This window comes from Nocardia arthritidis NBRC 100137 (assembly GCF_001612765.1).
Classification (GTDB): Bacteria; Actinomycetota; Actinomycetes; order Mycobacteriales; family Mycobacteriaceae; genus Nocardia; species Nocardia arthritidis.
This window is the reverse complement of record NZ_BDBB01000002.1, coordinates 1-56,724: the sequence shown is the minus strand read 5'-3', so window position 1 is coordinate 56,724 and position 56,724 is coordinate 1. Positions and strand designations below refer to the sequence as shown.

Genomic DNA, 56,724 nt, shown 5'->3' with positions numbered 1-56,724 from the left:
CGGCCCAGCACCCAGGCGCCGGCCCGCACGTCGGCCTCGCCCGCGACCTCCACCTCGGCGAGGACGACTCCGGTGACGCTGCCCCCCGGCGCGAAACCGTGCGGCCAGGGCCAAACCGCCTCCGGGACGTTCGCCCAGTCGGCAACAGGTACCCCCGTGACCAGTTGCGCGTTCGCGGAAGCGGTGCGCAGCGCCTATACCGCGAACGGCGCGGCGCAGAACGCGACTCGGGACGCACCGCGCACGGTCGTCGCGACCAGCCCGGTCACCGGCCGGTCCTACACCATGAACTGCCTGTCCGAGGGGCCGCTCGTCACCTGCACCGGCGGTGAGAACGCGGTCGTCTACGTCTACTGACGGGTGCGGCTGCGCGAGTGACGCCGCATCGCCGGAATCGGGGACCGCTTACGGCACGGCCGGGGTTCCGCCGGTAACCACCGGTAGGCCCGCCGCCTTCCACGCCCGGAAGCCGCCCACGAGGTCGGTCACCCGCCGCAGCCCGAGGCGCAACCCGTCGGCCGCCGCGAGACTCGAGGCATAGCCCTCGTTGCACACGATCACCACCGGAGTGTCCGAGGTGAGGTTCGGTAGCCGGTGATCGCCGTTCGGATCCAAGCGCCACTCCAGGACGATCCGTTCGACCACTACCGCGCCGGGTATCTCGCCCTCGGCGATCCGGTTCGCGTGCGGCCGGATGTCCACGATCAGTCCACCCCGGGACTGCGCCGCGGCGGCCTGCTCCGGTGTCACCCGCTCCAGTCGCGCCCTGGCGCGCGCGACCATGTCCTCGGCGCCTGTACTCATCGTGCACCCACTCCGCTAACCGACGTTCCTGCGAAGTCCGCCAGCGTACGGTATTCGCGCACCGGCCGCAGCGGCGGCGAGTACGCGTGCACCGACGCGGCGGGCCACAGCTTGTCGTTGCGCAGCTGGTGCGTTCGATCAGGGCCGAAGCCGACCGTGTCGCCAGCTCGCGCCCATGGTCAACGCCAGGCTGGTCAGCCGGTGTAGTTCCGCGGCCGACCACAGCGCCCGCTCCGGGTGGTTGGCGTCTCGAACCAGCGGCACGTCGATGTCGGGATGGATGTCGCGCGCGTGCGCGAGGTTCACCGGAAGGGAAGTGGTCACATGTGCTCCTGACGGGATCGGTCGGACGAGCGCTTCGCGGCTGCCGCGTGGATTCTGCGCCGTCGCGGCACGTTTGACACCGATCACGATCAGTGCGAACGAAATTCGATCGATCGCGGTCGTACGGCGCCGGGCGGCCGCCCCAGCGCCCGGCGAGCACGGTTCGCTACCCGAACGCGGGCATCGGCGGGGATTGCGGGAACACGACGGGCAACGACACGAGGGCCCGGTGGAATGGACCCGGTCGCCAGGTCAGTTCCGCTGCCGGGACCGCGAGCCGCATCTCGGGCAGCGCGTCGAGGAGCTGGTCGATGGCGTCCTGCGCGATCAGGTAGGCCATCGATCGGGCGGGGCAGGCGTGCGGTCCGGCTCCCCAGGCGAGGTGCGCACGGCTGTCGGTGTACTCGCCGGTGTGGATCGCGGGGTCCTGGTTACAACCGGCCATGCTGATCACGACCGGCTGATGCGCGGGCAACCAGACGTCGTCGATCAGGATCGGCTGCTTGGGGTAGCTGAAGCAATAGTTGGCCCCTGGCGGGTCGTCGAACAGCACTTCGTCGAGCGCGTCGCGGGTGGAAAGACTGCCGCCGAATATTCCGCCCGCGAACCGCCGGTCGGTGAGCATCAATCGCAGAGTGTTGGCGATCAGGTTCTGCTGGGGTTCGATGCCCGCTCCGTACAAGGTGACCAGCTGGTGGATCATCTCCATGTCGTCGAGCCCGGCGGGGTGGCGCAGCAATCGCGAGGTGATGTCCTCGGCCGGATTTCTCCGCTTCATCTGCACCAGGTCGTACAGCGCGTCGGCGAGCATCGCGTTGCCCTTGTCCGCGTTGACGCCTTCGAAGATGGCGGCCATGCCCATCGCGACTTGCTGCCCGATCTCCGGCGGGCAGCCGAGCACCGAGTTGAGCACCGCGAACGTCAGCGGAAACGCGTATTGGCTGATCAGGTCCGCAGCGCCGTCCTGGCAGAAGGCATTGATCAGCGGGCCCGCGATCCGCTCGGTCGTCGAATGCAACGCGTGCAGATCCACTTCGCCGATACTCGCGACATTCACCTGCCGGTAGCGCTGGTGCTCGAATCCGGTGCTGCGCAACGCGTTCGGCCGCCACTCCATCATCGGCAGGATCGGGCAGCCCGCGGGAATGCCCTGCTGCCAAGTCCGCGGGTCCGCGGGAAAATGCACGGGGTCGTTGAGGATTCGCAACGCCGTGTAATAGCCGATCACCAACGTGGCGGGCACGTTCGGCGCCAGTTCGATCGGCACGAGCGAGCCGTATCGGTGGCGCATCTCTCGGTAGGCGCGATGGGGATCGGCGGCGAATGCCTCCGTATACAGCGGGAACCGGGGCCCGTCGGAGTCCGATGGCGAACCGTGCTGTACAGGACAGGTTTCCGTGCTTTCGGAGGCGGATTGCGGTGACTGTGGCGTAGACAAAGGGCATGACTCCAGGAGGAAGGCGCTTCACCGACGCGTGTTGTCACGCGGGTCGGCTACGCGCCGAGCAGGTGCATGTTTCGCGATGTGCCACGGGATCGTAAGCAGTTCCCACCCGGTGGCGGGGTGGTTTGAGCCGCTCGATCCGTGAATGCGGAGTTACCCGCTGGGCACGCGGCGCGGTGATCGAGCCGCGGCTGCCGAATCCGGCCAGGGCGCGTCCGCCGGATCGCTTTGCCGAGAATGCCCCGGCCGCGCGAATCTCCGTTCGTTCGAGACGGAATCGCGGGCCGGTGACAGCGGGTGCGCAATGGGAGGTTCAGGCGATGGGCCTGCTCATTCGCGGAGGTCCGCCGCGTACCGTTCGGCCAGCACAGCGACGCGATCGGCGGGCCAAGGGCAACGGATGTCCCCTTGGGTGGCGGCGAAGAAGAGTTCCAGGTGTACCTGCCAGGCGGCCAGCAGTTCCGGCCGTAGCGCGGCCAGTTTCGCGGGCAGGGTCTGGGTGAGCACCACCCGCACGCCAAGGTCGGAATCGGCTTCGAAGGCCCAGCGCACCGTGCCCGCGACGGCGCCGTCGTGCCGCCACTGGTACTCCATCGACCGGGGCGGCTCGATATCGAGCAGTTCGCCCGCCTCGACATGCTGGTTCGTCGCCCGGACGGGCGGATGGGCGCCCACCGACGGCGTCTCCTGCTCGACGAGCAACGACCACAACCGGTCCAGCGGCTGCCACACCAGGTCGCGAGCGAACCGCAGGACGTAGCGGTCGGCGACCTTTTCGCAGGCACCCGCGTCGAGGCCGAAGTCCGCGATGTAGCCCTCGATGTCGGCCAGCCAGGTCGTGTCCGGCTCGGTGCGCGCCCCGTCGAGTGCGGCTGTAAGGGCCGACAGGCAACGGTCCCAGCCGACCGCGGACCTCGCTGCGCCGAGTCGCGCTTCCGGTCCGCCGCCCAAGACGTGGGTGAAGATCAGCAGTGTCCCGTCGCCCTCGGCCACGAGCTCGAATCGCAGCACATCCCGGTTCCATCGGAACATGTAGACCTTGGGCGGATCGAATTCGAGCACCTCGCCATCGGAGGTGCTCTCGATCGTCTCGGGTGCGTCGGCGAAACCGAAGCGCATCGCGGCGCCGGGCCGCGGTTCGGCCGTGACAGCGGCCGGGAACCAAGCGGCCATCTCGCCCGGGTCGCTGATCGCACGCCACACCTTCTCCGGGGGATGGGCCAGCCTGCGTTCGAACCGCAGGGTGGGGGCGCCGTCGACGGTGCGCAGTTGTGCTCGGGAGTCGTTCATGGTTGTCCTTCCTCGTCGGGCATGGCGTCGAGATGACGTGCCAGGGCGTCCAGGCTCGATTCCCACATCCGCCGGTACGGCGCGAGCCAGGCATCGATCTCGGCCAGCGGTTCCGGCCGCAACCGGTACCAGCGGCGCTGCGCGTCCTGGCGCACGTCCACCAGGCCCGCTCCCCGCAGGACCTTCAGGTGCTTGGACACCGTGGGCTGAGCCAATCGCAGCTCGACGACCAAATCGCCGACCAGTCGTTCGCGTTCGCGCAACAGGTCGAGGATCTCCCGGCGGCGAGGCTCGGCCAGCGCCTCGAACGTAGATGCCATATCGGCAATATAGCTCAAGTGGAATATATGCGCCACGGTGCCACGGGGTTCGTCCGCGCCTGTGATCAGGGCTGCGGCCACGCCCGCAGGGCGATGTCCACGGTGCGGCGCAGATGAGTCGGCTTCGCGCCCGCGGCCGCCTGGACGGCGATTCCGTCGGAGATCGTAAGGAGATAACGGGCGAGATCGGCCGGTTTGCTGCCCCGTGGCAGGTCGCCGTCGGCGCGTGCCCGCTCCAAGCGCCGCCGCAGCGCTGCCTCGCTCGCGAGCCGGACCGCGATCGCGGCCTTGCGGCTGTGCTCCGCCTCCGGCCCGCATGCTTGCACGCTGCGCACCGAAAGGCAGCCGGGGCTGTCATGGCCGGTGGTGAGCCCGATCGCGCCTTGGAGGAAAGCGGCGGCGACCGCTCGGGCGGTCGGACGTGCGAGGGCCTCGGCGACGTAGTGCCCGGGACCGTCGGCGTAGCGTTGGAGGACGCGGTCGAACAGCTCGGCTTTGCTGCCGAAAGCGGCGTACAGGCTCGGACGGTTGATGCCCATCGCCGCGGTGAGATCCGACAGCGCGGCGCCCTCGTAGCCGTACCTCCAGAACACCTCCAGTGCTCGATCCAACGCGCTGTCGATGTCGAAGCCGCGCGGCCGGCCTCCGGGCATGGAAACCTCCCAGTTTCTTACCTGTCGGTACTGTACTGGGCGCCGCCGTGGAGTCTCCGCGGTTGCCGGGGCGGCGGGCGGCTCGCGCCACGGTCCCGCTTCGACGACGCGGACTCACAGCGCTGTGACCTGCTGGCGCAAGCCGGTTTCCGCCGCTGCGGCGACGGCGTCGAGCAGGCGGCGCTGGCGCAGGCCGACGGTGAAGTCGGGGCGGGCGGACCTGCGCTCGGCGATGGCGGTGGCGGTCTCTCGGTAGACGCCCGCCACGTGCGCGATCGGGCCCGCGGGCAGTGTCGAGGGCAGTCGGCGGTAGTGATCGGGGATCTGGATGTCACCGACCGCTCCCTCGTTGCCGCGAAGTTCGACGCGCCAATCCGCCCAGTGCGGATACATCCCGGACTGGACCGGAGTGATGGTCAGAGTTCCCTGCGTGCCGCGGATGTAGAGCGCGAATCCGTGCGGTGCGTCCGCGTGTCCGCCGTGCACGGTTACCGCGACGACGGCGCCGCTCGCAAGGCGGCCGACCACGGCCAATTGCCCGGGCTGCCGATTCGGGACCGTGCGACCGGTCCCCAGCACGGTCAGCTCGTCGTGCAGTGTGGCGAGGACGGCGGATACTTCGGTGAGTGCACCGGCCAGGTGTTCGAGCACCCCGAGCACATGCCCGGCCATGATGGTCAGCAGACCGCTGCCCTTGCCGGGATCGGTGGTCCAGGCGAGTTCGGGCCGAATCGAGCTGCCGCCGAACGGATCTCCGGCGGCGACGAGGGTGATCGCGGAGACGGCGCCGATCCGGCCCGCCGCGAGCAGGTCTCTGACGAAGTTCACCGAAGGCGAGTGGTAGCCCTGGAGCACCACGGCGTGCACCACGCCCGCCGCCACCGCCGCGGTGGTCAGTTCGGTGGCCTCGACGGCACTCGTGCCCATCGGCCACTCGCAGAGGACGTGCTTTCCGGCGGCGAGCGCCGCGCGCACCACCTCCCCGTGTCCCGGCGACTTGACCGCCGCCACAACCAGATCCACCTCCGGATGCGCCGCCAGCTGCGCCGCGTCGGTGAACGCGTGCCGGGCGCCGGTGGCCTCGGCCGCCGCGTCGGCCGAGGCGCGATCCGTCGTCGCCACCGCCGTGACGCGGAACTCGGGCAGCTGGGCCAGCGCGGGTAGATGAGCTGCGGCGGCCCAGCTACCGGTGGGATTCGCGCCGACGATGCCGACGCCCAACGGGGCGGTGATGCGAGCGGTCACGCGTACTCCTAGTTCTGTACCGTTTGGTAATAAACTAGGCGGCGCACGACCCTCGGGCAATAGGTAAAGTACCGTTCGGTAAGAAACTCCCGGCTGCTGTGAGCGACCGGCCTGGTGTGGGCCCGGGTAGCGCAGAGGTTGCTACGCGATTGCGCGTCCGATGGCGTGGAGTTCGCGCGGCAAGATGGCGGCACGTCCTCGGACGGTGTCGCCGCCGAGCCGGACTCACCCGTCGTCATCGGCCGGTTCGGTGTGTCGGCCGTCCGATCTCGGGTTCACGGGTGCGTGCCGGTAGTAGCGCGGGCTCACGGGTGGGGTCCGAGGCATCTCGTCGTGAAGCCCGGCGAACGCGCTTCCCGGAAAGTCGGACCATCGAATACCGCGTCTCAGCACCCGATAAATCCTGCGGTAATACTTCGATGCTATTGAGCGGGACCGGCGTGCGGCGCTCGGTCCGGCAGTGCGGATGGCGGTCAGGGGTTTTCGGCGAACTGGGGCGTAATCAATTCATCTAGTACGTTCTCCGGGATAACGAGAAGTAGTTCTCGGGTGAGGCCGCGGCGAGCAGCGCCGCTGCCGACCCCGGCCGCTCGGCGACATCGGGCGGGTAGGTGGAGGTGTCCATGCTTGTTGACCACGCTGTCGTCACCTGGCGGGGCCACAAGGATCAGCCGACCCGTGGTCGCGCGGCCGACGGCCGGCGAGCCGGGCAAGTACGGTATCGGGACGCCGGACCAGCGGCGCAGCCCGGCGGAGTTCGCGAAAAGAATGTGTCGAGAATGTCTACTGATCTATTCCGCAGAACTCGAAACGTCCTGGGTTGTGCGGCGCTTGTCGTATCTCTGGTAGCCGGATGCGGAACCAACCGCGCGGAAGACCCGGCGTCGACCGAACCCAGCATCACCGAGGCCGCGGCGCGTACCGACCAGAAGGGCCTGTCGCTCATCGTGCCGGGCACCCTGGCCGCGAGCTACGCCGAACTCGCGGCAGGTGTGCGCGGGAAGCTCGGCATGGCCATCATGCCGGTCGGCGGCGAGCAGGTGGTCACCTTCGGTGAATGGACCAGCGGCCCGGCCTGGTCGACGATGAAGGTCCCGCTGACCATCGCCGCGCTCCGGCGCTCGTCGAGCAGCTCCAACTACGCCGCGTCGGCGGCGATCACGCAGTCCGACAACTCCGCCGCCGACGTGCTCTGGCAGTCGCTGGGCACCGCGCAGGAGGCGGCGCAGGCCGTGCAGGCGGTGTTGCGCGAGGGCGGTGACAACAGGACCGTCGTACCCGCGACCCGTGCCCGTGCCGAGCATTCGGCCTTCGGGCAGGCGGACTGGTCGCTGACCGACCAGGCTCGGTTCGCCTCGCGGCTGCCCTGTCTACCCCAGGCCGAGCGCGTGACCTCGCTGATGGAACAGGTCATAGCCAGCCAGCGCTGGGGTCTCGGCGAGTTCAGCGGCGCCGAGTTCAAGGGCGGCTGGGGGCCGGACGCCTCGGGCGCCTATCTCGTGCGCCAGTTCGGGGTCATCGACATCCCCTCGGGCAAGATCGCGATCGCGATCGCGGTGCAGCCGGAGAGCGGATCGTTCAGCGACGGCATGAACATCCTGGACAAACTGGCCACGGTCGTCTCCGAGCATCTCGACGAGCTGGCCGGGGGACGCTGCCCGGCCGCATGAGGCCATCCGTCCAGGTCAGTGTTACGCGCCGTTCACGGGGGCGGGGCTGCCGAGATCGGACATGAAGGGCAAGATAGCGGCCATGCGCATCGGAGTTCTGACCGGAGGCGGAGACTGCCCAGGACTGAACGCGGTCATCCGCGCCATCGTTCGTACCGCGAACGGCCGCTACGGAGACGCGATCGTCGGCTTCGAGGACGGTTGGCGCGGCCTATTGGAGGATCGGAAGATCCAGATCCGCAATGACGACCGCACCGACCGGATCCTCACCAAGGGCGGCACCATCCTCGGCACCGCGCGCACCAACCCCGACGTGCTGCGCGCGGGCCTGGGCCGGATCAAACAGACCCTGGACGACAACGGCATCGAAGCGCTGATCCCGATCGGCGGCGAGGGCACGCTGACGGCCGCGAGCTGGCTGTCCGACGAGGGCGTGCCGGTGGTCGGCGTCCCGAAGACCATCGACAACGACATCGACTGCACCGACGTCACTTTCGGCCACGACACCGCGCTGAACATCGCCACCGAGGCGATCGACCGGCTGCACACCACCGCCGAGTCGCATCAGCGCGTCATGCTCATCGAGGTGATGGGCCGCCACGCGGGCTGGATCGCGATCGGCGCGGGCATGGCGGCGGGCGCGCACCTGACTCTGGTGCCGGAGGTCCCGTTCGAGGTGGACGAGGTGTGCGCGATGATCAAGCGGCGTTTCCAGCGCGGCGACAAGCACTTCATCTGCGTGGTCGCCGAGGGATCGCACCCGGCGCCGGACTCCGGATTCACTCTGCGCGAGGGCGGTATCGACGAGTTCGGCCACGAGCGGTTCACCGGCGTCGCCCAGCAGTTGGGCGTGGAGATCGAGCGGCGCATCGGCAAAGAGGTCCGCACCACCGTGCTCGGCCACGTGCAGCGCGGCGGCAGCCCCACGCCCTACGACCGGGTGCTGGCCACTCGCTTCGGCCTGCACGCGGCCGAGGCGGTGCACGCGGGCAAGTTCGGTCAGATGGTCGCGCTGCACGGCACCAGCATCGACCTGGTTCCCCTGTCGGAGGCCACCAAGCAGCTCAAGCGAGTGCCGCCGGAACGTCACCGCGAGGCGGAGGCGTTCTTCGGGTAAGACCCGCGGTCGCAGTCTGCTGACTGTCGTTCCCGTGTGATCGCTCGACCAGCGTGTCTTCGATAGGCCGTTCACGTGAGGGGGCCGGTATACGCGCTGGTTCGGTTGCTGTGCGTCACGCATCGGTACCCTGATCGCATGCGCAGTGGGCGACTGATCGCGTTGGCTCTGTTGGTCATCGCGGCGTTGGTGGCGGGGTGTTCGGAGTCGAATCCGCCCGAGCCGACCACCGGTGACTGGCACGGCGCCATCGAGGTCCCCGGTCAGCCCCTGCAAGTCGGAGTGAGCTTTCGCGACGACGGTACGGCCACCATCGACATTCCCTTGCAGGGCGTGAGCGGCGCGCAGCTGAAGGACGTCCGCACCGACCGCAACGGTGTGTCGTTCGCGATCCCGGATATCCCGGGTGACCCGGTGTTCCGTGGCGAGTACGAGTCCGGAAGCGACCGGATCGCCGGCGATTTCACCCAGGCCGGCCAGAGCTTCCGGCTCACGCTGAGCCGAGGCAAGGTGACGCCGCCCGCCCGCCCGCAGGAACCGAAGCCGCCGTTCCCGTACAAGACCGAGGATCTCACCTACCGCAACGGCGACATCACCATCGCGGGCACACTGACCGAACCGCAGGGGCAGGGACCGTTCCCCGCGATCCTCATGATCTCCGGAAGCGGCCCCCAGGACCGTAACGAAGACCTGATGGGCCACAAGCCGTTCCTGCTGCTGGCCGACACCTTCACCCGCGCGGGCTACGCCGTGCTGCGCACCGACGACCGAGGCGTCGGCGGCACCGGCGGCAAACTGGACGACGCGAACTACGCCGACCTGGCCGAGGACGCCGCCGCGGGCGTCCGCTTCCTGCGCGCCCGCCCCGAGGTCGATCCGGCCCGGGTCGGGCTCTTCGGGCACAGCGAAGGCGGCTACCTCGCACCGCTGGTCGCCGCGCGCCCGGACAGTGGCGTCGCGTTCGCCGTCCTGATGGCCGGGCCCGGCGTCCCGGGTGCGGATGTACTCATCGAGCAGACCCGCTTGCTCGCCGCCGCGAACGGCACTCCTCCGGACCAGGTGGAGACCCGGGTACGTGACACCACCGAACTGGCCGCCCTGCTGAAAGCGGGTGACCTGGACGGCGCGAGGCAACTAGCCATCCGGCAGAACCAGTCCCTGCCCGCCGGCCAGCGCGTGCCCGACGACCAGGCGGCCGCGCAGATGACGCCGTATCTGGCCGCCTTGGTCGCCTACGATCCGGCGCCCGCCCTCGCCGCCCTGCGCGTTCCGGTGCTCGCGTTCTTCGGCGGCAAGGATCTCCAGGTGCCCCCGGCGCAGAGCGAGCAGCCGATGCGCGACCATCTCGCCTCCGGCCCCGATACGACCGTCCACGTCTTCCCTGGGCTCAACCACCTGATGCAGCCCACCGAGACGGGTCGTCCCAGCGAGTACAGCACCATCGAGACGACCATCGCTCCCGAGGTGCTCGACTACGTCACCGGCTGGCTGCGCCAGCGGGTCCCGGTGAAATAGCGCGCCGCCGCACGACGCGAGAGCCGCTGCGCTGCGACGGGAGCGTTTACCTAAACTGATGGCCATGAGCGCACCCACGGTCGACCTGATGGATTACTCGGATGTCCTCGCCCGGTTCGAGCCGGTGCTCGGCATGGAGGTCCACGTCGAGCTGAACACCGCGACGAAGATGTTCTGCGGTTGCCCGACCGAGTTCGGCGCAGAGCCGAACACCCAGGTGTGCCCGGTGTGCCTCGGTCTGCCGGGTTCACTGCCGGTGGTGAATCAGAAGGCCGTCGAGTCCGCGATCCGCATCGGGCTGGCGCTGAACTGTTCGATCACCCCGTGGGGCCGGTTCGCGCGCAAGAACTACTTCTACCCCGATCAGCCGAAGAACTATCAGATCAGCCAGTACGACGAGCCGATCGCCACGAACGGGCACCTGGACGTGCTGCTCGACGACGGCAGCACCTTCCGCGTCGACATCGAGCGCGCGCACATGGAGGAGGACACCGGCAAGTCGGTGCACGTCGGCGGCGCGACCGGTCGCATCCACGGCGCCAGCCACTCCCTGCTGGACTACAACCGGGCGGGCGTGCCGTTGATCGAGATCGTCACCAAGCCGATCACCGGAGCGGGGGAGCGGGCGCCGGAGGTGGCGCGGGCCTACGTGACGGCGCTGCGGGATCTGCTGAAGTCGCTCGGCGTCTCCGATGTGAAGATGGAGCAGGGCTCACTGCGCTGCGACGCGAACGTCTCCCTGATGCCGATCGGCGCAACCGAATTCGGCACCCGCACCGAGACCAAGAACGTCAACTCGCTGCGCAGCGTCGAGGTCGCGGTGCGCTACGAGATGCGCAGGCAGGCGGCGGTGCTCGCGAGCGGCGGCACGATCGTGCAGGAGACCCGCCACTTCCACGAGACCGACGGCACCACCTCGCCCGGCCGCCGCAAGGAGACCGCCGAGGACTACCGCTACTTCCCCGAGCCCGACCTCGAGCCGGTCGCGCCCGACGCGGAGTGGGTGGAGCGGTTGCGCGGCACCATCCCCGAGTACCCCTGGCTGCGCCGCGCGCGCATCCAGTCCGACTGGGGCGTGTCCGACGAGGTGATGCGCGACCTGGTCAACGCGGGTGCGCTGGACCTGATCATCGCCACCGTCGACGCGGGCGCCCCGGCCAACGAGGCGCGCTCCTGGTGGGTCGCCTACCTCACCGAGAAGGCCAAGGAACGCGAGGTCGCGCTGGATGAGCTGCCGATCACCCCGGCCCAGGTCGCCGAGGTGATCAAGCTGGTCGACGCGAAGACGATCAACAACAAGGTGGCCAAGCAGGTCGTCGACCACGTGCTGGCCGGCGAGGGCGACCCGGCGCAGATCGTCGAAGCCAAGGGCCTCGGCATGGTCAGCGACGACAGCGCCTTGCAGGCGGAGGTGGAGAAGGCCCTGGCCGCCAACCCCGACATCGCCGACAAGATCCGCTCCGGCAAGGTGCAGGCGGCGGGCAAGATCGTCGGCGACGTCATGAAGGCGACCCGAGGGCAGGCCGACGCGGCCCGCGTCCGGGAGCTCGTGCTCGCCGCTTGCGGCTGAGGGCTCTCTATCGGGGTCGCTCGACCCCGATAGAGCTGTAAGGCGTGCTCGAGGTCGGCGGCGTGGTGTAGCGGGCGTTCGGCAGGTACAGGTGTTCGCCGAACGCGGCGACGGTCGTCGGTACGTCGAAACGCGGGTCGGTGACGCGCCGTTCGACCGTGCCCGTCGTGCCCGCGGGATCGAGCGCTACCACGGCGATCGCGTTGGACCGGTTCTGGACGACGAACAATGTGCTGCCACACAGCAGCAGTCCGTCGCCGTCGGGCAGCGAGTCGGCGCCGAGATCGATCTGCCGCGTCGTACCGGTCGCGGGGTCGACACGGAACAACCGGCCGGTCACCGACTGCATGATGATCAGCCCGGTGCCATCCGGCGTGCGCACGATCCCGTTGGCGTTGATCGCTCCGGGCTCGTAGCGGATGTCGCCGGTCAGCGGTCGACGCACCACCGCCGTGGGTGGCGGCAGGGCAGCGTCGTGGGCGATGGGCAGGTGGTAGAGCACGGGCGTGCGCGAGTCGGTGAACCACGCGCCCGCGGGCGTCAGTACGACGTCGTTGACGAACGTGTCCGGCGGCGTCGCGAGCCGGTAGTTCGCCGCGACCGCGCCGGTGCGGGTGTCCACGACGCGGGCGTCGCCGCCGGTGCCTCCGGCGACGAACAGCCGGTCGTGGTGGTCGATCTGCATCCCCAGCGCCGGCGTACCCGGCCCGGGGCTCAGGATGTCGCCTCGACCGGTTACCAGGTCGGCGCGGTAGATGGAGCCGTCGGCCCGCGATCCGAAGAAGGCCACCGGTCGCGACCCGATCGCGATGCCCTCCGGCTGGAATCCGGCGGGCAGGTCGATCGCGGTGCGGACCGGGCGGTGTGCCGCCGTTCGGTCGGTGGATACCAGCGCAGTAGCGCCGAGGCAGGCGACTGCGGCCGAGATCACGAGGATTCGCTTCATCTCATCGTTGCCTCCGTCCCGGAATCCGCGCTCAGTAGCCGACAGTGAAATGCCTGCTCTGACCTGGGTTCTCGAGTTCGTCCAGGATGGCCACGGCGAAGTCTTCCGCCGAGATCCGGGACGCACCGTCGGCGCTGGTGACGAGGGTGGTGGTGCCGCGTCGGTACTTTCCGGTGCGCTGTCCGGGTTCGAGGAGGGCGGGCGGGCTGAGATAGACCCAGTCGGCCGGATGCGCTCGGCAGGTTTCCCATTGCGAGACGCTGGCGGCGGCGATGGTGCGAATCGCCGGCGGTACGTACTCCGGACTGTCGAGAACGAGCCGATCGGGGCGCCCCGGAATCCGCAGCGGCGCGGCGCCGCCGACCACGAGGATGCGCGTCCGGGTAGCCGTGGCCGCGTCCAGCAGGGCAGTCGTCGTCGCCGTGACAGTGTGTTCCTGGCCGGAGCCCGGGCGGGTCGCGGCCACGATCGCGTCGGTGCCGTGGAACAGTTCGCCCATCCGGGCGGGGTCGTTCGCGTCGCCCTCGATTGCGGTCACCCCCGGAGGCAGGACGGTCGGCGGCTGTTTCCGGAACACGGCGACGATCTCATGGCCCCGGCTGGAGCCTTCGTCGACGACGCGTGAGCCGACCATGCCGTTGGCTCCGACGACGGTGATCTTCATTTCAGTACCCCTTCGGGTGTCTCGACAACGTGGGATGAGCGGCTGGGAGCGGGAAGCTGTCCCGCGACGATCGCGGCGAGCGCGAGCCCGAACCCGGCGAGCTGGATCGGGCCGAGCGTCTGGCCGAGCAGGATCGCGCCGAGAACCGCGGCGACCAGCGGCGAGAGCAGGACGAGAACCGCGACGGAGGTGACCGGCAACGTCCCGATGCCGCGGAACCAGAGGACATAGGCGAGCAGACCGCCGAGCAGACCCAGCCATAGGTAGCCGAGGGCAGCGGGCGGGTCGATCGCGGGAGGCGGACCCTCGACGAGGAACGTGAGGGGCAGCAGGAACAGGCCTCCCGCGGTGAGCTGCCAGCCGGCGAAAGCGGTGGGACTCGCCTCGGCGGGCCGTCCCCACTTCTTCGTGAGCGTCAGGCCCAGCGCCATCGAGGCCGCGGCGGCGAGGCCCGCCACGATCCCCGCGAGATCGAGGGTTGCCTCCGGCCCGATCACCACCAAGCCGACGCCGACGACGCCTATCGCGCCCCAGGTCAGGCGCCAGGCCGACGGGCTCTCGTGCAGGACCACCACAGCCAGGACGGCTACGACGAGCGGCTGGGCCGCCGCCAAGGTCGCGGCCACCCCGCCGGGTAGGCGTTCGGCGGCGAGGAACAACAGCGGGAACAGCAGCCCGATATTGAGCACGCCCAGCACCGCGGCTTTGCCCCACCAGGGTCCCCGCGGCAGGGTCCGCGTGAACGCCAGCGCGAGCACACCCGCGGGCAACGCGCGCAGGAGCCCGGCGAAAAGCGGATGCCCCGGTGGAAGGAGTTCGGTGGTGACGACATATGTCGTGCCCCAGGACATGGGAGCGAGCGCCGTCAGGACGGTGCGAGGGAGATTTCCGTCTCTGCCGGAGATCCGCTGTGCTGCTGAACTTTCCACGTGAGCAGTCTCGCCCCGTGCCGATCAATGAGTCCAACACATGTTTGTCACTTCATCGATCTCGATACATGATTGATCCGTGGAGCTTCAGCAGATGCGGTACGTCCTTGCCGTGGCCGAGACGAACAGCTTCACCCGGGCCGCCGAACGATGCCTGGTGGTCCAGTCCGCGCTGAGTCACCAGATCGCCCGCCTGGAACGGGAATTGGGCGCGCGACTGTTCGAGCGCACGAGCCGCCGGGTGCGTTTGACACCGGCCGGTGCGGCGTTCCTTCCGGCTGCCCGCCAATGCCTGGACGCCGCCGAGCGCGCGGCCGCCGAGGTCGCCGCGGCGGTCGGCGAGGTACGCGGACGGCTCGCCGTCGGCCTGATCCCCACCGTCGCCGCGGTCGACATCCCGGAGGCGCTGCGTGACTTCCGGCAGCGGTATCCGCACGTGCGCATCAGCCTGCGGGTGGGCGCGAGCGAGGAACTCGTCGAGCGAGTCACGCAGGGAGCCCTCGACGTGGCTTTCCTGGGACTGCCGACCACGGCGCGACCACGAGGCGTCGACGCCCACGAACTCGCCCGTGACCGGCTCGTCGCCGTGGTCGCACCCGACCATCCCCTCGCCGGTGCGCCCACGGTCGATCTGCGCAGACTCTCCTCCGAGGTGTTCGTAGACCTTCCGGCCGCAACCGCCGGACGCCTCCAATCCGACCAAGCCTTCCAGGCCGCAGGCCTGGACCGCGACGTCGCCTTCGAAGTGACCAGCGCCGACTACATCGCTCGACTCGTCCGCCCCGGCCTCGCCGTAGCCATGCTGCCCTCCGCCTACGCGCCGCAACTCGAGGGCGTGGTCACCATCGAGGTCTCCGACGCCCCGGCCCGCGTCGAATACGTCATCTGGAGCCGCAGCCGCCCGCCGGCGGCCACCGCCTTTCTCACTGTGCTCGGCGTCCCGGTGGATCGTGACGAATCCTGAGAATCGCGGAGTAATCGGGCTGCGTCCCGATGGCCCGGACCGGCAGCATGGGAGGGCGCCGGATCTGCTGTGGAGTGACGTCGAGACGTTCTTCGACCCTGGGCGGATGATCGACCTGCGTGTCCGGCTTGCCCCGGATGTGCTGGCGATCTTCCGTCCGGTGTCGGCCACGGAGATCGATTTCGACATCGACCTTCGCGAACTGCGCGGTCAGCCCGGGGTGGACATCCTGTGCGGCTTGTTGCGTGCGATCGGCCGTCGCGTGGGCAAGCCGGTATCCATGACCGCGGAAGGCGACTACGGTAACCCGGTGCTCGGATTCGATCCCGCGGCCGACCGCGTAGTGCTGCTGGCAGATCCACGATTCCGCTGACCGGACCCTTGCTGGAGCACATGCCTCACGCGATCCAGCACAACGGGCGTCACGCCATCGGCCAGACAAACCCCGCTCAGTCCGGTCCGCCGCCTCCGGCCTGCGGTGGCGGGATGCGGACGACGCGGTCGTCGAACGGGCCGGGCTGGCCGTCGGTCTTGTTCACCGTGGTCACCCAGATGGTGCCGTCGGCGCCGACCGCCGCGCCGCCGAGCTGCCCGTACTTGTCCTGCGCCATCAGGGTCGGCGCCGCGGTGACCGCGTGGGTGTTGGGGTCGGCGGCGGCGATGGCGAGGGCCTTCGCGCGGGTCAGCGAGATCGCGACACCGTCGGTCGCCGCGGCGCAGCCCGCGACGCCGGGCCGGTCCGGCCAGGTCCACGTGGTGGTGACCACGCCGTCGTCGCCGAGCCGTTGCAGCCGGTCCTCGGCGGGGGTGCGGTCGGTGATCCAGATGCTGTCCTTGCTGTCCCGGCACACGTCCCCCGCGGTGCCGATGCCGGAGACGGCGATTTCCGGCGCGGGCGTACGGCCGGGCACCGGAGACTTCACGCGCAGCAGTTTGCCCGCGAGCGAGCCCGCCGAGGCAGCCGCGCCGGGGTTGCCCGCGTCGCCGGTCAGCACCAGCATCTGGTCGGGCGCGGCGAAGTCGATCGCGCCGTGATTCCCGGTCGCGCCCTTCGGGATCCCGGTGAGGACGTCCTTGGGGGAGCCGCCTTCGGCGATGCGCACCACCCGGTTGTCGCTGCCGGTGGTGATGTAGGCGTACATCAGGCCGTCTTCGTGGTAGGTGGGCGACAGCGCGATGTCGCTGAGGCCGCCGTCGCCGGAGCCGTCCACGTCCAGCTTGGCGATCTCGACCGGCGGCTGCTCCGGAGCCACCTTCATGATCCGTCCGGTCCTGCGCTCGGCGACCAGCGCGCCGTCGGCGAGCGTGACCAGGCCGCCGGTGGTGTCCAGGCAGGTGGCGACCACCGCCGGGTCCGGATCGATGCACGGGCCGCTCGGCCGGGTGGTCGAGGTGGGCGACTGGCTCGGTTTCTTCGGGTCGATGTTGGCTCCGCGCAGGGTCGGTTCGGGGGTGAACGGACTGGACGCCGAATCGTCGAACCGGGCGCACCCGACCAGCAGGACGGAGCCGAGCGCCAAGCTCGCCGCGACGCGGCCCACGACAACCAAACTCATAGCTCAGACGTTACGGAAATACCGTTGCCCGCGCCCCCTCCGGGTGCGTGTTGCGCGCACACTGACACGCCGTGCGGTACTTGCCCGCCGTGGCAGGGTGCGGCATAGGGTATTGGCCGTGACCGACAAGCCGAAAGACACGCCGGAATCCAAGGCCGGGGAGGCCACTGCCGCTACGGCCGAGCAGTCGGCGGTGTCGTCCACCGGTCGAGGGGTGACCAGCCCGTACGACTCGCCGACCGAGCAATTCGCGCGAGTGGACCCGGCCCAGCGTCCGCAGATGTCCAAGGACGTCCCGCGCACCGATGACGAACTCGGGCTCGACCCGGAGGTGCCGACCACCGCCGAGAGCAAAGCCGCCGGGGGCAAGGGGTCCACCTACGAGTACGCCAGCATCCCGCCCGCCCCCGCTCCGCCGAACGACACCGGCCGCCTGCGCCGCCGCACCGGCGAGACCAGGCGCGGCACACTCGATCTCGGTTTGTTGTTGTTGCGCTGGGTCGTCGGCGGCACCTTCCTCTACCACGGTTTGCAGAAGCTCACCGGTTGGTTCCACGGCCCCGGCCTGGACGGCACCCGCGACATGATGGAGCGCGGCGGCTGGGATCACCCGAGCCTGTCCGCGATGCTGGTCACGGCGGGCGAGGTGGGCGGCGGCGCACTGCTGATCCTCGGGCTGGCCACCCCGCTGGCCGCGGGCGCGGTGCTCGCGGTGATCCTGGACGCGTGGGCCTGGAAGCAGGGGATGGCCCCGGGGTTCCAGTACAAAGCCGGGCCGGGCGCTGTGGAGTTGGAAAGCATCCTCGCCGGCGCCGCCGCCGCGATCATCCTGACCGGCCCGGGTCGCTTGTCCTTCGACCGCAACCGGGGTTGGGCCGTTCGTCCCGCCGCAGGGTCCTTCGTCGTCCTTCTTCTCGCCGTGGCCGCCGCGGTCGGCGCCTACTGGTACCTGCACGGTGGCAACCCGCTCACCGGCATCGGTCCCTTCGACTGAGTCCGGACGAACAAAGACCCCTTCGCCCCGCAATATGGGGCGAAGGGGCCTTCGCGTTCGGTCGGGCCGCGCGACGCGGGAGCTACGGCACGTGCCGCACGGCTCCCTTGTCCGCCGAGGTGGCCATGGCGGCGTAGGCGCGCAGCGCGGTCGTCACCGGACGATCGCGGTTGGCCGGCTGCCAGGGCCGTTCGGAGGCTTCCATCTTCGCGCGGCGTTCGGCGAGGACGGCGTCGTCGACGAGGACCTCGAGCGTGCGGGTGGCCACGTCGATGCGGATCTGGTCGCCGTTCTCGACCAGGCCGATGACGCCGCCGCTGGCCGCCTCGGGCGAGATGTGCCCGATCGACAGACCCGAGGTGCCGCCGGAGAACCGGCCGTCGGTGATCAGCGCGCACTGCTTGCCGAGCCCGGAACCCTTCAGGAACGCGGTCGGGTGCAGCATCTCCTGCATGCCGGGGCCGCCCGCGGGGCCTTCGTAGCGGACCACGATCACGTCGCCGGGCTTGATCTTCTTGCCGAGGATGACCGACACGGCCTCCTCCTGCGAGTCCACCACCACCGCGGGCCCCTGGAAGGTGAACAGTTCCTCGTCGATGCCCGCGGTCTTGAGCACCGCGCCGTCGGGCGCGATATTGCCGCGCAGCACGACCAGGCCGCCTTCGGTGGTGTAGGCGTGCTCGAGGTCGCGGATGCAACCGCCCGTGGCGTCGGTGTCCAGCGACGACCAGCGGTTGTCGGTGGAGAACGGCTCGGTGGTGCGCACCCCGCCCGGTGCGGCGTGAAAGAGTTCGATGGCTTCCTGGGAAGCCTTGCCGGAACGGATGTCCCAGGTGTCGAGCCACTCGTCGAAGCTCGCGGTGTGCACGGTGGTGACGTCGGTCTCCAGCAGGCCCGCGCGGCGCAATTCGCCGAGGATGGCGGGGATGCCGCCGGCGCGGTGCACGTCCTCCATGTGGTAGTCGGAGTTCGGCGACACCTTCGACAGGGTGGGCACCCGGCGGCTGGTCTCCTCGATGGTGTGCAGATCGAAGTCGATCTCACCTTCCTGCGCGGCGGCCAAGGTGTGCAGCACGGTGTTGGTCGAGCCGCCCATCGCGACGTCCAGCGCCATCGCGTTGCGGAAAGCCTTGGCGTTGGCGACGTTGCGCGGCAGCACGGACGCGTCGTCCTCGCGGTACCAGCGGTTGGCGATGTCGACCACGACGGTGCCCGCCCGCTCGAACAGTGCCCGGCGCGCGGCATGCGTGGCGAGGGTGGAGCCGTTGCCGGGCAGCGCGAGACCGAGCGCCTCGGTGAGGCAGTTCATCGAGTTCGCGGTGAACATGCCCGAGCACGAGCCGCAGGTCGGGCACGCCGACCGCTCCACCTCCGACAGCCCCTCCTCCGACACCGCCTGATTCGCGCTCGCGGAGATCGCCGTGATCAGGTCGGTGGGCGCCTGCGCGACGCCGCCGACCACCACCGCCTTGCCCGCCTCCATCGGCCCGCCGGAGACGAACACCGCCGGAATGTTCAGCCGCATGGCCGCATTGAGCATGCCCGGGGTGATCTTGTCGCAGTTGGAGATGCAGACCAGCGCGTCGGCGGTGTGCGCGTTCACCATGTACTCGACGGAGTCGGCGATGATCTCGCGCGAGGGCAGCGAGTAGAGCATGCCGCCGTGGCCCATGGCGATGCCGTCGTCGACGGCGATGGTGTGGAATTCGCGCGGAACGCCGCCGGCGGCGCGCACCGCGTCGGCCACGATGTCGCCGACGTTCTTCAGGTGCACGTGGCCGGGCACGAACTGGGTGTAGGAGTTCGCGATGGCGACGATCGGCTTGCCGAAGTCGGTGTCGGTCATGCCGGTGGCGCGCCAGAGTGCGCGCGCGCCTGCGGCATTGCGGCCGATGGTCGTGGTTCGTGAACGAAGCGGTGGCATTTCGATGGTCCTCGGGTCGCGGGGGCTGACGTGCGACGGCGCAGAGCCTGCTCGGCGGTCCATCACGTTACTCCCGAAGGGCGCGTCCACCTGCCGGTGGTGCGGTCGGGCGCGGCGGCCGTGCCTGTCAGCCGGGTTCGGTGTGTCGCCGGTGCGTGGTGTCGCAGGCGACGACGGGTCGCCGGAGGTACCGGACCGTCGAGGGTGGGGATGCGAAGGAGGATCACTGCTCCGGCAAAATCATCCCATCACCCGACGGCAACATCGTACGCGCGGCGAATGTTCCGCGTCGCCGAGACCGCCGCGCACCGGCGCGGCGTGCGCGTAGCCGACCATGTGGCACGGCTTCGCCGCCTGGGACCGGTGGCCGCGCACGGGTGACCGGCCGCTAGCGCGTGTCTTCTTCCGCGTCGGGCTTGGCAACGCCGTTGGTCAGTGGGCTGTCGTCGTCGCTCGGCTTCGTGTCCGGTGCGCTCGCATCCGCGGGCGCCTCGTCCGTCGCGGGCTCCGCGAACGGGTCCGGGATCCGTCCGCCGGACGCCGCGGCCAGCTCGCGCAGCCGGTCGTAACTCACCGCGGGCAACTTCACCTCGGTGCCATCGGTCAGGTCGGCGCGCACGTAGCCGCGCTTGGGGATCCGCACACCTTTCACCTGCGCCCAGTCGAGGTGGCGCGAACCGAACAGGGTCCGCAGGTCCAGCCCCGCCTCCGAGACGGCGGTCTGTGTGCGCAGCACCCACGCCAGCACCGCGAGCGGGATGAGCAGCAGCCACCACAGTCCGGCGGGCCAGCCGACGAACGGGAAGAACACGCACATCAGCAGGATGAACACGCCCAGGAAGGCCAGCCGTGGGATGCGGATCACACGGGCGTCGGAGGCGCTACCCGTATCCGTTGCCGCGGCGGGCGTGTGGGACGATTCAGAAGGTGGCACGGACTGATGCGGTGATGACACACCACCATCCTCGCATCCTGGTGAACGGACACAAGCAACCGCACTGTCCCACATAATGGGACGCACGGGGTCATCTGTTTGACTCTTCGGTTCACACCCGCTTAACGTCGTGCGCGTGAATCGAAACGAGTTGCTCGTAATCGGCCGGCGCGTCCAGCGTTGAGCCTGACACACTGAGTCGAATACGTCAGCTCGCGTTGCGACGCGCCACCCTCGATCAGCCCTGTGCTGTCGGGGGCTTTTTTATGTTCGGACTAATCTCCAGCATGGCGAAGCGCAAGACACCGCTGGCACAAAAATCCGGGGTCAGAACGACAACCAGTAAGGAACGAAGACGGTGAGCGCACCTACCGCACGGCCCGGGCCTTCTGCCCGTAGGCCAGCGCCTTCGGCGAATCAGCAGGCCACGCCCGCTGCCAACGCGGCCAACCGCCGCCAGCTCCCGCCCGAGCGGGTCACCGGCGCGCAGTCGGTCGTCCGATCGCTCGAGGAGCTCGGCGTCGACACCGTATTCGGCATTCCGGGCGGTGCGATTCTCCCGGTCTACGACCCGCTGTTCGATTCCACCAAGGTTCGCCACGTCCTCGTCCGGCACGAGCAGGGCGCGGGGCACGCGGCCACCGGTTACGCGCAGGCGACCGGCAAGGTCGGTGTGTGTATGGCCACATCCGGCCCCGGCGCCACCAACCTGGTGACCCCGATCGCCGACGCGCAGATGGACTCGGTCCCGATCGTGGCCATCACCGGCCAGGTCGGCCGGAGCCTGATCGGCACCGACGCCTTCCAGGAAGCCGACATCTCCGGCATCACCATGCCGATCACCAAGCACAACTTCCTGATCACCGACGGCATCGACATCCCGCGCATCATCGCCGAGGCGTTCTACCTCGCCGCGTCCGGCCGCCCGGGCGCCGTGCTCGTCGACATCCCCAAGGACGTGCTGCAGGCCCAGACCACCTTCAGCTGGCCGCCGGAGATGCGGCTGCCCGGCTACCGTCCGGTCACCAAGCCGCACGGCAAGCAGGTGCGCGAGGCCGCGCGGATGATCATGGAGGCCAAGGCCCCCGTGCTCTACGTCGGCGGCGGCGTGATCAAGGCCGACGCCTCGGCCGAGCTGCTGCAACTGGCCGAGCTGACCGGCATCCCCGTGGTCACCACGCTGATGGCGCGCGGCGCGTTCCCCGACAGCCACACACTGAACATGGGCATGCCCGGCATGCACGGCACCGTGGGCGCCGTCGCCGCGCTGCAGCGCTCGGACCTGCTGATCACGCTCGGCGCGCGGTTCGACGACCGCGTCACCGGCCAGCTGGACTCCTTCGCGCCGGGCGCCAAGGTCATCCACGCCGACATCGACCCGGCCGAGATCGGCAAGAATCGGCACGCCGACGTCCCGATCGTGGGCGACTGCCGCGAGGTGATCGTCGAGCTCATCGAGACGCTGAAGGCGGATCCCGCCGCGGGTGACGCTTTGCCACTGGCGCTGACCGACTGGTGGACCTACCTCGACGGCGTGCGCGACTCCTACCCGCTGGGTTGGACCCCGCCCGCCGACGGGTCGCTGTCGCCGGAGTTCGTCATCGAGGCGCTCGGCCGCCTGGCCGGACCCGACGCGATCTACTGCGCGGGCGTCGGCCAGCACCAGATGTGGGCCGCCCAGTTCATCAAGTACGAGAAGCCGCGCACCTGGCTGAACTCCGGTGGCCTGGGCACCATGGGCTACGCCGTCCCGGCGGCCATGGGCGCCAAGATGGGCGCGCCGGACAAAGAGGTGTGGGCGGTCGACGGTGACGGCTGCTTCCAGATGACCAACCAGGAGCTGGCCACCTGCGCCGTGGAGGGCGTCCCGATCAAGGTCGCGCTGATCAACAACGGCAACCTCGGCATGGTGCGCCAGTGGCAGACGCTCTTCTACCAGGAGCGCTACTCCAACACCGATCTGGGCACGCACACCCTGCGCATCCCCGACTTCGTGAAACTCGCCGAAGCCCTCGGCTGCCACGGCATCCGGGTGGAGCGCGAGGAGGACGTGGAGGCCGCCATCCGCGAGGCGCAGTCCATCAACGACCGCCCCGTGGTGATCGACTTCATCGTCGGCAAGGACGCCCAGGTGTGGCCGATGGTCGCGGCAGGCACCAGCAATGACGAGATCATGGCCGCGCGCGGCATCCGCCCGCTGTTCGACGAGGACGAGCAGGCCGCCGAGCCGGCGGTCATCCACGCGGCGATGTCGCACGAACAGAACAAGGTGAACAACGGATGAGTACCACGCATACCCTCAGCGTTCTCGTCGAGGACAAACCGGGCGTGCTGGCACGGGTCGCGGCGCTGTTCTCCCGCCGCGGCTTCAATATCGAATCGCTGGCGGTCGGTGGCACCGAACTGCCCGAGATCTCGCGCATGACCATCGTCGTCACCGTCGAGGACCTGCCGCTCGAGCAGGTCACCAAGCAGCTCAACAAGCTGGTGAACGTCATCAAGATCGTGGAGCAGGACTCCGACAGCTCGGTGGCCCGCGAACTGATCCTGGTGAAGGTGCGCGCCGACGCCAGTGTGCGGACCCAGGTGATCGAGGCGGTCGGGCTGTTCCGCGCGAAGGTCATCGACGTGTCGCCGGACGCGCTCACCGTCGAGGCGACCGGAACCCGGTCCAAGCTCGACGCGCTGCTGCGGATGCTCGAACCGTATGGCATCCGGGAGATCGTGCAGTCCGGTGTCGTCGCGGTGGGACGTGGACCGAAGTCCATCACCGCCACGCGATGAGGTAGCGAGCGGCACACCGATGGGGCCGACCGGCCGGCGGCGGCCACGCGCTAGTCTTTCTGCGATCGACGGTTGGCGTGCCGCCCTCCCCGCCTACGCGGGAATGATCCCCTCCCGCTGCTGCGGGGGTTGATCCGATCCAGAACAACGAAAATCAACACCGGCGCAAGCACGGTGTGCCCCGCCTCGCGCGGGGATGATCCCGGAAGGAACCACAGTGGCAGTCGAGATGTTCTACGACGACGATGCCGACCTGTCGATCATCCAGGGCCGCAAGGTCGCTGTCATCGGCTACGGCAGCCAGGGTCACGCGCACTCGCTGAGCCTGCGCGACTCGGGCGTCGAGGTCCGCGTCGGTCTGGCCGAGGGTTCGAAGTCGCGTCCGAAGGCCGAGGAGGCGGGCCTGACCGTCGGCACGCCCGCGGAGGTCTCGGAGTGGGCGGACCTCATCATGGTGCTGGCGCCCGACACCGCGCAGGCGTCGATCTTCACCAACGACATCGAGCCGAACCTGAAGGACGGCGACGCGCTGTTCTTCGGCCACGGCCTCAACATCCACTTCGGCCTGATCAAGCCGCCCGCCAACGTCACCATCGGCATGGTGGCGCCGAAGGGCCCCGGTCACCTGGTGCGTCGTCAGTTCGTCGACGGCAAGGGCGTTCCGGCTCTGATCGCGATCGACCAGGACCCGAAGGGCGAGGGCCAGGCGCTGGCGCTGTCCTACGCCAAGGGCATCGGCGGCACCCGCGCGGGCGTCATCAAGACCACCTTCAAGGAAGAGACCGAGACCGACCTGTTCGGTGAGCAGGCCGTGCTGTGCGGTGGCACCGAGGAACTGGTCAAGACCGGTTTCGAGGTCATGGTCGAGGCCGGTTACGCGCCGGAGATGGCCTACTTCGAGGTGCTGCACGAGCTGAAGCTGATCGTCGACCTGATGTACGAGGGCGGCATCGCGCGGATGAACTACTCGGTGTCCGACACCGCCGAGTTCGGTGGTTACCTGTCGGGCCCGCGGGTCATCGACGCCGACACCAAGAAGCGCATGCAGGACATCCTCAAGGACATCCAGGATGGCAGCTTCGTCAAGCGTCTGGTCGCCAACGTCGAGGGCGGCAACAAGGAGCTCGAGGCGCTGCGCAAGCAGAACGCCGAGCACCCCATCGAGGTCACCGGCGCCAAGCTGCGCGGCCTGATGAGCTGGGTGGATCGTCCGATCACCGAGACCGCCTGATCTCTCGGCTGATTCACGCGGGTGGCCCGCTCCGGATCTCGGAGCGGGCCACCCGCGTCTCGGTAGACCTCTTTTCTAGCTGCTGCCGAACATGCCCGGCCCGAAGCCTTGCCCGTAGGGGCCGCCGTATTGGTTGTAACCCCAACCGAACAGCGGGTTGTTGTTGCAACTCCAGTTCTGGAACGGACCGAAGGCGCACCGGTCGTAATACGGGTCGTACCAGGCCCGAGTGACCCCGGGTGTGCTCGGGGTAGCCGAGGCGGGCATCGCCAACGCGGTCAACGGGATTGCGGCGATCGCACCGGCGACGGCCACGCGGGCCAAGGTGCGGCGTGCGCTGATTGTGGAGAACAACGTAAATCCTTTCAACTCTGCGGCGGGCATTCCGTCCGCCATCCCCCATTTGCGGGTCTGTCCGCGGCCTACCCCCGCGGACAGAGCTGGATCTACGGTCGCTGCTTCGCGTTCGCGCTTACCGACGGGGCCGCGACTGCACCCCTTCACTCTTGCGCACTTGCCGCCAAAGGTCACGGGTGTTGTCTCCCCTGCGGGCAAAATCAAACCGCGGTATTAGGGGCTACCCCCCGTGCGGATTGCTCACCGATCGCGGAACCGCTGAGCATCCGATCGCTGTCTCGTTACTCGCTCGTATCGACGCCGGGGCTTAAGGTTCTCCCGGACAACGGGGTCAGGTAGCCGAAGATTCTCTGCCCGAACGGATTGTGAACCTTGCCCAAATCGATAGACATCGACCCGCGCGCGACAGTCTCGAATCCGGCCGCGGCCGGTCGGCGTCCCGAGGCGATTCACCGCTTCCTCGTCCAGCCCGCCGAGGCGGGCATCCTGGGATCGGTCGACGGCGGCAAACTCCTCGAATGGATCGACAAGGTCGCCTACGCGGCGGCGGCACAGTGGAGCGGCCGCTACTGCGTCACCGCCTACGTCGGCAACATTCATCTCGACCGCCCGATCGCGGTCGGTGAGCTGGTCGAATTGCACGCGAATCTCGTCCATACCGGGCGCACCAGCATGCACATTCTCGTCACGGTCTATTCGACCGATCCCACCCGGGTGAAGCCGGTGCAGTCGGCGCAATGCCTGACGATCTTCGTCGCGGTGGACGACGACCGGCGCACTGTCGAAGTCCCGCAATGGAATCCGACCTCGCTGCTGGAATTGCAGCGGCACCGGCAGGCGTGTGCCCGGATCTCGGTGCGAAAGCACATCGAGGAGGCGATGGCCGCGCAGCGATACACCGGCGCGGGCACCGCGCCCAGCGCCACGCTGCGCTTTCTCGCAGCGCCTTCGGACATCAACTGGGGCGGCAAAGTTCACGGTGGCCGGACGATGCGGTGGATCGACGAAGCGGCGTACGTGTGCGGCGCGGACTGGGCCGGACAGCGCGTCCTCACCTCCTACTTCGGCGGCATCCGCTTCTACCGGCCGATCGTGATCGGTCACGTCGTCGAAGTCACCGCGCGCTTGATCCACACCGGCCCGCGCAGCATGCACGTGAGTGTGCACGTGACCTCCACCGACGCGCACTCCGACGAACCGGCGCTGGCGGCGCACGGTCTCGCCGTCGTTGTCACGGTGGACGACGACGGAAAAGCGCGACCTGTGCGCCAGTGGGAGCCGGTCTCCGAGGAGGACCGCGCACTCGACGCGCACGCCAGGCACCTGGTCGAACTGCGTGCTCTGGTCGAGCCGTTCACCATGGCGAGCGCCGTGCCGTCCGACGCCGAACCGAGCCATTTCCGGGCGGCGGGGCCGAGCTGAGGCCGAGACCGCCCGGCTAGACTAGTTACCGATGAGTAAGTTCTTCGCGTCGGTGGACGAGGCGACCGCGCGCCTCACCGAGGCCGGGTACATCCCGTCCCTCGACATCGCCACGGCCGTGTTCCTCGCGGGCCACCTCGGCAAGCCCCTGCTGATCGAGGGTCCCGCGGGCGTCGGCAAGACCGAGCTGGCCAAGGCCGTCGCCACCGCGACCGCCTCCGACCTGGTGCGCTTGCAGTGCTACGAGGGCATCGACGAGGCACGCGCGCTCTACGAGTGGAACCACGCCAAGCAACTGCTCCGCATCACCGCGACGGACAACGAAGGCTGGGACAGCACCCGCGACCACGTCTTCACCGAAGAGTTTCTACTGGCGCGCCCGTTGCTGGCCGCCATCAGCAATCCGCGTTCCACGGTGCTGCTCATCGACGAACTCGACAAGGCCGACGTCGAGCTGGAAGGGCTGCTGCTCGAAGTGCTCGGCGATTATCAGGTGAGCATTCCGGAACTCGGCACCGTCACCGCGGTGCGCAAACCGTTCGTCATCGTGACCTCCAACGCCCACCGCGAGCTGTCCGAAGCGCTCAAGCGGCGCTGCCTCTACCTGCACATCGACTACCCGACGGCGGAACTGGAGCGGGCGATCGTGCGGATGAAGGTTCCCGAGCTGGACGAGGCGCTGGGGGAGCCGGTGGTTCGCGTGGTCGGCGCACTACGGCAGCTCTCGTTGCGCAAGGCTCCGTCGATCTCCGAGACCGTCGACTGGGCGAAGACGCTGGTCGCCCTCGGGGCGCGCAATCTGAGTGGCGGCGTCGTCCGCTCGACGCTCGGCGTGCTCTTGAAGTACCAGTCCGACCATCGCTTGGCGATCGAGCGGCTCGGGTTGCTCGACTCGGACGGCGAGCAGGGGAGCGTGGCGCGATGAAGGTTGTGCTCGATCATGCGGTCAGTTCCCCGCCGGTCGGCGCGGCACTTCGCGCACCAGGGGTTGCCTTCGCCGGATGGAAGCCCGGGCTGCGTACTGCGGTCGCACCCACGCCAGGTCGCGGCAGAGCATGAGTTCGGCGGAGGGACGTGGAAGCCGGACGAAGTCTCGCCCCGACTCGGTGACCGATCGGCTGGTCGAATTCGTTGGGTTGCTGCGCGACCACGGCATCAATGCGGGGCCGAGCGAAACCATCGACGCGGCCGAGGCGATGATCGCCCTCGGGCTCGCCGACCGCGATCGCCTGCGCTCCGGCATGGCCGCCTGCCTGCTGCGCCGCAATGGTCAACGCGCCGTGTTCGATCAACTCTTCGACCTCTACTTCCTGACCGCGCAGCAGCCACAGCCCGCCGACCAGTCGACAACCGAATCCATCGAGGCGCTGCGAGATCGGCTCGTCTCCGCACTGGCCCAGGATGATTCGGAGTCGGCTGCCGAACTGGCCCGCCAGGCACTGACCGAACTCGGCGGCTACGGCGGCGTGGGAACCGGCCAGAGCTCCGGCCCGGTCACCACCGCGTCCGGCGCCGGCTGGTCCTCCTACCTGACCATGAAAGCGCTACGCCCGGAAGAACTCATCGATCGCGTCGTCGCGGGCATGAACGGCACCTCCCAGCTCGACACCGCCGTCCACACCATCGAAGCCAACCGCCGCCTCGCCGCATTCCGCACCGCCGTCCAAACCGAGGCCCGGCTGCGCTCGGCGCAACTGCGCGGGACCGAATACATCGCCCGCCGCGGCGTCGAATCCAGCATCGACCAGATCGATTTCCTGGGCGCCCGCGAACAGGACCTCGCCGAAATGCGCCGCCTCGTCCACCCTTTGGCCCGCAAACTCGCCACCCGCCTCGCCGTCCGCCGCCGCAAAGCCGTGCGCGGCCGAATCGACCTGCGCCGCACCCTGCGCCGCTCCATGTCCACCGGCGGCGTCCCCATCGACCCGGTCCTGCGCGCCCGCAAACACGGCCGTCCCGACCTCGTCGTCCTGGCCGACCTCTCCGGCTCGGTCACCGGCTTCGCCGAATTCACCCTCCACCTCATCCAGGCCCTGCAAGACCAGTTCAGCAAGGTCCGCAGCTTCGGCTTCGTCGACACCTGCGACGAAATCACCGATTTTTTCACCCCCGGCGAACCGCCCACTCCCGGAACAGCCGCCCGAATCATCCGCTCCACCAAGGTCGCCCGCTTCGGCAGTTCCAACTATGGCGAAGCGTTCCAAGGGTTCCTCGACAACTATGCCGATGCCCTCGGTCCGCGCACGTCCGTGCTCATCCTCGGTGATGGCCGGACCAATCGCACGGACCCGAACCTCGCTGCGGTGCAGACGATTGTCGACCGGGCGAAGTACACCTACTGGCTCAATCCCGAGCCGTTGCGGTCCTGGTCGACGGGGGATTCCGCAGCCCACGTGTACGCGGAGTGCGTGACAATGCACGAATGCCGGAACGTCAGGCAGCTGACCGAAGTTGTCGCGCGGCTACTGCCTGCGTAGGGGCGCGAAAACTTTTGCGCGACGATTTGCATCGAACTTCTCTGGCCGGTCTTCGCCGCCACTCACGACCCATGCGGACAGACGGCTCACTCCTCGTCAGAGATCAGTCGGTTGCGTCCCTCCAAGGTTCAAGACGGCTTCGCTAGCGCGAACAGTCCTTCTGTAGATCGCGCATCAGAACATCGAACTGCGGGGCATCTGGCCAGCTCGGTCGCAGAGTGCCGACGCGGTACCACCCCCACCGGCGATAGTTGCCATAGGCTCGGTGATTGTCTGGGCGGACCAGCAGTGTCGCGCGCTGCTCAGGCCGACCCTCGAGCAGTTCGTCGTGCAGGGCACTGGCGATACCTCGCCCCGTGAACTGCTTGCGCACCATGATCTCGCTGAACGCAAATGTGCGGGAACCATTCTCGGCGGTGAAGGCCACCTGGTCGCCTTCATCGAGCCGCAATCCGTCCCACCACGCGGTCTCGGCGGTGAGCGGCCAACCCCATGCCTGGCCGCAGAGTTCGCCGTCGAGACGAGCGATCACCAACTCGAAAGCGCCAGTGCGGGCGGGGTCGGTGTAGGCGTCGAACCGATGCATGAACGCCTCGGGCGACTCGAACTCTTGGCCGGATTCGATCGCATCGACGTAGGAGTCGCGGAAGATGCGTTCGATTTCGATGCGGAGTTCGCGGGCCTGTGCGGCGGTGCAGTGCTGGAAGTCGACGCCGTCGACTGGCGCGGACTGCTCGGGCTTCACGCGGTGACAACCTTTCCCGCCAGTTCGTCGAATCGGGTCGTGAACTCGTCGTAACGGCCTTCGGCTACCATGCGCACCGATTCCAGCCGACGCAGGGTGCGAATGGAGGACACGGAACCTTCCAGGTCGGCGAGAACAGATATCCCTTGTTCGACGGCGGCATCGATGTCCCCGGCTTCTACTAGCGCCGTCGCCGAGCCTGCCCGATAGCACGCGGAATTTCGAGCTCCGGCCTGTTCCAGAGCAAGGCCGGCGTGCAGGTCGGCGGACTTCGCGTAGTCGCCGAAATGTCCATATACGCAGGCTTCGTGGTACTTAATTTCGCTGTTGCTGACGAATCGCAGCCAGGACGGACATTCTTCGTGCGCCTCGTGGTCGAGCGCGAAATCGAGTTCCCGCCATGCTGTAGCGATGGCTTTACCGAATGCGGCCCGGTCGCCGAGAATCCCGAACGCTTGCGCTTCGCGTGTGGCGATGAGGGCATGGATACGGCCGGGTGCGTCACCACGGGTGAGTTCCCGGGCGCGGTCGGCGAGGTTGAGCGCATGATGGGGGTTCGCCTCTCCGCTGCGCTCACGGGACACCGCCAGCAGTGCGGCGTTCATACACACGTGTACGGTCAGCACGTCGTTGCCTGCCTGGTTCGCCAAACCGAATGCGTCGGCGTAGCAGCGCCGGGCAACTGGGTACAGCTCGGAGTCGTAGGCCAGCCATCCGGCGATGGTCGCGAGTTCTCCTGTGGCGCTCATGAATGCGCGGCCAGCGTTTTCGGAGAACGCGCACGTGTCGAGCAGGCGTTTCGCAGCTTCGAGCGCTTGGACGGCATCTTGCACGAGTGCCGCGCCGCCGATCTCCTGTTCGCGGCGGCACAGGTAGGCGGCGAAGTCATCGAGTCGTCGCGCGTCAGCGACACCGATGCGAGCCGGAGCCGCATCGCCATCGCCGCTTGCCGCTAGCAACGCGGCTCCCATCAGCATTCCGAATTTGCGTCGCTTCACATCAACCTCGGTTTCCGCCGTGCTGTGTTGGCCGCCCACAACCAGGCTATCGCCGCCCGCGTCGGTGAGACGTTGGCGAGCGAGCGGTATCGCGGCGTCGCGTAAGTCGTGGACCTCGGCTCGAAAGCGGGCACGCTGTTCGTCCGTGAGCCGAGCGAGTTCGGTGTCCAATGCGCTTGCGGAGTCATTGCGTACTGGCTTGTCCGCCGTGGCGCGCTCCCACTTGCGGATCGTCGCAACCTGAAAGCCTGTTCGTTCCGCAAACTGCTCCTGCGTCAGCCGAAGGGCCGCCGAGCGCAGCGCCTTGACTTCGACCTTCGTCCATTTGTTGACGATCATGCTCACCCCCTGATTCCCCTGCAATGCCTGGCGGCGCAAGCGTATTATGTCTATGCGGCTTCTATGGCTGGGATCACATGCCGAACATGGCGAAGCTGAAGGCAGCCCCGCCGCCGGGTCGAATCGGACCTACACGGACTCCCCGGCGGTGGGTGCCTACCACGTTGAACCAGGCGGAGGGACACCCGAATGAGTTCGCCGAACGACATCCAGGACACGCCGTTGTCGGTGTGCCATTTCTACCGAAAGACGTGTGATCTGCCCGCCGAAGTAGACCCGCCGCATACGGGGCGGATCGTGATCCGAACCGGCGTCGTGTGCGGGCTGATGATGCCCGCCTTCATCGGCTCTGCAGTGAAGATGCGGATGCAGTGCCACGGCCAGGAGGTCGGCCCGATTCTGACGCATCCGCGTTCGCAAAGCTGGACATTCCTGGCGTGTGCGGATCTCCCGGACGCGATCGGGTTGTTCGCAGAGATGTCGCGGTTGCAGGTCTCCATCATCCGTGGCGGAGGGATCATTGCCCTACCTGGACCGGGCCAGCGCCCAGGGTTGTTTCGCGCGTGGGTCCAGCCGCCGCGCGACTCGTTTCGGCCGTCCGGTAAGGCCGTGGTCGATGCGATTCGCGGGTGTGCTGCGCAGCAATCGAGCAAGCGGAAAGGACTGGTGAGCCATGTCTGACGGCGCGCACGGGTGCGGTCCGGAATGCGAACCATGGATCACCGCTACGCACTGTGGTGGTGTAACGAAGCTCGATCACGCGACAGGTGAACTTCGGGGCGTGCGCTGCCCATCGAAGATCTGCCGTGACCTCGTTGTGCCGCTTGTCGCGGGACGGATCGCGCCGCATACCGCACCGGTCGGTGCGATACACGGTCGATGCCCATGGACCGGCATTCGCGTGGTCGACGACCGCGCTCCGTTCCAAGGCGAAGTCACCGAGCTCCATCTGACCAATCCGTGCATTTGCGTACGACGGGCGGGACCGGTCATGAACTACGACGCTCGGGCGGAGGCCGAAATCGACGTGCTCACGGAGGTGTTGGCTGCGTTCGGCAACGCCGCCGGAACGGCGACTGGTCGCACGCACAACGATGCCGACCGAATGCGCCTGTTCGCCGTTGTGCTGTACGAGTTGATCGCCAGTGCTCGCAGTGTCGCTGGCCCCGACACTGGGCGATTGTACGCCGCGCCGATCCTCGACCCGGTTGTCGAAGGCGCCGCTATTGCCGATGAGGTCTCAGCTATGGATCTGCTGATACTGACAACCCTCGAACGCCGAACTCCTCGTAGCCCTGGGTGTAGCGACTGATCGACGCCTTGAGGCACCACGGGGATTAACGAGTGCGATGCCATGTAGCGGTCATACATTGAGCTCGGCGGTCGGCCTGGAAGTACGCTGCCTCCGAGGCGTCACCGGCCTCTTGACGAGGACTTCGAACGCGATTTCGGCCAACTTCACAAGGTACATTTGCCCGACGCGCCGGGCGGTCGGTTCGTTTGTCAGCCCTTCGCTCTAAGATCGCTCGCATGTTCGAGCCCGTCTCCGAGAGCGCGAAGCACGGCCTGCACAGCAGCCTCGAGTCCCTCGTGCTCCCAGAGGCGAACAACTTTCCACCCTGCACCGGTCAAGGCAGCGTCTGCCGCGCGATCACGTTCGACGTTCCGGCGAAGCTTCGGCGCCCAGTACCACTCGTTCGTAGTCGGCTGCCGACCGTGTACAGGACAGACATGCCAGAAGCACCCGTCCACGAACACGGCGACTTTGCGGGCGGTGAAAACGATGTCTGGGCGGACCTTCACCGAGCCAACCTCCATGCGAAGGTCCTTGCGATAGCGGTATCCACGTCGGTGCAAGGCGCGGCGGAGCGTCACCTCGGGCTTGGTGTCGGCTCGCCGGTTCGCCTGCATGTTGCGGGAACGGCCAGCATCGAGCGGAGCCGGATAGAGGCCTCGCTCATGCGCCGTCCGTCGGGCCATCTCCGCCTTGCTGTCAGTCATGTCCACTCCGGCTGTACGAGGAAAGACGCCCTACGGAAAGATACACCTGACGATTGGCCCGGACGCCGCCGGCCACGACACCGAAAGGCATCGTTGTGACAAAACTTCGGGTCATTGAGATCTGCGCTGGCGCAGGCGGTCAAGCTCTCGGCCTCGAGCGCGCCGGCTTCGAGCATGAACTTGCAATAGAACTCGATGGCACTGCAGTCGAGACGCTTAGGAAGAACCGCCCTAAATGGAACATTCGACATGGGGACGTTGCCGACAAACAGGTTTGGGACCCGGCAGATTACAAACCAACGGCACCGAAACGTGAAATCGACTTGCTGGCTGGTGGAGTACCCTGTCCTCCGTTTTCAATCGCTGGAAAACAGCTCGGCGCAAACGACGAAAGAGACTTGTTTGCATGGGCAGTAGAGCAAGTCGAAACCATCCAGCCCCGGGCACTCTTACTGGAGAATGTTCGGGGGCTCAGTATGCCGCGATTCGCCGGGTATCGTCAGCACGTTCTCGACCGGCTTCATGGATTGGGCTATTCTGCAGAATGGAAGATTATTCAAGCTTCCCAATATGGAGTCCCTCAACTACGCCCACGCTTCGTATTGATCGCTATGCGGCATTTTTACTTCCAGTTCTTCCAATGGCCCACACCGAGCGAAAAAGTGCCCACAGTAGGTGAAACGCTATGTGACCTCATGAAGCGCAAGAAGGTATTCGACGACGATGCCGCCCTGAAGGCATGGGTGCAGCGTGCCGACAAAGTCGCCCCGACGGTCGTCGGTGGATCTAAAAAACACGGGGGAGCGGACCTTGGTCCAACTCGTGCAAAACTTGCTTGGAAGGAGATGGGTATTGATGGCTATGGTCTGCATGACGACGATAAGCCCTACTCTCGAAATGATCGGTCGATAACTTCCCTGGGACCGAAACTCACGCCAGAGATGGTCGCGCGCCTCCAAGGATGGGATGACCGTGAATTTAAGTGGGAGTTTGAGGGCCGCAAGACTGCTAAGTATCGGCAAATCGGAAATGCATTCCCGCCGCCTGTCGCCAAGGCTCTCGGGCTGGCGATCGCCAGTGCGCTCAATGGTGCACAAATAGATTCCTCTGTGTCCCAAAATGGCTCGAATAAATCAGCTGTAGATCCAATCTATCGAGTACTTCGAGACAGCGGTGAGTATATGACTGTTGCCGACATAGCCAGTAAGTCAGAAGCATATTTGAACGAACTAGAAATAGCTCGCCGTATTGACCTGCTCAGTCGCGACTTTGAGATAGAAGAAAAAGAGCGTAACGGCTTGGTTTCGTACAGACTCGGAGGATTCCGCGCCTTTACTGGTCAACATGATCATTTGCGGCACGAGAGTTTCAGAAAGAATCGGTCGAAAATTAGTTGATTGGAAGTGGTGACCTGTGGGTGCGGTGGCAAGCGCTACCGCACCCACGTCTTCATTCTTCGCGTATGCCTGGTTCTGGCAGTTCTGGCGCAATATGCGTTGCGTCATCAGGCATGGCTCGCCTCCAGGGCATGCCGCCGATGATGGGGTCACCATCACTCCCGGGAACGACGCGCACCGAGATGTAGTGTTTACTGTCTGGTACTGGGATTCTTAAACGCTGAGCGAGGTGTGCGTGATAACTGCTCAGTATGATGATCCCCTCGGGTTTGAGCGCGCTTCGCGCTCCGCCGTTTTTGCGCACCCGTTTCTGATCATCGAGTTGCATGGCTACAGTTCGAACAGTGTTTCTATGAACTAGCCGACCCTCAGTAGCGCGAAACAATCTGTTCACTCTTTGCGTGCCATAGCGGTTGTCGAAGATATGTTTGACCACGTGGTCAGGGAGTTGCAGCAATATATTCGCAGGCATCGTGGCATCTCGCCACAACCAGAGAACAGCGGCACGGCCTGCTGCATTTAAACTGCTCTTCATGTCGCGGTTCGAGCCCACCCGTCGATACTCGGCCTTGACTCGGACTAGCCCGAGCGAAAATCTAGCTTCGACATCGCTCGCCGTCGCGACCAACGCAATCTCATCGAAGACCTCTGGCGGTAGCATCCATCCACCGCTGGTTTGACTCCATTTTGCGTCTACCTGATGACCGGCAATGCGATAATCAGTGGTGTCACCCCCTTCGAACTCAAACGCCCGCTGCGCGTTGATCTCGAACAGGGTCCCGAAGTGCGTTTTCTCTGTCTTCATAAGTTGCGACCAATGATAGCGGCCGGTTTCTGCCCCGTTGTATATCATGTCGTATGTATGGCGAAATACATCAGCCCACCGACTGCCGTCGGGATCTAGCCGCCTGATTTCGGCAGCCACTTCTTCAAGAGCATGATCGGTGGTATCGATTAAATCAAACAAACCTGTCACACTGCGCAATGTACCTTGGAGTAGGATCGCTGCCGTCTCTGACCCTTTCATATGATGTTGCGGTTCGTTTGCGGCATGTTCGAGGGTGAGTGTGCCTCAAGATGACTGCTGTCGTGGGGCGGGCGTGTCGACAGCGTGTCGCCGTTCGCCGTGCGGACCGTCCGCCGTTGGTGGCGAACAGTTCGAAATGCACATCCGGAGAGGTCCTCGTACGGCGAAGGGCGAATTCGGCCGGTGCGGCGCCCTGGTACACCGCCCCAATGCGCAGGTGAGGGCTGCGATAGTCGCCGGGCGGGCACATGCAACCGGCCATCGCCGGCGGGTTCGCGTGCCTGAAGTTCGCCAGACTGCTGGCTGACTGTGGTCCTCGTTTCGCCTCGCCACCTTCAGCTCCGCGGATCTTTCAGCCGATCAACCCGCAGCGGCCAACCCATCGGCGCACCTTCCGCACGATCTCCCTGCCAGTCCTCACGTGGGCCAATAAGACTCTCATCGGGAGGGGCCTCATGCCTGGGACTGGGCAACGAGGAGTTTGTGAAGAACGCGCTCGTGGCGGTGCATTCGAGCAAGCTCGCTCGAACACACTCACTGTCGACCGCTTCGGGCGGGACTCTCACCGCTAGGCAGCCGTGGCGGATTGAGCCGGCGGCGCCGCAACCGGTGTCGCACCGCTACACAGCTCCGCCAGGTTGGTGGTCGAGGGTAGGCACCGGGCAGGCGCCCCCCGCCGACTACGCTCCGTCAGCATCCAACCATTCCAGCGCCACGGTCCCTTGTTCTACCAGATCGCGCCTTGATATGTGCCATGGCCAAGCACCTTGGAAACTTCGGCTCCGGTGTACGGCAGTCGGATACGATGCGCCAGCGGGAGTGGTAGGAGACCATCAATCTAGTAAGGGGCTGGCTGGTATGGAAAGTGACTACGACGAGGGAGATCGCGGCGATGCGGAGGCCAGCTCCAGCGGTTACCAGGGCGTAGGGCTGCCCCGTAATGAGCGCGCTTCTTGGCTCGACGACGCGTCGCAGGAGCAGGAAGATGTTTCAGTAATTGAGTACGACATAGTCTCTTCGCCAAATGACTGGAACTTCACAACTATTGTAAACTTTATTGAATCGGGCGCATTAAAGATTCCCGCTTTTCAGCGAAATTTCGTCTGGGATCAGAAGCGCGCATCGAAGCTGATAGAATCACTGATGATCGGACTGCCGGTTCCGCAGGTGTTCTTGTATGAAGAAAGCCGCAATAATTTCATCGTGATCGATGGCCAGCAGCGTCTACTTACTCTTTTCTTTTTCGCTAAGGGGCGCTTTCCGCTTCCCAAGATCAGGGGCGAACTTCGGCCCAGTCTTAGCTCGGGGGTGATCGACGAAGAGTTTCTGCATGACGATACCTACTTTACGGACTTCAAGCTTACGCTTCCCAAGTCGGCCTCCGGTCAGCCGAACAGGTATCATGGCCTTTCATACAAAACTTTGAAAGACGATAGAATAGTTTTGGATCTTCGGACAATCAGAAATATCGTCGTGAAACAGATGAGCCCAGCAGGTGACTCAGCCATCTACGAGATATTCAGTCGACTGAACACGGGTGGAGTAAACCTGTCTCCACAGGAGATCCGAGCGAGTCTGTATCATTCCTATATGATAAATTCAGTATTGGAGCTAAATCTTCAACCTGAATGGAGGGCACTGGTCGGCCAGAGGAGTCCAGACCCTCGTATGAGAGATACTGAATTTCTGCTTCGCAGCCTGGCGCTAGCGCGCAAGCTTGATAAGTTCAGCGGTTCAATGGCTGCCTTTGTCAACGTTTTCTGTGAAGAAGTGAAAAAGTTCTCTCCCGAGCAGGCCGATGATGCAGTATCGGATCTTCGTGCGTTTTTTGGTATATTTTCCGATCAGCCTGGCGACACTTTCTCGCGCGGTGGAAAGTTTAGCGGAGTCCTATTCGAGAGTTTCTTCGCAGCATGGGTCCGCAGGGGGAAGCCGTATGTGGATCCGAAGCGCATTGCGGAGTCGGTGTCTCGCGTGAAGACTGGTGGTGAATTTGCGGGCACCCTCCAGGAAGGGTCGACCAAGCCGATTAATATCAAGAATCGGGTGAGGCTCGCCGAGGAGGAAATCGAGAACCTCGAATGACAGCGGTGACGGTCGATCGTGACATGATTGGCCCCGTTAGGTCCCTTTACGAAGATTATCGCGGTCTGGTGGAAGATTTGAAGGACCGGAGCCCTTCGGGTTTGGCTGCGCTGAACCGCACTTACCATAAGGTCATCCTTGTAGCAGCGGCAAGCAGTCTGGAAAATCAGGTCAAAAAGGTTATTGGGTCAATGTTCTGCGAGCATGGTCGCGATGAGCTTGGCGTGTTTGTGACGAAACGAGTGATGGATCGCGGGTATCACCAACTATTCGACTGGAATGCGGGAAAGGCAAAGTCATTCTTCGGCAGCTTCGGTCCAGACTGCTCCAAGTTGTTTGAAGAAACGCTAAAAAACGATACTGAATTTGAGAAGCAGCACTTCTCATTTATGCGGCTTGGTCGACTCAGGAACCAGCTCGTTCATCAGGACTACGCGACGTATGCTCTCGATGAGACCCCGGACGAGCTATTTATTTTATACCGAACAGCGGCGCTTTTTCCCGGAAGATTTGAAGAAATTATCTTCGCCACGGCGCATGGGGCTGTGGTCGGAATGCGGTGATATGCTCATGAACCCGGGGAAGCATCTCAAGGCCCTTCGAGTAGGCAATGGTCAACGCTGAGGCGAGGTCCGTACTATCTGTGTGGTTGAGCGAGTGTCGCAGCCTCGACGTCGCTTTTACAGTACTGCTGTCGTCTCCGAACTGCTCTTGCGACAGCCCTCTCTGCCTATGCAAGCAGCCTCTGCATAGTCTTATGGAGCCCGTCAGTCCAGCAGTGAAGAGGTGTCTGTCTCGCATGTTCTTCTTCAACCTATCGGCGAATTCCCATCCGCGTCCTGCCTTTGGGGGCAGGCAGGGTGACGAGTTGGTCGGCGCATGAGCGGCCAGGACTACCCGGCGGCTGCATACGCCCCCGATGGCCAGCTCTGGTGGACCCTTGAGGTCGCTCCTGGCACGAAACGGAGGTACGGCGCAGTCAACAAGATCGCGGCCTGGCTGTACTTCAGCAAGGCCATCGGGGACCGCTTTACACTTCGCGAACTTCGCGCAGCTGTCGGCACAGACAACGTCCCGAATGACCAAGAGCATTTTAATCGCCGGATGCGCGAACTACGTGCACTTGGCTGGCGCTTGCCGTCTTCTCAGGACGATGCTCAGTTGCGAACCAACGAGTACAGGGTCGCGGAGAAGGGATGGCAACCAGGTGCTGGCCCCCGCCCGAAAATCTCTGGACAGATCAGTCCTACGGTTCGGCGGGCAGTGCTTGAGCGCGATGGCCGAAGGTGCGTCATCTGCGGTGTCGGTAGCGGAGAACCCTACCCGGATCCGCCTACTGAAAATGCAGTGATGTCCACCGGGCACCGCATACCGCAAAAATTTGGCGGTAGTGACGGTATCGACAATCTCCAGGTTGAATGTAAACGCTGCAATGAGCCTGTGCGCGAGGAAGTCGGCCTTCCGGAAACTCTCGACGCGGTATACGCACAGGTCAGAGGGCTCAAGCGGGCAGACAAGGAGACGATGTTGCGGTGGCTGCGAAGTGGCAGAAAAGTGAGATCCAAGCTTGACGTCCTCTACGACCGGGCTCGGCAGCTAAGTCCTGAGGAGAGAGATCAATTGACCCAACGCCTTGAGCTGGCCACTGAGCAGTCGCGAGTGGCTCCTGAGTCGTTAGCGGACTGTCGCCCGGGGGCATCCATATGTGTGGCTTGCGACTCGTCCGGTCCTGCTCGTGGGTTGAGGTTGTCTCCCTGATGAATTGCAGATGGAAGTGGTGAGCTGCTGCGATCTGCACAGGGGAGGAGCAGGTCTTGTAGTTCCCGGCCTGGCCAGCAATGGTCGTGGGGACCTCCACAACAAGCGGCTGCTGTTCAGGCCGACGGTGCGGTACGCAACCGCACCGTCACCGGGAGGTGGTTCACCTCCAACGTGGCGCGCGCGACCTCATGCACGGCAGCTCCCGGCACCAGCTCCAGACGTGCCCGGGCAACGACCGTAGCCAAAATGGTGACCGCTTCGTACCACGCGAACGGTTCGCCGATGCAGTTTCGGTTGCCGAGGCCGAAGGGCTGGTATATCCCGGATCGGGTGACGGACTTGCGGTATTCCGGCGTCCATCGGTCCGGGTCGAACCGGGCCGGATCGTCGAAGTGCTTCGGGTTGTTGTGCAGCGTGTACGGCGAGTAGAAGAGCGTGGTGCCCGCGGGGAGCGTGACGCCGCCGAGGTCGAGTTTCTCGATCGTTTCGCGTGTGCCGAGCCAGGTGGGAGCGTATCGGCGCAGTGTCTCGGTCATCACTCGCTCGGTGTACTGGAGACGCTGGATGTTGTCAGCGGTTACCGGGCCGCCGCGCAGCACTTCGGCGACTTCCTCTTCGACTCGCTCTCGCACGTCCGCGCGCCGCGCCAACTCGTAGAAGGCGAAAGCCATGGTGTTGGCTGTGGTTGCGAAACCCGCGGCGTAGAGCGTCATCACCTCGTCGTGGAGTTCGCGATCGGTGAGCCCGGTGCCGTCGTCGAAGCGGGCTGTGAGCAGCATCGACACCAAGTCGCCGTAATCGGTTTCGCCGGCTCGGTATTCGGCGATGATGCGGTCGATCGCATCGGAGAGCCTGCGCACTGCGGCATCGAAAGTGCGGTTGCGCAGTGGGATGTGCGCCAGCCACGGCATCATGGTGCGTTTCGGTAGCTCGTCGACGATCACCGGAAATGAACGCAGCGACTCCGCGACCACCGCTTCGCCGAGTTCGCTGGCGAACAAAGCCTTCGCGACGATCCGCATGGCCAGCACCCGCAATCGGTCATCGAGCTCCAATCGCGCGCCGTCACTCCAACCGTCGACCATGGCATCGGCTTCCTGCTGCATGATCCGCACATAGCCGGCGATCTTCTCGTGGTGAAAGGCCGGTGCCATCAGGCGGCGATGCCGCAGGTGCTTGGGCTCGGCCGACACGGACAAACCATCGCCCAGCAGCGCCCGCATGGCCTCGAAGAACGCCCCCTTCTCGACGCTGTGCGCCTCCTTGCCGCGCAGCAACGAAACGATCAGCTCCGGCGCGGTCACCAGGTAGGCGTCTTTGCTGCCCAACCGGATTCGCGCCAACGGTTCCGGGCTCCGGTGCAGCTCAGCGAAGAACTGCAATGGCCTGCTTCGTAGCGCTAGGCCGTGGCCGACGATCGGCCATGCTCGCTGGACAGGGCGGCCGACAGCCGTATGCGTACTCATGGAGGCCCCTCGTGAGAGTTCCTGCACCATTTTCGCTTACCCGTTCGTGTTTGTCGCGGCCGTCGACAGCGAGTCGCCGGAGTGGAGGACGTTGGGATAGGGTCCGGCGGGAGGTGTCGGGGATGAGTTTCAGGCTGGCGGCATACGCCGTCTGTATCGAGGACGGACGGGTGCTGCTCGTCCGTTACGTACCACCGAGGGGCGAGACCAACTGGACTCTTCCGGGCGGTGGGGTCGAGCACGCGGAGGACCCGTTCGACGCGGTGATCCGAGAGCTCGCTGAAGAAACCGGCTGCCACGGGGTGGTCGAACGTCTGCTCGGCGTGGACTCGAGGGTAATTCCCGCGGCGGCCGCGCATGCCGGAGCCGAGCACCAGAATGTCGGCATTTTCTACCGGGTCCGCGTCACCGACGGGCGACTGCGGCATGAGCCGAATGGTGAGACCGCCGAGCCGATCTGGACCCCGATTTCCGATGTCGCCGGGCTGCGCCGGTCTTCACTGGTCGACATCGGTCTGGCGCTGGCTCGGACCGTTCCGGCCACCGGCCATGTCGCTCCCGTCCCGGTCGGCGGCTTGATCCAGCATTGAGGCGCCCCCAATCTCTCCCGGCTGTTCCCGGCGACCTTTCAACGGCGGACTTCAGCTATCTCGACAGCCCGGCCTTCCCGCCGGGACAGATCGCAGGCTTCGGCAACGTAGAAGGCCTCCAATGCGTCGGCGGGAGGGCAGGGATTCTCGAGCTGACCGGTCGCGACCTCGATAAATGCCGCCAGTTCGTCGGCATAGGCTGGACGGAACCGCTCCATGAAACCCCCATAGGGGGAATGGGGGGAGGGGCTGTGGTCGGGTTCGACGGAGGTCAGCGGCGCACGGTCGTCAAGTCCGACGATGGCGTTCCCCTCGGAGCCCAATGCCTCGAGCCGGACGTCGTATCCCACCCCGTTGTAGCGGGTCAGCGACACGGTCGCGAGGGCTCCGTCGTCCAGGCGCAACAACACGGCGGCGGTGTCCACGTCGCCCGCTTCGGCGAAGAATGACGCACCCCGGTTGGCTCCGAGGGCGAACACTTCGGTGACCTCGCGTCCTGTCACCCAGCGAATGATGTCGAAATCGTGCACTCCGCAGTCGCGGAAGATGCCGCCGGAGCGGAAAATGTACTCGGCGGGTGGTGGGGCCGGATCGAGGGTGGTGGCGCGCAAGGTGTGCAGCCAGCCGAGTTCGCCGGAACGGATGGCTTCGCGGGCGGCGCGGTAGCCGGTGTCGAAGCGGCGTTGGAAGCCGATCTGAACGGGGACGGAGGAGTCGCGGATGTGGTCGATGACGGAGAGGGTGCCGGTGATGTCGGCGGCCACGGGCTTCTCGCAGAAGACGGGGATGCCCGCGTCGACGGCTCGGATGATGAGTTCGGGGTGGGAGTCGGTGGCGGTGGCGATGATCAGGCCGTCGAGGTCGGCGGAGAAGAGGGCGTCGAGATCGGGGGCGAATTCGACGCCGAGGTCGGTGGCGGTGGCGCGGGCGCGTTCGGGGACGGCGTCGGCGACCAGGACGGTGGCCACGTTGGGGAGTTTCCTCAGGGTCTCGGCGTGCGAGGTCCCGATGCGGCCGGTTCCGGCGAGGCCCAGCGTGACGGCTCGGTGTGGTGACATCGACTCTCCTTCAGGCGGAATCGCGATGGGCATCAGGGAACGGTTCAGCGGGGGGCGGTCGTGGTAGAGCGGACGATGAGCGAAGGTTCCACTCGGCGGCGGACCGGCGTGGTGCGGCCGTCGCGGAGTCGTTCGGTGAGGGCCTCGATCGCGAGGCGGCCCATCTGGACGCGGGGTTGGTCGATGGTGGTCAGCGCGACGTGACGCAGGGCGGCCAACGAGGTGTTGTCGTAGCCGACCACCGAGACGTCCTCCGGCACTCGTAATCCCGCTTCCTCCAGCGCGGACAGCGCCCCGACGGCGTTGAAGTCGTTGCCGCACACCAACGCGGTGGGAAAGTTGTCGCGGGAGAACAGATTCAGCAGTTTGCGCACCGCGGCCATGCCCGCGGAGTCGGTGTGCTCACTCGGTACGACCATCGGTTCGAGCCCGTGACGTTGCATGGCGGCGCGGTAGCCCTTGCGGCGCGGCGCCGCGGTGAACGCACCGCCGCCGTCCAGGTGGACGATGCGCCGATGCCCGAGCCGGACCAGGTGATCGACGGCGAGGGCGGCGCCCGCCTCGCCGTCGTCGTTGACCGTGTCGACAGCGGCGAAGGTGGACGTGCGGGAGACCAGCACCAAGGAAGCCTGGTGCGCCGCTTCGCGAATGGCCGCGGCGGGCAGGATCGGAGACAGCAGGATGACGCCCCCTGGCCGGAAGGAGAGCAGGCTCTCCAACGCGGTGCGCTCGCGCGCGGCGCTGCGCCGGCCGGTGTTGAGGATCAGTTCGAGGCCGCACTCCTGCGCGGCGGCGTCCATGCCCTCGATCACGTCGGCGAAGAAGGCGTTGCGCAGGTCGGAGACCATGACGCCGACGATGTTCGAGGTCCGGCTCGCCAGCGACCTGGCCATGAAGTGCGGCTGATAACCGAGGTCCTTCGCCGCGTCCAGCACGGCGCGGCGGCGGTGCTCGCTGACCTTGGGGGAGTTGCGCATGACGAGCGAGACCAGGGCGCGGGAGACGCCCGCGCGGGCGGCGACGTCTTCCATGGTCGGCCGTGCCATGTCGCCTCCGCTCCGCGTTCACCTGCCCTGCCGGGACGGACGATACAAGGTCGGTGCGGGTCGATCAATAGAGCGCTCTAATCCGCACGCGCGTACGCGCTGCTCGGGCCGAGTTCGCATATCTGGCGGAATATCCGCTGGTGAAAGCGCTTTGGGAGGACAAGAGAAGCCCTTGACACGCTATGACCTGCGTTACATAGTTGGAGCGCTCCAACAATGCGGACTCAACTCGACAGCGAAGGTCGGAGAAGTGCCGATGACCGAATCTCTCTACCCGCTGCGTATCGCGGCCGCGCCGATCTCTTGGGGAGTCTGCGAGGTCCCCGGCTGGGGTCACGTGCTCGACGCTCGCACCGTCCTGTCGGAGATGGCCGAGCTCGGTCTGTCCGCTACCGAACTCGGTCCCCCCGGCTATCTGCCGCGCGATCCGGGTGAACTGCGGCGGCTGCTCGAGGCCTTCGGGATCACCGCGGTCGGCGGGTTCCTCGCCGTCGCGCTGCACCGCGACCGGCAGGATGCCCTCGCTCGTGCCGAGGACACCACCGCGTTGCTGGCTGCCGCGGGCGCGGAAGTTCTCGTGCTTGCCGCCGCGACCGGACTCGGCGGGTACGACACGCGCCCACCACTCGACGGCGGCGAGTGGAGCGCTCTGGTCGACACGGCCGCCGCGATCCGCGATGCCGGCGCCGCACGCGGCCTGCGCACAGTGCTGCACCCGCATGTCGGCACCTACGTGGAGAGCGAGGCCGAGGTCGAGCGGTTCCTCACCGATTCCGATCTCGATATCTGCCTGGACACCGGGCATCTGCTCATCGGCGGCGCCGATCCGGTTCGGCTCGCGCGGCGGCACGCCGAGCGGATCGGGCACGTCCATCTGAAGGACGTCCGCGGCGCGCTGGCCGACCAGGTCCGAGCTGGGGAGCTGGATTACAGCGAGGCCGTGCGGCGCGGGCTGTACGTGCCGCTGGGGGAGGGCGACGTCGATATCGCGGCACTCGTGCACACCCTGCGGGCCGCGGGTTATCGGTACTGGTACGTCCTGGAACAGGACACCGTACTGCGGCCGGGCGACCAGGGGCGGCAGGCGAGCCGAGACGCCGAACGCAGCGTGCGTCATCTCGCGGACATCGCGCTCGCCGCGGCAGGAATCTAGGGGAAGCGACGACGATGTCTTGGAGACCACAGCGTGGCGTGACCGCGAGCAGCCGGCGTTCGAGCCGTCTGCTGCCGTGGATCGCCACGGCCGCTGTCCTGGCCGCGTGCAGCGGCCCCGGCGCCGACGCGCCGGCCCCTTCGCGGACACCGGTCGCCGCGGGGACGGTGAAATCGGTAGCGGTGGTGACCCATGGCAGCCCCGGCGACGCGTTCTGGAACGTCGTCAAGAACGGCGCGGAGGCCGCGGGCAAGGATCTCGGTATCCGGGTGGAGTACAACGCCTCCGGCGATCCCGGCCAGCAGGCGAAATTGATCGACAACGCGGTGGCCCAAGGCGTCGACGGCCTCGTCGTCTCCATGGCCAATCCCGAAGCGCTCCGGCCGTCCGTGGAAAAGGCCGTCTCCGCGGGAATTCCGGTGGTGACGATCAATTCGGGCGAGTCCGACAGCGCGAAGTTCGGCGCGTTCGTCCACGTGGGGCAAAGCGAGTCGCTGGCCGGGCAGGCCGCGGGCAAACGGCTCGCCGAGGCCCGGCGCACGAAGATGCTGTGCGTCATCCACGAGGCGGGCAATATCGGCGCGAACGAGCGGTGCGCGGGCGCGACGAAGGCATTCGGCACCTCGACCACGCTCCAGGTGGACATCAACAACCCCACCGATGCGCAGTCGAGGATCAAGGGCGCGCTGGAGGCCGACCGATCCATCGACGCGGTCCTGACGTTGAACTCCCAGGTCGCCGCGCGAGCCGTGGACGCGGTCCGGGAGGCCGGGTCACCCGCCGCCGTCGCGACCTTCGATCTCAATGCCGATGTGGTGGAGGCGATCCGGGCGGGAAGGCTGTTGTTCGCGGTGGATCAGCAGCAGTACGAGCAGGGCTATCTGCCGGTCGTGCTGCTGCGGCTGTACCGGACGAACCTGAACACCGTCGGAGGCGGGACGCCCGTGCAGACCGGACCCGATTTCGTCGACAAGAACAACGTGGAAGCCGTCGCCGCGCTCGTCGCGCAGGGCACGCGCTGAGGTCGGGAGCGGATGAAATGACAGTTACCACGAAGCCATCCGAGACGACGCAGGACCGTCCGGCGGGACTTTCGCCACTCCAGCGTCTGGCCGTGCGCCCCGAGATCGGCGCGGCGCTCGGCGCGTTGCTGGTGTTCGTGTTCTTCTCGCTGGCCACCGATCGGTTCCTGAGCTCGCTCGGTGTCGCGACCTGGCTGGACGACGCGTCCACGCTGGGCATCATGGCGGTGGCCGTGGCGCTGCTGATGGTCGGCGGCGAGTTCGACCTGTCGGCAGGCGTGATGACCGCGTCCACCGCGTTGGTCACCGCGTTGCTCGCCGTGCACGCCGGATGGAACGTCTGGTTCGCACTGCTCGCTTCGCTGGTGTTCGCGCTGGCCGTCGGCGCGTTCAACGGCTGGGTGGTGATGCGCACCGGTCTGCCCAGCTTCATCGTCACGCTGGGTACCTTCCTCGCCCTCCAAGGTCTGAACCTCGGTGTGACCCGGCTGGTGACCGGCACGGTGCAGGTGTCGGGCGTGCGTAGCGCGGACGGCTACCAATCGGCGGGTTGGGTGTTCGCCTCGACCCTGGACATCGGCGAAGCGCGCATCCAGGCTTCGGTGCTCTGGTGGATCGCGCTGACCGCGATCGCCGCGCTCATCCTGGTCCGAACCAGGTTCGGCAACTGGATCTTCGCCGTTGGCGGTGCGTTGCCGAGCGCTCGCGCGGTCGGCGTGCCGGCGGACCGCACCAAGATCCTGCTGTTCATGGGCACCGCGTTCGCGGGCTGGGTGGTGGGCTCCTGCAATATCCTGCGGTTCGCGAGTGTGCAGGCCAACCAGGGCGTCGGGCTCGAATTGCACTACATCATCGCCGCCGTGGTCGGCGGGTGCCTGCTCACCGGCGGCTTCGGCTCGGCGGTCGGCGCCGCCATCGGTGCGCTGATCTTCGGCATGGCGCGCCAGGGCATCGTGTTCGCGCGCTGGGACAGCGACTGGTTCATGCTGTTCCTCGGTGTGCTGCTGCTGGCGGCGGTGCTGGTCAACAACAGATTCCAGAAGCGAGCCGAAAGGGTGCGCCGATGACTTCCCTCATCGAGGCCGTCGACCTCGGCAAGAGCTACGGCGGTGTCGTCGCCCTGCGCGAGGTGTCCACGGTGGTGAACGCGGGCGAGGTGACCTGCGTGCTCGGCGACAACGGCGCGGGCAAATCGACGCTGATCAAGATCCTGGCCGGGGTGCACCAGCACGACCGAGGCGAACTGCGGGTGGAAGGCGAAGCGGTCCGGTTCGCCTCGCCGCGGGCGGCGCTGGATCGCGGCATCGCCACGGTCTACCAGGATCTCGCGGTGGTTGGGCTGATGAGCGTGTGGCGCAACTTCGTGCTCGGGTCCGAACCCACCTTCGGATACGGTCCCTTCCGGCTGCTGGACCGTAGGAAAGGCTGTGAGATCGCGCGGACGGCGTTGGCCGACATGGGTATCGAGATCCGGGATATGGAACAGCCGGTCGGCACGCTGTCGGGCGGCCAGCGGCAGTGCGTCGCTATCGCGCGGGCCGTGCACTACGGCGCGAAAGTGCTGATCCTCGACGAGCCGACCGCGGCGTTGGGCGTCAAACAGGCCGGGGTGGTGCTGAAGTACGTCGTGCAGGCGCGTGAACGCGGGCTCGGCGTCGTGCTCATCACGCACAATCCCCACCACGCCTATCCGGTGGGCGATCGATTCCTGCTGCTGAAGCGGGGCGCGATGCTCGGCGCGTACGAGAAATCGGAGATCGACCTGCCGGAATTGACCCGCCAGATGGCAGGCGGGGCGGAACTGGAGGCGTTGCAGCACGAATTGCGGCGTGTGGTGACGCCGTGAACACGCGGGCAGGCGAGCTGGAGGCGTTGACGATCGGTCGCGTCGGGGTGGACCTGTATCCCGAACAGAGCGGCGTCGCCCTGGCGCAGGTACGCAGTTTCGCCAAGTTCCTGGGCGGCACCGCCACCAATGTCGCCGTGGCCGCCGCACGGCTCGGCCGGCGCACGGCGGTGCTGACCAAGGTGGGCCCCGACGGCTTCGGCGACTTCGTGCGCACGGCGCTGGAGGACTTCGACGTCTCACCCCGTTACGTGACGACCGCGCCGGATCTCCAGACGCCCGTCGTCTTCTGCGAGCTGACGCCGCCGTCGGATCCGCCGCTGTTGTTCTACCGGGCGCCGATCGCGCCGGATCTCACCATCACTCCGGACGAAGTGCCCTGGGAGGTCGTGGATGCCGTGCCGCTGCTGTGGGTCACGGGCACCGGAGTGAGCGCGGAACCCGGCCGCTGTACCCAGCGGGAGATTCTGCTGCGCCGCGCACGACGTGGGCACACGGTGCTCGATCTGGATTATCGGCCGATGTTCTGGGCCGACATGGATACCGCGCGGGCCGAGATCGGCTGGATGGTCGACCACGTGAACGTGGTGGTCGGCAACCGTACCGAGGTCGAGGTGGCGGTGGGCAGCGCCGATCCGGACGCGGCGGCCGATCGCCTGCTGGCCCGCGGGGTGCGCCTGGCGGTGATCAAACAGGGCGCTGACGGCGTTTTGGTGGCGACCGCCGAGGAGCGCTGGACGGTACCTCCGTGCCGCGTAGAAGTGGTGTGCGGGCTGGGCGCGGGTGACGGTTTCGGCGGCGCGCTGATCCACGGCCTGCTCTCGGACTGGGACCCCCGCCGCGTCGCCACCTTCGCCAACGCGGCGGGCGCGCTGGTGGCTTCGCGTCTCGCCTGCGCCGACGCGATGCCGACACGCGCTGAGATCGAGGAACTGCTGTGCGGCTGAATCGGCGCGGGCCTCGAGGAAGTGCCGTGCGGCTCAATCGGCGCAGAAGTCGAGGAGCTGCGATGTCGCAGAGCCGGCGCGGCGCTGGAGGAGGCGCCATTCAGCTGGGTCGGCGCGGAACCGGAGGAGTTGCCGTGTGGTCGAGTCGGGGCGGAACTCGATGAACTGTCGTGGCGCAGCTGGGCGGAGAGGAGCCGTGGTTCAGACGAACCGGGCGCGGGCCGAAGGAGTCGTGGTGCTGCCGCACCGGGTGCGGTCTGGGGGAGTCGCTGCGCTGGACCCGGTACGGAGGGGAAGAACCGTTGTGCGGCCGAGCCATGAGCGTGGAACGGAGGTGCCTGCGTGCATCTGACCGACGAACGCTGGCGCGAGCTGCTGCACGTACGGGCGACGGACTCCGCCGCGGTCGAGCGGGCCTACGCGAAACGGGTGCGCCGCGCCGACCTGTTGGCGGGCAAGCAGACCTTGTTCCTGGTCGCCGCGGATCACCCCGCTCGTGGTGCGCTCGGTGTCGGTGCGGACCGCACGGCCATGGCGGATCGGCGCGCGTTGCTGGAACGGCTGCTGATCGCGCTGGCCGACCCGGACGTCGACGGTGTGCTCGGCTCGCCGGACGTGGTAGAGGAATTGCTGCTGCTGGACGCGCTGGACGACAAGGTCGTGATCGGGTCGATGAACCGGGGCGGGCTGGCGGGCGCGGAGTGGGAGATCGATGACCGCTTCACCGGATACGACGCGGACTCTCTGGCGCGGTTCCGGCTCGACGGCGGCAAGATGCTGCTGCGCCTGGTCGATTCCGACGCGGGCACCGTCCCGACCCTGCAAGCCTGCGCGCGAGCGGTCTCGGAACTGGCGGCGCACCGGCTCATGGCGATGGTCGAGCCGTTGCCGTACCACCGGGACGAATCCGGTGCGCTGGTGATGAGCAAGGACGCGGTCTCGCTGTCGCGGGCGATCACGGTGGCCTCGGGGCTCGGCGTCACCTCGGCCTATACCTGGCTGAAGATCCCTGCCCCACAAGACATCTCAGTGCTGGATGCCACCACGCTGCCGGTTCTCGTGCTGGGCGGTGCGCCGTCCGGCGACTCGGCGGTGGATCGCGCGCTGTGGGGCGGGGCGCTCGGCCACGACGTGGTTCGCGGTCTCGTCGTCGGTCGCACCCTGCTGTATCCGCCGGACGGCGATGTCGCCCGGGCGGTCGAGAGCGCCGCCCGCCTGTTGAAGGAAACCCGATGAAGCGCGGCAACCCCGTCGGGTACGTCTGGGCGCCGGCATCGCCGCGAGCGACAAGTGGCGCTCGCTTGTCGACGAAGCCGGACACACCGTGTCCGCCGCCGTTCGCGATACGGGTCCCCTGCCACCTCGGCAACGCCGCTGCCGCTCTGGTGGTCGCCTTCCGCGCGCACAGCGGTCGAATTGTCCGCCGACGGAGCGATCGGATCGAAGGTATCCGGAAATCTGTATCGAGGAGGTGTGATGACCCTGCATCGTCCCGAAGGAACATTGCGCCATGACGGTGACCCGATCCTGCTGACTCCCGAGGACGCCGGATGGACCTACGCGGGCCTAAGGGTGCTGCGCATCGGCGCGGGCGAATCGCGGATCATTCGAACGGGTGAGTCGGAGGCGTTCGTCCTGCCTTTGGCCGGAGCGTGCACGGTGCGCGTGGACGGCGCGATCTTCAGGCTGGCCGGGCGGGATTCGGTCTTCACCCGGGTCACGGATTTCGCCTACGTCCCGCGAGACGCCGAGGTGCGGCTGGCGGCCGAGGGTGTCGACCTGGAGGTGGCGCTTCCGATGGCCCGTTGCACGAAACGGCTGGAGCCGCGATACGGCCCCGCCGAGCAGGTGCCGGTCGAAGTCCGCGGGGCTGGACGCGCGACGCGCCAGGTCACCAACTTCGGGATACCCGGCGTGTGGGAGCACGCGGACAAGCTCAATGCCTGCGAACTGATCACCCCGGACGGCAACTGGTCGTCCTACCCGCCGCACAAGCACGACGAGGCCGGTGCCTGCGAAGTCGTCAACGAGGAGATCTACTACTTCCGCATCGCCGGACGGGACGGCGTCACGCCATCGCGCGAGGGATTCGGCCTGCACCGCACCTACACGGCCGACGGCACGGTGGACGAGAACGTGGCGGTCGGTGACGGTGACGTCTTCCTGATCCCGCGCGGCTATCACGGGCCGTGCATCGCGGCGCCCGGGTACCCCATGTACTACCTCAACGTATTGGCCGGTCCCGCGCCGGAGCGATCGATGGCGTTCTGCGACGACCCCGCCCACAGCTGGGTGCGGGCGCGCTGGGACGCCGAGCCCCTCGATCCGCGCTGCCCGGTCACCTCACACGAAGGACGGACGGGATGCGACTGACCACGGCGCAGGCGCTGGTGACCTGGCTGATCGCCCAGCGCTCCGAGACGCTCGACGGCCGCGAGGCGCCGCTGTTTCCCGCCGCGTTCGCGATCTTCGGCCACGGCAACGTGCTCGGCCTCGGCACCGCGCTGCACGAGCGGCGCGCCGAACTCCCGGTCTGGCGCGGGCACACCGAAGAGGGGATGGCGCTCGCGGCCGTCGGCTACGCGAAGGCCGCCCACCGGCGTCAGGTGGGCGTCGTGACCTCGTCGATCGGTCCCGGCGCGCTCAACATGATGACGGCGGCGGGCGTCGCGCACGCGAATCGGCTGCCGTTGCTGCTGCTGCCCGGCGACACCTTCACCGGGCGCGCGCCGGATCCGGTCTTGCAGCAGGTCGAGCACTTCGGCGACCCGACCGTCACGGTGAACGACGCGTTCCGGCCGGTGAGCAGGTACTTCGACCGCATCACCCGCCCGGAGCAGCTGATCTCGACCCTGCCGCAGGCGGTCGGCGTGCTCACCGATCCGGCCGATGCCGGTCCGGTCGTCCTCGCGCTCCCGCAGGACGTCCAGGCCGAGAGCTACGACTTCCCCGACGCGCTCTTCGAGCCGGTGGTGCACCGTCTCACGCGGCCGCGCCCCGATCGGCGAGCGCTCGCCGATGCCGTGGCCGCACTGCGCGCGGCCCGTCGTCCGCTGCTGGTGCTCGGTGGCGGCGTCCGTTATTCGGGCGCGGGCCCCACCGTGCTCGAATTCGCCGAGCGTCACGGCCTTCCGGTCGTGGAGACAACTGCGGGCCGCACCCTCGTGCCGCACGAGCATCCGCTGTTCGCGGGACCGCTCGGCATCACCGGCTCGGCGTCGGCGAACGCGATGGCCGCCGAAGCCGACCTGATTCTCGCGGTCGGGACCCGGCTACAGGACTTCACCACCGCGTCCTGGACGGTCTTCGCGCCGGAGGTTCGCCTGGTCACGGTCAACGTGGCACGCTTCGACGCGGTCAAGCACGGTGCCCGCGCGGTGGTCGGCGACGCCGAGGCGACCGTGCGCGAGCTGGCCGGGCAGGTGGGGCAGTGGCGGGCCGACCCCGACTGGACCGGGCGAGCCGCGGAACTGCGCGGCTCTTGGGACGCGCGCATCGACGAATTGCGCGTACCGACCCCCGGCGCGCCGAGCTATGCCCAGGTGGTGGGCGCCGTGAACGACCTGAGCGAGCCGAGCGATTACGTGATGACGGCCTCCGGCGGCTTGCCCGGTGAACTCGTCGGCGGCTGGCGGGCGACCGGCGGCGCACCGACCATGGACGTGGAGTACGGCTTCTCCTGCATGGGCTACGAGCTCGCGGGCGCGTGGGGCGCGGCCATGGCACGGGACGAAGGCGTGGTGACGACCCTGCTCGGCGACGGCTCGTATCTGATGCTGAACTCGGAGTTGTTCTCCGCGGCGTTCGCCGGGCATCCGTTCGTCGCCGTGGTCTGCGACAACGACGGGTACGCCGTGATCGCGCGGCTGCAAGAGGGGCAAGGCGGCGAGCCGTTCAACAATTTCTACGCCGATTGCCACACCACGCGCGAAGATCCGCCCCGCGTCGATTTCGCCGCCCACGCCGCCGCGCTGGGATGTTCGGTTTTCACTGCCTCCTGCTTGAGCGAATTCCGTGCCGCCTACCCGCGGGCGCGGGCGGCGGCGAGAACCGAGCGGCGTCCGGCGGTGCTCGTCGTGCGGACGCAGCCGTCGGCGTGGACCGACGCGGGCGCCTGGTGGGAGGTCGGAGTGCCGGAACATTTGCCCGGCCGCGCCGCATACGAGGAGACGAAACCGCGCCAGGTGCGCTACCTCCGGCCGTGAACAGAACTTAAAGAACGGTGCGCCCAGTGCCCCCCGGACTTAGGCTGACTTGTGGTAGTCCGCGAGCGGTTACACTGAAATCAGTTGGGGCACAACACAACTGGTAGCGAATGTGCATCGGTGCCGAGCCGCGTCGAAGAAGGAGTCCCATGATGCCGGGCGCGGTTGCGCCTCCGGGTCGGGTGCGCTCGACTGGGGGCGTCGGCGGACGTTATTCGAGGCAAAGTGCGGGTATCCGCCTGATGGGCCCGGCGAAATCGCACGGACCGGGACCCGACCGACCGTGGGAGGTGACAGACCCAGCCCCCTGAGCGAGCGTCGCGCACGACGGAGCCGAGCGTCGTCGTGAGCGTTAGCTCACAGTTGGTGGTGCGGAACGTGAGGAATTCATCGGATCATGGCATCGTTGATCTACGAGGCCAGGGCATCTCATAACACCTCCTGGCTCGTCTACAGAAAGTATGAAATGGCTCAAGGCATTGTGAAGTGGTTCAACAGCGAGAAGGGCTTCGGCTTCATCGCACAGGACGGCGGGGGGCCCGACGTCTTCGTGCATTACTCGGCTGTGAGCGGCTCGGGTTTCCGGTCCCTCGATGAGGGGCAGCGCGTGGAGTTCGAGATCGGCCAGGGACAGAAGGGTCCGCAGGCCCAGGACGTCCGCGTTCTCTGATCGCGACTTTAGCTTCGAAAGGCCCCGCACCGGGATGGGTGCGGGGCCTTTCCCCTGTTCAGGACGTTTTCACGCTGCGGAGCGGGTGAAGGTGACATGGGTGACGGCGGGGGAGTGCGCTACCGTCGCGACTTCGTAGCCCGGCAGCGCGGCGAGCCCGTCGTAGAGGCGCTCGCCCGACCCGAGCAGGATCGGAACGACGGCCAGGTGCAGCTCGTCGACCAGGCCCGCGCGCAGGTACTCGCGTACCGTGGCAGCGCCGCCGCCCAGGCGCACATCCTGGCCGTTCGCCGCTTCGAACGCCCGGCCCAGCACGGCTTCGGGCGTGTCGTCCACGAAGTGGAACGTCGTGCCGCCGTCCATCGGGAACGACGGGCGCGGGTGGTGTGTCAGCACGAAGACATCGTGGTGGTACGGCGGATTGTCACCCCACCAGCCCTTCCATTCGTGGTCCGGCCATTCGCCGCGGATCGGGCCGAACATATTGCGGCCCATGATGGTCGCGCCGATGCCGCGATCGCCCGCGGCCAGGAAGTCGTCGTCGACGCCCGGTTCGTCGGTCGCCTCCGGGGTGAAGTAGGGCGTCGCGAAGACCCACTCGTGCAGTCGCATGCCACCTTCGCCCAGGGGGTGGTCCGGCCCCTGGTTCGGCCCGGCGACGTAGCCGTCCAGTGAGATCGCGAGGTTGTGTACGCGCAGCTTGGGCATCGGTTCGCTCATTCCACTAAGTGATTGCAATTCGCAACTGGTTGGGTGCAGCGTACGGCTTACCGGTTGTATATTGCAAGCAGTAGTTGTCGAACCGAGAGGAGCGCCGGGTGCGCGAGGACGGACGTTCGGGGTGCCCGATCAACGCGACGATCGAGGTGATCGGCGATCGGTGGACGCTGCTCGTGCTGCGCGACGTGATGTTCGGCGACCGGCGGCACTTCCGCGAGCTGCTTGCCGGATCGGAGGAGGGCATCGCCTCCAACATCCTGTCCGATCGGCTCAAGCGCCTGGTGGCGGCGGGCCTGCTCAGTCGCGCGGACACCCGGCCCGGTCAGAAAGCCGAGTACCGGCTCACCGAACCGGCCATCCAATTGGTGCCGATCATGGCGCAGCTCGGCGCGTGGGGGTTGCAGCACCGCCCGACCACGCGGACTCTTCGGGTGCGGGCCGAACTGCTCGAGGCGGGCGGTCCGCGGCTGTGGGCGGACTTCATGGACGAGCTACGAGAGAGCCACCTCGGCATCCCGCGCCCGGACCCCGATCGTCCGACCGCGACGCAACGACTCGCCCAGGCATACGCCGACGCGGTCGCCGAGTCGAGCGGAGCCGATGAGCGGAAAGCCGCCTCGTAGACCTCTTCCGCTCAGCCCGCCAGCGCCTCGGAGCGGAAGAACTCCGCGGTGATGGCGCGGGCCCGCGTGCGGTCGCGGCCCTCGGACCTGCGGAACACTTCGGCGGCGCAGGAGAATTCGGCGGCGATGAATCCGGTGATCGGCGCGGGCACCGACCCGCTGCCCATCTCCCTGGTCCGCGACTTCAGGTCGGTCAGCTCGGACACCGCCGCCGTCAGCTCGGCAGGCAGCTCGCACTGCCGCAACAATGTCGGCAGATGCATCGGCGCCACCGCCGCCGCGGGATGCTCGCGCAGCCACCGCAGCGCCATCGCCGGCCGCAGCGCGTAGAACACCTTCTTCAGCGATCCGGTGCGCTCGAACAGCGCCCACTGCTTGGCGCCCAGGTGCAGATAGTGCCGCGCGACCTTGTCTCGGTCGGCGACCTCGTCGGCCACCGCGCGCAGTCGGCGGCGGAAATCCGCGTCGCCGCGATAGACGATCGGCGACATCAGCCACTCGATGAGCACCGCGTTGCCCTGCACCAGCAGCCGCAGCGCCTTGGCCAGATCCCAGCCGTTCACGTCGAGCAAATCCGTGAGCGGCGTCTCCACCACGTCGCGGGTGCGCCACGGGGACAGGTAGGTCTCCAGCGCCGCGACATAGACGAACCGGCAGTCGTAGTCCGAATCCGGAGACGGGAATCCCCAAGCGCGACTGCCGCTCTCGATCGCCAACCGGATCGACACCCGGTGCTCCCGCTCGACCCGGTCCAGCTCGCGATCGATGGACCCGACCACCGCCGGGTCCATCGAAGCCGGAATCGCGCGCAAAGACATGAACGTGATGGTAGGTGCCGAAAAGGGTTGTCGCAGCTGCTTTTCGCCGCCGCTCACGGGCGAGGCGCGAGGGTCCCGAACGAAGCGACGAGCACGGCGACGACGGCCAGCGCGCCACCCAGCCACAGGGCGGCGGCGAGGCCGATCCCGTCCGCGGCCAGGCCTCCGATCAGCGACCCCAGTGCGATGGCGCCATTGAAAACTCCGGCGAACAGAGCGGACGCGCCTTCCCTGTGCTGGGGCGACGCGGCGAAGACCCAGCTCTGCGTGCTCACCGAGACGCCACCGTAAGCCAGTCACCACACGATCATCAGGGCGACGGCCTGCGGCGGCGAGGCGCCCAGCACGGGCAAGGCGATCGCCGCCCCGGCCAGGATCGATCCGATCACGATCAGCGTCTTCCGTGGTGTGCGCGCCGCCGCCGCTCCCGCCGCGAAATTGCCCGCGACCAGTTCGACTGGATAATGTTTCGAGGAAGAGGTATTTCCATGATCCCCGTTATCATCGACACCGGCAGCGCTGCTCTGAACGGTCTTTTCGACACGCTCGGCGCCGCACTGCACGGCCTTGTCGACACCCTGTGGACGGGTTCCTTCGGCGGCCGCTGACCAACGTGATGGTCGAGGAGATCGGCCGGGTTCCACGCCGACCCGAGGCGTGACCGAGCGGGCCCCCGCACCGAATGGTGTGGGGGCCCGCCGCTGTGCGGGACCGCTCGCACGGCGGAACTGTCGGCCCCGGTAACGCAGGCGACCTCGGGCATGCCATCGCGTCGGCGCCGCCGTTGCAGTCCGGCCCTCGGGAGCGCAGACGACCTTCGGCGCGGGCCCTGATCAGTTCAGCGCCCCGACGGCGCGGACTCGGGTGATCTCGGCCGCGAGCCGCGCCGGATGGGTCAACTGCGGGTAGTGGCCCGTGTCCGGTATCGAGATCGAGTCGCGTGCGGTCGCTTTCGTCAGCGGATCGGCGGAACCGGTGACGATCCGCACCGGCACCTCGATCCGCGCGAGCAGGGCGCGCAACTCCTCGCGCCGCGCGGGGGCGCTCGCGCGGCGCAGCGCGGCGACGGTTCG

At 67.1% G+C, this 56,724-nt stretch carries 55 protein-coding genes; 30 read left to right on the top strand and 25 right to left on the bottom strand.

Features of this window, described 5'->3' with window-relative positions; translation table 11 throughout:
- Positions 1 to 405 precede the first annotated feature (405 nt).
- The 7 genes from NA8_RS01585 to NA8_RS01555 form a co-directional block, all read right to left on the bottom strand.
- Entirely contained in the window at positions 406 to 804 is a 399-nt protein-coding gene (locus tag NA8_RS01585) for a rhodanese-like domain-containing protein (protein WP_063048553.1), read from the bottom strand.
- 138 nt (positions 805 to 942) lie between these two features.
- Positions 943 to 1,128 (bottom strand): hypothetical protein, encoded by a 186-nt coding sequence (locus NA8_RS34630; protein ID WP_218019379.1) that lies wholly within the window; start codon positions 1,126 to 1,128, stop codon positions 943 to 945.
- 166 nt (positions 1,129 to 1,294) lie between these two features.
- A complete protein-coding gene (locus NA8_RS01575; protein ID WP_245663631.1) occupies positions 1,295 to 2,395 on the bottom strand; it encodes a cytochrome P450 in 1,101 nt (366 codons plus the stop codon).
- Between the two features lie 507 nt (positions 2,396 to 2,902).
- On the bottom strand, positions 2,903 to 3,862 hold the full coding sequence (locus NA8_RS01570; RefSeq protein WP_063048550.1) for an SRPBCC family protein: 960 nt from the start codon (positions 3,860 to 3,862) through the stop codon (positions 2,903 to 2,905).
- Positions 3,859 to 4,182, bottom strand: a complete 324-nt coding sequence (locus tag NA8_RS01565; protein WP_063048549.1) for an ArsR/SmtB family transcription factor — start codon at positions 4,180 to 4,182, stop codon at positions 3,859 to 3,861. Before NA8_RS01565 ends, NA8_RS01570 begins: the two co-directional genes overlap by 4 nt.
- Before the next feature lie 65 nt (positions 4,183 to 4,247).
- Positions 4,248 to 4,835, bottom strand: coding sequence for a TetR/AcrR family transcriptional regulator (locus NA8_RS01560; RefSeq protein ID WP_063048548.1), 588 nt, complete (start codon positions 4,833 to 4,835; stop codon positions 4,248 to 4,250).
- A gap of 114 nt (positions 4,836 to 4,949) precedes the next feature.
- Complete coding sequence (locus NA8_RS01555; RefSeq protein ID WP_218019378.1) at positions 4,950 to 6,080, bottom strand: Gfo/Idh/MocA family protein; 1,131 nt, start codon at positions 6,078 to 6,080, stop codon at positions 4,950 to 4,952.
- A gap of 779 nt (positions 6,081 to 6,859) precedes the next feature.
- Here NA8_RS01555 and NA8_RS01550 point away from each other — a divergent pair.
- The 4 genes from NA8_RS01550 (at position 6,860) to gatB (ending at position 11,952) form a co-directional block, all read left to right on the top strand.
- The gene (locus NA8_RS01550) at positions 6,860 to 7,750 is read left to right on the top strand and encodes a hypothetical protein (protein ID WP_063048547.1); all 891 of its coding nucleotides are present in this window, start codon (positions 6,860 to 6,862) and stop codon (positions 7,748 to 7,750) included.
- An 82-nt stretch (positions 7,751 to 7,832) separates the two neighbouring features.
- Positions 7,833 to 8,867, top strand: coding sequence for an ATP-dependent 6-phosphofructokinase (locus NA8_RS01545; RefSeq protein ID WP_062969957.1), 1,035 nt, complete (start codon positions 7,833 to 7,835; stop codon positions 8,865 to 8,867).
- Positions 8,868 to 9,005: 138 nt separating this feature from the next.
- The gene (locus tag NA8_RS01540; protein ID WP_063048546.1) at positions 9,006 to 10,382 is read left to right on the top strand and encodes an alpha/beta hydrolase family protein; all 1,377 of its coding nucleotides are present in this window, start codon (positions 9,006 to 9,008) and stop codon (positions 10,380 to 10,382) included.
- 64 nt (positions 10,383 to 10,446) lie between these two features.
- Positions 10,447 to 11,952 carry an Asp-tRNA(Asn)/Glu-tRNA(Gln) amidotransferase subunit GatB gene (gene gatB, locus NA8_RS01535; protein ID WP_439957357.1) on the top strand — a complete coding sequence of 502 codons (1,506 nt, stop codon included), beginning with the start codon at positions 10,447 to 10,449 and terminating at the stop codon, positions 11,950 to 11,952.
- A 7-nt stretch (positions 11,953 to 11,959) separates the two neighbouring features.
- Here gatB and NA8_RS01530 read toward each other — a convergent pair whose 3' ends face one another.
- The 3 genes from NA8_RS01530 to NA8_RS01520 are packed head-to-tail and all read right to left on the bottom strand — an operon-like array spanning position 11,960 to position 14,491.
- The gene (locus tag NA8_RS01530) at positions 11,960 to 12,898 is read right to left on the bottom strand and encodes an SMP-30/gluconolactonase/LRE family protein (protein ID WP_063048544.1); all 939 of its coding nucleotides are present in this window, start codon (positions 12,896 to 12,898) and stop codon (positions 11,960 to 11,962) included.
- A gap of 31 nt (positions 12,899 to 12,929) precedes the next feature.
- Positions 12,930 to 13,562 carry an NAD(P)-dependent oxidoreductase gene (locus NA8_RS01525; RefSeq protein WP_063048543.1) on the bottom strand — a complete coding sequence of 211 codons (633 nt, stop codon included), beginning with the start codon at positions 13,560 to 13,562 and terminating at the stop codon, positions 12,930 to 12,932.
- Complete coding sequence (locus NA8_RS01520; RefSeq protein WP_084466435.1) at positions 13,559 to 14,491, bottom strand: EamA family transporter; 933 nt, start codon at positions 14,489 to 14,491, stop codon at positions 13,559 to 13,561. The genes NA8_RS01525 and NA8_RS01520 overlap by 4 nt, the downstream gene beginning before the upstream one ends.
- 79 nt (positions 14,492 to 14,570) lie before the next feature.
- On the opposite strand from NA8_RS01520, the gene NA8_RS01515 reads away from it, so the two are divergent.
- Positions 14,571 to 15,455, top strand: coding sequence for a LysR family transcriptional regulator (locus NA8_RS01515; protein ID WP_063048541.1), 885 nt, complete (start codon positions 14,571 to 14,573; stop codon positions 15,453 to 15,455).
- Entirely contained in the window at positions 15,442 to 15,828 is a 387-nt protein-coding gene (locus tag NA8_RS01510) for a hypothetical protein (protein ID WP_245663630.1), read from the top strand. Before NA8_RS01515 ends, NA8_RS01510 begins: the two co-directional genes overlap by 14 nt.
- Before the next feature lie 76 nt (positions 15,829 to 15,904).
- Here the strand turns inward: NA8_RS01510 and NA8_RS01505 are convergent, their stop codons facing one another.
- Positions 15,905 to 17,011: a PQQ-dependent sugar dehydrogenase gene (locus NA8_RS01505; RefSeq protein WP_063048540.1), complete on the bottom strand. Its 1,107-nt coding sequence runs from the start codon at positions 17,009 to 17,011 to the stop codon at positions 15,905 to 15,907.
- Positions 17,012 to 17,129: 118 nt separating this feature from the next.
- On the opposite strand from NA8_RS01505, the gene NA8_RS01500 reads away from it, so the two are divergent.
- Positions 17,130 to 18,005, top strand: coding sequence for a DoxX family protein (locus tag NA8_RS01500; RefSeq protein WP_063048734.1), 876 nt, complete (start codon positions 17,130 to 17,132; stop codon positions 18,003 to 18,005).
- A gap of 82 nt (positions 18,006 to 18,087) precedes the next feature.
- On the opposite strand, the gene ilvD is transcribed toward NA8_RS01500, so the two are convergent.
- Positions 18,088 to 19,929, bottom strand: a complete 1,842-nt coding sequence (gene ilvD, locus NA8_RS01495; protein WP_063048539.1) for a dihydroxy-acid dehydratase — start codon at positions 19,927 to 19,929, stop codon at positions 18,088 to 18,090.
- A gap of 388 nt (positions 19,930 to 20,317) precedes the next feature.
- Entirely contained in the window at positions 20,318 to 20,884 is a 567-nt protein-coding gene (locus NA8_RS01490; protein WP_063048538.1) for a PH domain-containing protein, read from the bottom strand.
- A gap of 337 nt (positions 20,885 to 21,221) precedes the next feature.
- Between NA8_RS01490 and NA8_RS01485 the strand changes: the two genes are divergently transcribed.
- From NA8_RS01485 to ilvC, 3 genes are all read left to right on the top strand, one after another.
- Positions 21,222 to 23,147, top strand: a complete 1,926-nt coding sequence (locus tag NA8_RS01485) for an acetolactate synthase large subunit (protein ID WP_063048537.1) — start codon at positions 21,222 to 21,224, stop codon at positions 23,145 to 23,147.
- Positions 23,144 to 23,647, top strand: coding sequence for an acetolactate synthase small subunit (ilvN, locus tag NA8_RS01480; RefSeq protein ID WP_039799659.1), 504 nt, complete (start codon positions 23,144 to 23,146; stop codon positions 23,645 to 23,647). Before NA8_RS01485 ends, ilvN begins: the two co-directional genes overlap by 4 nt.
- 229 nt (positions 23,648 to 23,876) lie before the next feature.
- Positions 23,877 to 24,878: a ketol-acid reductoisomerase gene (gene ilvC, locus NA8_RS01475; protein WP_174550026.1), complete on the top strand. Its 1,002-nt coding sequence runs from the start codon at positions 23,877 to 23,879 to the stop codon at positions 24,876 to 24,878.
- Between the two features lie 75 nt (positions 24,879 to 24,953).
- Here ilvC and NA8_RS01470 read toward each other — a convergent pair whose 3' ends face one another.
- Entirely contained in the window at positions 24,954 to 25,232 is a 279-nt protein-coding gene (locus NA8_RS01470; RefSeq protein WP_157106464.1) for a hypothetical protein, read from the bottom strand.
- Positions 25,233 to 25,607: 375 nt separating this feature from the next.
- On the opposite strand from NA8_RS01470, the gene NA8_RS01465 reads away from it, so the two are divergent.
- From NA8_RS01465 to NA8_RS01455, 3 genes are all read left to right on the top strand, one after another.
- Positions 25,608 to 26,657, top strand: a complete 1,050-nt coding sequence (locus NA8_RS01465; RefSeq protein ID WP_245663629.1) for an acyl-CoA thioesterase — start codon at positions 25,608 to 25,610, stop codon at positions 26,655 to 26,657.
- A 31-nt stretch (positions 26,658 to 26,688) separates the two neighbouring features.
- A complete protein-coding gene (locus NA8_RS01460; RefSeq protein ID WP_063048535.1) occupies positions 26,689 to 27,582 on the top strand; it encodes an AAA family ATPase in 894 nt (297 codons plus the stop codon).
- Positions 27,583 to 27,712: 130 nt separating this feature from the next.
- Positions 27,713 to 29,134, top strand: a complete 1,422-nt coding sequence (locus NA8_RS01455; RefSeq protein ID WP_063048534.1) for a vWA domain-containing protein — start codon at positions 27,713 to 27,715, stop codon at positions 29,132 to 29,134.
- Between the two features lie 142 nt (positions 29,135 to 29,276).
- Here the strand turns inward: NA8_RS01455 and NA8_RS01450 are convergent, their stop codons facing one another.
- Together NA8_RS01450 and NA8_RS01445 are read right to left on the bottom strand one after the other, a co-directional pair.
- Positions 29,277 to 29,879 (bottom strand): GNAT family N-acetyltransferase, encoded by a 603-nt coding sequence (locus NA8_RS01450; RefSeq protein ID WP_063048533.1) that lies wholly within the window; start codon positions 29,877 to 29,879, stop codon positions 29,277 to 29,279.
- Positions 29,876 to 31,216, bottom strand: coding sequence for an NsdA family TPR-like regulatory protein (locus tag NA8_RS01445; protein WP_157106463.1), 1,341 nt, complete (start codon positions 31,214 to 31,216; stop codon positions 29,876 to 29,878). Before NA8_RS01445 ends, NA8_RS01450 begins: the two co-directional genes overlap by 4 nt.
- A 189-nt stretch (positions 31,217 to 31,405) precedes the next feature.
- Here NA8_RS01445 and NA8_RS01440 point away from each other — a divergent pair, with 189 nt between their 5' ends.
- Positions 31,406 to 31,897: a hypothetical protein gene (locus NA8_RS01440; RefSeq protein ID WP_063048531.1), complete on the top strand. Its 492-nt coding sequence runs from the start codon at positions 31,406 to 31,408 to the stop codon at positions 31,895 to 31,897.
- Between the two features lie 310 nt (positions 31,898 to 32,207).
- Positions 32,208 to 32,528, top strand: a complete 321-nt coding sequence (locus NA8_RS01435) for a hypothetical protein (RefSeq protein WP_157106462.1) — start codon at positions 32,208 to 32,210, stop codon at positions 32,526 to 32,528.
- A gap of 191 nt (positions 32,529 to 32,719) precedes the next feature.
- Here the strand turns inward: NA8_RS01435 and NA8_RS01430 are convergent, their stop codons facing one another.
- A complete protein-coding gene (locus tag NA8_RS01430) occupies positions 32,720 to 33,217 on the bottom strand; it encodes a very short patch repair endonuclease (protein ID WP_063048732.1) in 498 nt (165 codons plus the stop codon).
- 53 nt (positions 33,218 to 33,270) lie between these two features.
- On the opposite strand from NA8_RS01430, the gene NA8_RS32340 reads away from it, so the two are divergent.
- Positions 33,271 to 34,614: a DNA cytosine methyltransferase gene (locus tag NA8_RS32340; protein WP_245663628.1), complete on the top strand. Its 1,344-nt coding sequence runs from the start codon at positions 33,271 to 33,273 to the stop codon at positions 34,612 to 34,614.
- Between the two features lie 52 nt (positions 34,615 to 34,666).
- Here the strand turns inward: NA8_RS32340 and NA8_RS32335 are convergent, their stop codons facing one another.
- Positions 34,667 to 35,590 carry a NaeI family type II restriction endonuclease gene (locus NA8_RS32335; RefSeq protein WP_245663627.1) on the bottom strand — a complete coding sequence of 308 codons (924 nt, stop codon included), beginning with the start codon at positions 35,588 to 35,590 and terminating at the stop codon, positions 34,667 to 34,669.
- A gap of 909 nt (positions 35,591 to 36,499) precedes the next feature.
- On the opposite strand from NA8_RS32335, the gene NA8_RS01420 reads away from it, so the two are divergent.
- The 3 genes from NA8_RS01420 to NA8_RS35980 all read left to right on the top strand — a co-directional run bounded on the left by NA8_RS01420 (position 36,500) and on the right by NA8_RS35980 (position 39,484).
- Positions 36,500 to 37,726, top strand: coding sequence for a DUF262 domain-containing protein (locus NA8_RS01420; protein WP_169810439.1), 1,227 nt, complete (start codon positions 36,500 to 36,502; stop codon positions 37,724 to 37,726).
- A gap of 5 nt (positions 37,727 to 37,731) precedes the next feature.
- Positions 37,732 to 38,289, top strand: coding sequence for a HEPN domain-containing protein (locus NA8_RS01415; protein ID WP_157106460.1), 558 nt, complete (start codon positions 37,732 to 37,734; stop codon positions 38,287 to 38,289).
- Between the two features lie 316 nt (positions 38,290 to 38,605).
- The gene (locus NA8_RS35980) at positions 38,606 to 39,484 is read left to right on the top strand and encodes an HNH endonuclease (protein ID WP_501193534.1); all 879 of its coding nucleotides are present in this window, start codon (positions 38,606 to 38,608) and stop codon (positions 39,482 to 39,484) included.
- Between the two features lie 116 nt (positions 39,485 to 39,600).
- On the opposite strand, the gene NA8_RS01410 is transcribed toward NA8_RS35980, so the two are convergent.
- Positions 39,601 to 40,953, bottom strand: coding sequence for a cytochrome P450 (locus NA8_RS01410; RefSeq protein WP_169810438.1), 1,353 nt, complete (start codon positions 40,951 to 40,953; stop codon positions 39,601 to 39,603).
- A 122-nt stretch (positions 40,954 to 41,075) separates the two neighbouring features.
- On the opposite strand from NA8_RS01410, the gene NA8_RS01405 reads away from it, so the two are divergent.
- Complete coding sequence (locus NA8_RS01405) at positions 41,076 to 41,543, top strand: NUDIX hydrolase (protein WP_063048525.1); 468 nt, start codon at positions 41,076 to 41,078, stop codon at positions 41,541 to 41,543.
- 38 nt (positions 41,544 to 41,581) lie between these two features.
- On the opposite strand, the gene NA8_RS01400 is transcribed toward NA8_RS01405, so the two are convergent.
- Positions 41,582 to 42,601 carry a Gfo/Idh/MocA family protein gene (locus NA8_RS01400; RefSeq protein WP_063048731.1) on the bottom strand — a complete coding sequence of 340 codons (1,020 nt, stop codon included), beginning with the start codon at positions 42,599 to 42,601 and terminating at the stop codon, positions 41,582 to 41,584.
- A gap of 44 nt (positions 42,602 to 42,645) precedes the next feature.
- A complete protein-coding gene (locus NA8_RS01395) occupies positions 42,646 to 43,647 on the bottom strand; it encodes a LacI family DNA-binding transcriptional regulator (protein WP_063048524.1) in 1,002 nt (333 codons plus the stop codon).
- Between the two features lie 256 nt (positions 43,648 to 43,903).
- Here NA8_RS01395 and NA8_RS01390 point away from each other — a divergent pair, with 256 nt between their 5' ends.
- The 9 genes from NA8_RS01390 to NA8_RS01350 all read left to right on the top strand — a co-directional run bounded on the left by NA8_RS01390 (position 43,904) and on the right by NA8_RS01350 (position 53,490).
- Positions 43,904 to 44,800, top strand: a complete 897-nt coding sequence (locus tag NA8_RS01390; protein ID WP_063048523.1) for a TIM barrel protein — start codon at positions 43,904 to 43,906, stop codon at positions 44,798 to 44,800.
- Between the two features lie 38 nt (positions 44,801 to 44,838).
- A complete protein-coding gene (locus tag NA8_RS01385; protein ID WP_245663626.1) occupies positions 44,839 to 45,822 on the top strand; it encodes a sugar ABC transporter substrate-binding protein in 984 nt (327 codons plus the stop codon).
- Between the two features lie 17 nt (positions 45,823 to 45,839).
- Positions 45,840 to 46,889, top strand: a complete 1,050-nt coding sequence (locus NA8_RS01380) for an ABC transporter permease (protein WP_063048521.1) — start codon at positions 45,840 to 45,842, stop codon at positions 46,887 to 46,889.
- Positions 46,886 to 47,668 (top strand): ATP-binding cassette domain-containing protein, encoded by a 783-nt coding sequence (locus NA8_RS01375; RefSeq protein ID WP_063048520.1) that lies wholly within the window; start codon positions 46,886 to 46,888, stop codon positions 47,666 to 47,668. Before NA8_RS01380 ends, NA8_RS01375 begins: the two co-directional genes overlap by 4 nt.
- The gene (gene iolC, locus NA8_RS01370) at positions 47,665 to 48,615 is read left to right on the top strand and encodes a 5-dehydro-2-deoxygluconokinase (protein WP_218019377.1); all 951 of its coding nucleotides are present in this window, start codon (positions 47,665 to 47,667) and stop codon (positions 48,613 to 48,615) included. Before NA8_RS01375 ends, iolC begins: the two co-directional genes overlap by 4 nt.
- Before the next feature lie 342 nt (positions 48,616 to 48,957).
- Positions 48,958 to 49,851, top strand: a complete 894-nt coding sequence (locus NA8_RS01365; RefSeq protein WP_063048519.1) for a Cgl0159 family (beta/alpha)8-fold protein — start codon at positions 48,958 to 48,960, stop codon at positions 49,849 to 49,851.
- Positions 49,852 to 50,091: 240 nt separating this feature from the next.
- Positions 50,092 to 50,988 (top strand): 5-deoxy-glucuronate isomerase, encoded by an 897-nt coding sequence (gene iolB, locus NA8_RS01360; protein WP_063048518.1) that lies wholly within the window; start codon positions 50,092 to 50,094, stop codon positions 50,986 to 50,988.
- Positions 50,979 to 52,820: a 3D-(3,5/4)-trihydroxycyclohexane-1,2-dione acylhydrolase (decyclizing) gene (gene iolD / locus NA8_RS01355; protein ID WP_063048517.1), complete on the top strand. Its 1,842-nt coding sequence runs from the start codon at positions 50,979 to 50,981 to the stop codon at positions 52,818 to 52,820. Before iolB ends, iolD begins: the two co-directional genes overlap by 10 nt.
- 466 nt (positions 52,821 to 53,286) lie before the next feature.
- Positions 53,287 to 53,490 carry a cold-shock protein gene (locus NA8_RS01350; RefSeq protein WP_014987157.1) on the top strand — a complete coding sequence of 68 codons (204 nt, stop codon included), beginning with the start codon at positions 53,287 to 53,289 and terminating at the stop codon, positions 53,488 to 53,490.
- A 69-nt stretch (positions 53,491 to 53,559) separates the two neighbouring features.
- Here the strand turns inward: NA8_RS01350 and NA8_RS01345 are convergent, their stop codons facing one another.
- Complete coding sequence (locus tag NA8_RS01345) at positions 53,560 to 54,210, bottom strand: dihydrofolate reductase family protein (protein ID WP_245663625.1); 651 nt, start codon at positions 54,208 to 54,210, stop codon at positions 53,560 to 53,562.
- A 98-nt stretch (positions 54,211 to 54,308) separates the two neighbouring features.
- Here NA8_RS01345 and NA8_RS01340 point away from each other — a divergent pair, with 98 nt between their 5' ends.
- Positions 54,309 to 54,833 (top strand): winged helix-turn-helix transcriptional regulator, encoded by a 525-nt coding sequence (locus NA8_RS01340; RefSeq protein ID WP_063048516.1) that lies wholly within the window; start codon positions 54,309 to 54,311, stop codon positions 54,831 to 54,833.
- Between the two features lie 11 nt (positions 54,834 to 54,844).
- Here the strand turns inward: NA8_RS01340 and NA8_RS01335 are convergent, their stop codons facing one another.
- From NA8_RS01335 to NA8_RS34275, 3 genes are all read right to left on the bottom strand, one after another.
- Entirely contained in the window at positions 54,845 to 55,651 is an 807-nt protein-coding gene (locus tag NA8_RS01335; RefSeq protein ID WP_063048728.1) for a nucleotidyltransferase domain-containing protein, read from the bottom strand.
- A 53-nt stretch (positions 55,652 to 55,704) separates the two neighbouring features.
- Positions 55,705 to 55,926: a hypothetical protein gene (locus NA8_RS01330; RefSeq protein ID WP_063048515.1), complete on the bottom strand. Its 222-nt coding sequence runs from the start codon at positions 55,924 to 55,926 to the stop codon at positions 55,705 to 55,707.
- Positions 55,927 to 56,484: 558 nt separating this feature from the next.
- A partial coding sequence (locus tag NA8_RS34275) for an alpha/beta fold hydrolase (protein ID WP_369690239.1) occupies positions 56,485 to 56,724 on the bottom strand: 240 nt, incomplete at its 5' end.

What these genes read in the sequence shown, in the direction of transcription:
- NA8_RS01445 (WP_157106463.1), bottom strand. Translation starts at nt 31,216, where the DNA reads ATGATCGTCAACAAATGGACGAAGGTCGAAGTCAAGGCGCTGCGCTCG.
- NA8_RS01505 (WP_063048540.1), bottom strand. Translation starts at nt 17,011, where the DNA reads ATGAGTTTGGTTGTCGTGGGCCGCGTCGCGGCGAGCTTGGCGCTCGGC.
- NA8_RS01525 (WP_063048543.1), bottom strand. Translation starts at nt 13,562, where the DNA reads ATGAAGATCACCGTCGTCGGAGCCAACGGCATGGTCGGCTCACGCGTC.
- NA8_RS01335 (WP_063048728.1), bottom strand. Translation starts at nt 55,651, where the DNA reads ATGTCTTTGCGCGCGATTCCGGCTTCGATGGACCCGGCGGTGGTCGGG.
- iolD (WP_063048517.1), top strand. Translation starts at nt 50,979, where the DNA reads ATGCGACTGACCACGGCGCAGGCGCTGGTGACCTGGCTGATCGCCCAG.
- NA8_RS01540 (WP_063048546.1), top strand. Translation starts at nt 9,006, where the DNA reads ATGCGCAGTGGGCGACTGATCGCGTTGGCTCTGTTGGTCATCGCGGCG.
- NA8_RS01435 (WP_157106462.1), top strand. Translation starts at nt 32,208, where the DNA reads ATGAACTACGACGCTCGGGCGGAGGCCGAAATCGACGTGCTCACGGAG.
- NA8_RS01420 (WP_169810439.1), top strand. Translation starts at nt 36,500, where the DNA reads ATGGAAAGTGACTACGACGAGGGAGATCGCGGCGATGCGGAGGCCAGC.
- NA8_RS01455 (WP_063048534.1), top strand. Translation starts at nt 27,713, where the DNA reads ATGAGTTCGGCGGAGGGACGTGGAAGCCGGACGAAGTCTCGCCCCGAC.
- iolB (WP_063048518.1), top strand. Translation starts at nt 50,092, where the DNA reads ATGACCCTGCATCGTCCCGAAGGAACATTGCGCCATGACGGTGACCCG.
- NA8_RS01405 (WP_063048525.1), top strand. Translation starts at nt 41,076, where the DNA reads ATGAGTTTCAGGCTGGCGGCATACGCCGTCTGTATCGAGGACGGACGG.
- NA8_RS01390 (WP_063048523.1), top strand. Translation starts at nt 43,904, where the DNA reads ATGACCGAATCTCTCTACCCGCTGCGTATCGCGGCCGCGCCGATCTCT.
- NA8_RS01400 (WP_063048731.1), bottom strand. Translation starts at nt 42,601, where the DNA reads ATGTCACCACACCGAGCCGTCACGCTGGGCCTCGCCGGAACCGGCCGC.
- NA8_RS01345 (WP_245663625.1), bottom strand. Translation starts at nt 54,210, where the DNA reads ATGAGCGAACCGATGCCCAAGCTGCGCGTACACAACCTCGCGATCTCA.
- NA8_RS01565 (WP_063048549.1), bottom strand. Translation starts at nt 4,182, where the DNA reads ATGGCATCTACGTTCGAGGCGCTGGCCGAGCCTCGCCGCCGGGAGATC.
- NA8_RS01440 (WP_063048531.1), top strand. Translation starts at nt 31,406, where the DNA reads ATGAGTTCGCCGAACGACATCCAGGACACGCCGTTGTCGGTGTGCCAT.
- NA8_RS01410 (WP_169810438.1), bottom strand. Translation starts at nt 40,953, where the DNA reads ATGAGTACGCATACGGCTGTCGGCCGCCCTGTCCAGCGAGCATGGCCG.
- NA8_RS01570 (WP_063048550.1), bottom strand. Translation starts at nt 3,862, where the DNA reads ATGAACGACTCCCGAGCACAACTGCGCACCGTCGACGGCGCCCCCACC.
- NA8_RS01430 (WP_063048732.1), bottom strand. Translation starts at nt 33,217, where the DNA reads ATGACTGACAGCAAGGCGGAGATGGCCCGACGGACGGCGCATGAGCGA.
- NA8_RS01380 (WP_063048521.1), top strand. Translation starts at nt 45,840, where the DNA reads ATGACAGTTACCACGAAGCCATCCGAGACGACGCAGGACCGTCCGGCG.
- NA8_RS01585 (WP_063048553.1), bottom strand. Translation starts at nt 804, where the DNA reads ATGAGTACAGGCGCCGAGGACATGGTCGCGCGCGCCAGGGCGCGACTG.
- gatB (WP_439957357.1), top strand. Translation starts at nt 10,447, where the DNA reads ATGAGCGCACCCACGGTCGACCTGATGGATTACTCGGATGTCCTCGCC.
- NA8_RS01545 (WP_062969957.1), top strand. Translation starts at nt 7,833, where the DNA reads ATGCGCATCGGAGTTCTGACCGGAGGCGGAGACTGCCCAGGACTGAAC.
- NA8_RS01550 (WP_063048547.1), top strand. Translation starts at nt 6,860, where the DNA reads ATGTCTACTGATCTATTCCGCAGAACTCGAAACGTCCTGGGTTGTGCG.
- ilvN (WP_039799659.1), top strand. Translation starts at nt 23,144, where the DNA reads ATGAGTACCACGCATACCCTCAGCGTTCTCGTCGAGGACAAACCGGGC.
- ilvD (WP_063048539.1), bottom strand. Translation starts at nt 19,929, where the DNA reads ATGCCACCGCTTCGTTCACGAACCACGACCATCGGCCGCAATGCCGCA.
- NA8_RS01530 (WP_063048544.1), bottom strand. Translation starts at nt 12,898, where the DNA reads ATGAAGCGAATCCTCGTGATCTCGGCCGCAGTCGCCTGCCTCGGCGCT.
- NA8_RS01375 (WP_063048520.1), top strand. Translation starts at nt 46,886, where the DNA reads ATGACTTCCCTCATCGAGGCCGTCGACCTCGGCAAGAGCTACGGCGGT.
- NA8_RS01460 (WP_063048535.1), top strand. Translation starts at nt 26,689, where the DNA reads ATGAGTAAGTTCTTCGCGTCGGTGGACGAGGCGACCGCGCGCCTCACC.
- NA8_RS01395 (WP_063048524.1), bottom strand. Translation starts at nt 43,647, where the DNA reads ATGGCACGGCCGACCATGGAAGACGTCGCCGCCCGCGCGGGCGTCTCC.
- NA8_RS01350 (WP_014987157.1), top strand. Translation starts at nt 53,287, where the DNA reads ATGGCTCAAGGCATTGTGAAGTGGTTCAACAGCGAGAAGGGCTTCGGC.
- NA8_RS35980 (WP_501193534.1), top strand. Translation starts at nt 38,606, where the DNA reads ATGAGCGGCCAGGACTACCCGGCGGCTGCATACGCCCCCGATGGCCAG.
- NA8_RS01560 (WP_063048548.1), bottom strand. Translation starts at nt 4,835, where the DNA reads ATGCCCGGAGGCCGGCCGCGCGGCTTCGACATCGACAGCGCGTTGGAT.
- ilvC (WP_174550026.1), top strand. Translation starts at nt 23,877, where the DNA reads ATGTTCTACGACGACGATGCCGACCTGTCGATCATCCAGGGCCGCAAG.